The organism is Microbacterium sp. ZOR0019 (assembly GCF_000800925.1).
Lineage (GTDB): Bacteria > Actinomycetota > Actinomycetes > Actinomycetales > Microbacteriaceae > Microbacterium > Microbacterium aurugineum.
In genome coordinates this window covers 1-57,273 of sequence record NZ_JRKC01000073.1, presented here as the reverse complement: position 1 = coordinate 57,273, position 57,273 = coordinate 1, and the positions used below count along the sequence as shown (strand labels likewise).

General features: G+C 67.6%; 53 protein-coding genes and 2 tRNA genes (1 of these 55 only partly in view). 46 read left to right on the top strand and 9 right to left on the bottom strand.

The genetic code is table 11. The features are described 5' to 3' along the window. The 12 genes from rpsA to L978_RS14630 all read left to right on the top strand — a co-directional run. Positions 1-374 carry the final stretch of a 30S ribosomal protein S1 gene (gene rpsA / locus L978_RS14685; protein WP_047524042.1) on the top strand. Its footprint begins 1,081 nt before the window's first position, so only the last 374 of its 1,455 coding nucleotides appear in the window; the start codon falls outside the window, past its left edge; its stop codon occupies positions 372-374. Between the two features lie 144 nt (positions 375-518). Beyond that, positions 519-1,367: an ABC transporter ATP-binding protein gene (locus tag L978_RS14680; RefSeq protein ID WP_047524041.1), complete on the top strand. Its 849-nt coding sequence runs from the start codon at positions 519-521 to the stop codon at positions 1,365-1,367. Then, positions 1,364-2,404: an aliphatic sulfonate ABC transporter substrate-binding protein gene (locus L978_RS14675; protein WP_047524040.1), complete on the top strand. Its 1,041-nt coding sequence runs from the start codon at positions 1,364-1,366 to the stop codon at positions 2,402-2,404. The genes L978_RS14680 and L978_RS14675 overlap by 4 nt, the downstream gene beginning before the upstream one ends. After that, entirely contained in the window at positions 2,401-3,258 is an 858-nt protein-coding gene (locus L978_RS14670) for an ABC transporter permease (protein ID WP_081997078.1), read from the top strand. Before L978_RS14675 ends, L978_RS14670 begins: the two co-directional genes overlap by 4 nt. After that, complete coding sequence (acs, locus tag L978_RS14665) at positions 3,249-5,258, top strand: acetate--CoA ligase (RefSeq protein WP_047524039.1); 2,010 nt, start codon at positions 3,249-3,251, stop codon at positions 5,256-5,258. Before L978_RS14670 ends, acs begins: the two co-directional genes overlap by 10 nt. After that, on the top strand, positions 5,255-6,559 hold the full coding sequence (locus L978_RS14660; protein WP_047524038.1) for an O-acetylhomoserine aminocarboxypropyltransferase/cysteine synthase family protein: 1,305 nt from the start codon (positions 5,255-5,257) through the stop codon (positions 6,557-6,559). The genes acs and L978_RS14660 overlap by 4 nt, the downstream gene beginning before the upstream one ends. Further along, positions 6,556-7,140, top strand: a complete 585-nt coding sequence (locus tag L978_RS14655; RefSeq protein WP_047524037.1) for a CoA-binding protein — start codon at positions 6,556-6,558, stop codon at positions 7,138-7,140. Before L978_RS14660 ends, L978_RS14655 begins: the two co-directional genes overlap by 4 nt. Positions 7,141-7,171: 31 nt before the next feature. Then, on the top strand, positions 7,172-7,771 hold the full coding sequence (gene coaE / locus L978_RS14650; protein ID WP_047524036.1) for a dephospho-CoA kinase: 600 nt from the start codon (positions 7,172-7,174) through the stop codon (positions 7,769-7,771). Continuing rightward, positions 7,768-9,006 (top strand): MFS transporter, encoded by a 1,239-nt coding sequence (locus L978_RS14645; protein ID WP_052193788.1) that lies wholly within the window; start codon positions 7,768-7,770, stop codon positions 9,004-9,006. Before coaE ends, L978_RS14645 begins: the two co-directional genes overlap by 4 nt. 80 nt (positions 9,007-9,086) lie before the next feature. After that, positions 9,087-9,623, top strand: a complete 537-nt coding sequence (locus L978_RS14640) for a hypothetical protein (protein WP_047524035.1) — start codon at positions 9,087-9,089, stop codon at positions 9,621-9,623. 37 nt (positions 9,624-9,660) lie between these two features. Beyond that, positions 9,661-11,733: an excinuclease ABC subunit UvrB gene (uvrB, locus tag L978_RS14635; protein WP_047524034.1), complete on the top strand. Its 2,073-nt coding sequence runs from the start codon at positions 9,661-9,663 to the stop codon at positions 11,731-11,733. Between the two features lie 15 nt (positions 11,734-11,748). Further along, entirely contained in the window at positions 11,749-12,099 is a 351-nt protein-coding gene (locus tag L978_RS14630; protein WP_047524033.1) for a TfoX/Sxy family protein, read from the top strand. A 2-nt stretch (positions 12,100-12,101) separates the two neighbouring features. On the opposite strand, the gene L978_RS18615 is transcribed toward L978_RS14630, so the two are convergent. After that, positions 12,102-12,344: a hypothetical protein gene (locus L978_RS18615; RefSeq protein WP_081997077.1), complete on the bottom strand. Its 243-nt coding sequence runs from the start codon at positions 12,342-12,344 to the stop codon at positions 12,102-12,104. Between the two features lie 45 nt (positions 12,345-12,389). Between L978_RS18615 and L978_RS14625 the strand changes: the two genes are divergently transcribed. From L978_RS14625 to L978_RS14575, 11 genes are all read left to right on the top strand, one after another. After that, positions 12,390-12,833 (top strand): MarR family winged helix-turn-helix transcriptional regulator, encoded by a 444-nt coding sequence (locus L978_RS14625; protein WP_047524032.1) that lies wholly within the window; start codon positions 12,390-12,392, stop codon positions 12,831-12,833. A gap of 97 nt (positions 12,834-12,930) precedes the next feature. Then, entirely contained in the window at positions 12,931-15,819 is a 2,889-nt protein-coding gene (uvrA, locus tag L978_RS14620; RefSeq protein WP_047524031.1) for an excinuclease ABC subunit UvrA, read from the top strand. Next, a complete protein-coding gene (gene uvrC / locus L978_RS14615; RefSeq protein WP_047524030.1) occupies positions 15,819-17,726 on the top strand; it encodes an excinuclease ABC subunit UvrC in 1,908 nt (635 codons plus the stop codon). Before uvrA ends, uvrC begins: the two co-directional genes overlap by 1 nt. Before the next feature lie 34 nt (positions 17,727-17,760). Then, positions 17,761-18,633: an RNase adapter RapZ gene (gene rapZ, locus L978_RS14610; RefSeq protein ID WP_047524029.1), complete on the top strand. Its 873-nt coding sequence runs from the start codon at positions 17,761-17,763 to the stop codon at positions 18,631-18,633. A 67-nt stretch (positions 18,634-18,700) separates the two neighbouring features. Further along, positions 18,701-19,678: a DNA-binding protein WhiA gene (whiA, locus tag L978_RS14605; protein ID WP_047524028.1), complete on the top strand. Its 978-nt coding sequence runs from the start codon at positions 18,701-18,703 to the stop codon at positions 19,676-19,678. Between the two features lie 185 nt (positions 19,679-19,863). After that, positions 19,864-20,490: a superoxide dismutase gene (locus L978_RS14600; RefSeq protein ID WP_017830287.1), complete on the top strand. Its 627-nt coding sequence runs from the start codon at positions 19,864-19,866 to the stop codon at positions 20,488-20,490. A gap of 116 nt (positions 20,491-20,606) precedes the next feature. Continuing rightward, the gene (gene gap, locus L978_RS14595; protein ID WP_047524027.1) at positions 20,607-21,617 is read left to right on the top strand and encodes a type I glyceraldehyde-3-phosphate dehydrogenase; all 1,011 of its coding nucleotides are present in this window, start codon (positions 20,607-20,609) and stop codon (positions 21,615-21,617) included. A 10-nt stretch (positions 21,618-21,627) separates the two neighbouring features. Next, positions 21,628-22,842: a phosphoglycerate kinase gene (locus L978_RS14590; protein ID WP_047524026.1), complete on the top strand. Its 1,215-nt coding sequence runs from the start codon at positions 21,628-21,630 to the stop codon at positions 22,840-22,842. Further along, positions 22,833-23,624 (top strand): triose-phosphate isomerase, encoded by a 792-nt coding sequence (tpiA, locus tag L978_RS14585; protein WP_047524025.1) that lies wholly within the window; start codon positions 22,833-22,835, stop codon positions 23,622-23,624. Before L978_RS14590 ends, tpiA begins: the two co-directional genes overlap by 10 nt. An 81-nt stretch (positions 23,625-23,705) precedes the next feature. Further along, a complete protein-coding gene (gene secG / locus L978_RS14580; RefSeq protein ID WP_047524024.1) occupies positions 23,706-23,954 on the top strand; it encodes a preprotein translocase subunit SecG in 249 nt (82 codons plus the stop codon). Further along, positions 23,954-24,307, top strand: a complete 354-nt coding sequence (locus L978_RS14575; RefSeq protein ID WP_017830291.1) for an RNA polymerase-binding protein RbpA — start codon at positions 23,954-23,956, stop codon at positions 24,305-24,307. The genes secG and L978_RS14575 overlap by 1 nt, the downstream gene beginning before the upstream one ends. Before the next feature lie 72 nt (positions 24,308-24,379). On the opposite strand, the gene L978_RS14570 is transcribed toward L978_RS14575, so the two are convergent. Then, positions 24,380-25,606 carry a hypothetical protein gene (locus L978_RS14570; RefSeq protein ID WP_156118308.1) on the bottom strand — a complete coding sequence of 409 codons (1,227 nt, stop codon included), beginning with the start codon at positions 25,604-25,606 and terminating at the stop codon, positions 24,380-24,382. A gap of 123 nt (positions 25,607-25,729) precedes the next feature. Next, a tRNA-Gly gene (locus L978_RS14565) sits at positions 25,730-25,800 on the bottom strand. 108 nt (positions 25,801-25,908) lie between these two features. Between L978_RS14565 and L978_RS14560 the strand changes: the two genes are divergently transcribed. The 10 genes from L978_RS14560 to clpX all read left to right on the top strand — a co-directional run bounded on the left by L978_RS14560 (position 25,909) and on the right by clpX (position 35,258). After that, positions 25,909-25,982, top strand: a tRNA-Pro gene (locus L978_RS14560). A gap of 62 nt (positions 25,983-26,044) precedes the next feature. Continuing rightward, entirely contained in the window at positions 26,045-27,520 is a 1,476-nt protein-coding gene (gene tig / locus L978_RS14555) for a trigger factor (protein ID WP_047524022.1), read from the top strand. Between the two features lie 68 nt (positions 27,521-27,588). Continuing rightward, complete coding sequence (locus L978_RS14550; RefSeq protein WP_047524021.1) at positions 27,589-28,086, top strand: tetratricopeptide repeat protein; 498 nt, start codon at positions 27,589-27,591, stop codon at positions 28,084-28,086. Between the two features lie 81 nt (positions 28,087-28,167). Beyond that, the gene (locus L978_RS14545) at positions 28,168-28,764 is read left to right on the top strand and encodes an ATP-dependent Clp protease proteolytic subunit (RefSeq protein ID WP_017830295.1); all 597 of its coding nucleotides are present in this window, start codon (positions 28,168-28,170) and stop codon (positions 28,762-28,764) included. 20 nt (positions 28,765-28,784) lie between these two features. Further along, complete coding sequence (locus tag L978_RS14540) at positions 28,785-29,426, top strand: ATP-dependent Clp protease proteolytic subunit (RefSeq protein WP_047524020.1); 642 nt, start codon at positions 28,785-28,787, stop codon at positions 29,424-29,426. Positions 29,427-29,582: 156 nt separating this feature from the next. Next, the gene (locus L978_RS14535; protein WP_047524019.1) at positions 29,583-30,518 is read left to right on the top strand and encodes a sugar-binding transcriptional regulator; all 936 of its coding nucleotides are present in this window, start codon (positions 29,583-29,585) and stop codon (positions 30,516-30,518) included. Positions 30,519-30,547: 29 nt separating this feature from the next. After that, positions 30,548-31,516: a deoxyribose-phosphate aldolase gene (gene deoC / locus L978_RS14530; protein ID WP_052193791.1), complete on the top strand. Its 969-nt coding sequence runs from the start codon at positions 30,548-30,550 to the stop codon at positions 31,514-31,516. A 13-nt stretch (positions 31,517-31,529) separates the two neighbouring features. After that, positions 31,530-32,972 (top strand): aldehyde dehydrogenase family protein, encoded by a 1,443-nt coding sequence (locus L978_RS14525; RefSeq protein ID WP_047524017.1) that lies wholly within the window; start codon positions 31,530-31,532, stop codon positions 32,970-32,972. Beyond that, positions 32,969-33,820: an aldehyde dehydrogenase family protein gene (locus tag L978_RS14520; protein WP_047524016.1), complete on the top strand. Its 852-nt coding sequence runs from the start codon at positions 32,969-32,971 to the stop codon at positions 33,818-33,820. Before L978_RS14525 ends, L978_RS14520 begins: the two co-directional genes overlap by 4 nt. Before the next feature lie 169 nt (positions 33,821-33,989). Next, the gene (gene clpX / locus L978_RS14515) at positions 33,990-35,258 is read left to right on the top strand and encodes an ATP-dependent Clp protease ATP-binding subunit ClpX (protein ID WP_047524015.1); all 1,269 of its coding nucleotides are present in this window, start codon (positions 33,990-33,992) and stop codon (positions 35,256-35,258) included. Positions 35,259-35,379: 121 nt separating this feature from the next. Here the strand turns inward: clpX and L978_RS14510 are convergent, their stop codons facing one another. Both L978_RS14510 and L978_RS14505 read right to left on the bottom strand, forming a co-directional pair. Continuing rightward, positions 35,380-37,446 carry a M3 family metallopeptidase gene (locus L978_RS14510; RefSeq protein ID WP_047524014.1) on the bottom strand — a complete coding sequence of 689 codons (2,067 nt, stop codon included), beginning with the start codon at positions 37,444-37,446 and terminating at the stop codon, positions 35,380-35,382. A gap of 31 nt (positions 37,447-37,477) precedes the next feature. Beyond that, complete coding sequence (locus L978_RS14505) at positions 37,478-38,395, bottom strand: LysR family transcriptional regulator (protein ID WP_047524013.1); 918 nt, start codon at positions 38,393-38,395, stop codon at positions 37,478-37,480. An 83-nt stretch (positions 38,396-38,478) separates the two neighbouring features. Between L978_RS14505 and tdh the strand changes: the two genes are divergently transcribed. The 4 genes from tdh (at position 38,479) to L978_RS14485 (ending at position 41,609) form a co-directional block, all read left to right on the top strand. Beyond that, on the top strand, positions 38,479-39,522 hold the full coding sequence (tdh, locus tag L978_RS14500) for an L-threonine 3-dehydrogenase (protein WP_047524068.1): 1,044 nt from the start codon (positions 38,479-38,481) through the stop codon (positions 39,520-39,522). Next, positions 39,522-40,700 (top strand): glycine C-acetyltransferase, encoded by a 1,179-nt coding sequence (locus tag L978_RS14495; RefSeq protein ID WP_047524012.1) that lies wholly within the window; start codon positions 39,522-39,524, stop codon positions 40,698-40,700. Before tdh ends, L978_RS14495 begins: the two co-directional genes overlap by 1 nt. 70 nt (positions 40,701-40,770) lie before the next feature. After that, the gene (locus L978_RS14490; RefSeq protein WP_047524011.1) at positions 40,771-41,394 is read left to right on the top strand and encodes an ArsR/SmtB family transcription factor; all 624 of its coding nucleotides are present in this window, start codon (positions 40,771-40,773) and stop codon (positions 41,392-41,394) included. After that, positions 41,391-41,609 (top strand): hypothetical protein, encoded by a 219-nt coding sequence (locus L978_RS14485; protein ID WP_047524010.1) that lies wholly within the window; start codon positions 41,391-41,393, stop codon positions 41,607-41,609. Before L978_RS14490 ends, L978_RS14485 begins: the two co-directional genes overlap by 4 nt. A 97-nt stretch (positions 41,610-41,706) precedes the next feature. Here L978_RS14485 and L978_RS14480 read toward each other — a convergent pair whose 3' ends face one another. Both L978_RS14480 and valS read right to left on the bottom strand, forming a co-directional pair. Beyond that, positions 41,707-41,922, bottom strand: coding sequence for a hypothetical protein (locus L978_RS14480; protein WP_047524009.1), 216 nt, complete (start codon positions 41,920-41,922; stop codon positions 41,707-41,709). Further along, the gene (gene valS / locus L978_RS14475; protein WP_047524008.1) at positions 41,922-44,537 is read right to left on the bottom strand and encodes a valine--tRNA ligase; all 2,616 of its coding nucleotides are present in this window, start codon (positions 44,535-44,537) and stop codon (positions 41,922-41,924) included. Before valS ends, L978_RS14480 begins: the two co-directional genes overlap by 1 nt. 170 nt (positions 44,538-44,707) lie before the next feature. Here valS and L978_RS14470 point away from each other — a divergent pair, with 170 nt between their 5' ends. The 4 genes from L978_RS14470 to L978_RS14455 are packed head-to-tail and all read left to right on the top strand — an operon-like array spanning position 44,708 to position 49,617. Further along, positions 44,708-46,318 carry an ABC transporter substrate-binding protein gene (locus tag L978_RS14470; protein WP_047524007.1) on the top strand — a complete coding sequence of 537 codons (1,611 nt, stop codon included), beginning with the start codon at positions 44,708-44,710 and terminating at the stop codon, positions 46,316-46,318. A gap of 28 nt (positions 46,319-46,346) precedes the next feature. After that, a complete protein-coding gene (locus tag L978_RS14465; RefSeq protein WP_047524067.1) occupies positions 46,347-47,303 on the top strand; it encodes an ABC transporter permease in 957 nt (318 codons plus the stop codon). Beyond that, positions 47,300-48,112: an ABC transporter permease gene (locus L978_RS14460; RefSeq protein ID WP_047524006.1), complete on the top strand. Its 813-nt coding sequence runs from the start codon at positions 47,300-47,302 to the stop codon at positions 48,110-48,112. Before L978_RS14465 ends, L978_RS14460 begins: the two co-directional genes overlap by 4 nt. Further along, positions 48,109-49,617 carry a dipeptide ABC transporter ATP-binding protein gene (locus tag L978_RS14455; RefSeq protein WP_047524005.1) on the top strand — a complete coding sequence of 503 codons (1,509 nt, stop codon included), beginning with the start codon at positions 48,109-48,111 and terminating at the stop codon, positions 49,615-49,617. The genes L978_RS14460 and L978_RS14455 overlap by 4 nt, the downstream gene beginning before the upstream one ends. A gap of 7 nt (positions 49,618-49,624) precedes the next feature. Here L978_RS14455 and L978_RS14450 read toward each other — a convergent pair whose 3' ends face one another. Further along, positions 49,625-50,275 carry a pentapeptide repeat-containing protein gene (locus tag L978_RS14450; protein WP_047524004.1) on the bottom strand — a complete coding sequence of 217 codons (651 nt, stop codon included), beginning with the start codon at positions 50,273-50,275 and terminating at the stop codon, positions 49,625-49,627. A gap of 267 nt (positions 50,276-50,542) precedes the next feature. Here L978_RS14450 and ileS point away from each other — a divergent pair, with 267 nt between their 5' ends. The 4 genes from ileS to ndk are packed head-to-tail and all read left to right on the top strand — an operon-like array spanning position 50,543 to position 56,070. Beyond that, positions 50,543-53,893 (top strand): isoleucine--tRNA ligase, encoded by a 3,351-nt coding sequence (gene ileS, locus L978_RS14445; protein WP_047524003.1) that lies wholly within the window; start codon positions 50,543-50,545, stop codon positions 53,891-53,893. Further along, positions 53,890-55,242 carry a bifunctional folylpolyglutamate synthase/dihydrofolate synthase gene (locus L978_RS14440; protein WP_047524002.1) on the top strand — a complete coding sequence of 451 codons (1,353 nt, stop codon included), beginning with the start codon at positions 53,890-53,892 and terminating at the stop codon, positions 55,240-55,242. The genes ileS and L978_RS14440 overlap by 4 nt, the downstream gene beginning before the upstream one ends. Continuing rightward, on the top strand, positions 55,239-55,652 hold the full coding sequence (locus tag L978_RS14435; protein WP_231555074.1) for a DUF4233 domain-containing protein: 414 nt from the start codon (positions 55,239-55,241) through the stop codon (positions 55,650-55,652). Before L978_RS14440 ends, L978_RS14435 begins: the two co-directional genes overlap by 4 nt. 1 nt (position 55,653) lies before the next feature. Next, on the top strand, positions 55,654-56,070 hold the full coding sequence (gene ndk, locus L978_RS14430; protein WP_047524000.1) for a nucleoside-diphosphate kinase: 417 nt from the start codon (positions 55,654-55,656) through the stop codon (positions 56,068-56,070). Between the two features lie 79 nt (positions 56,071-56,149). Here the strand turns inward: ndk and L978_RS14425 are convergent, their stop codons facing one another. Beyond that, on the bottom strand, positions 56,150-56,761 hold the full coding sequence (locus L978_RS14425; protein ID WP_047523999.1) for a vitamin K epoxide reductase family protein: 612 nt from the start codon (positions 56,759-56,761) through the stop codon (positions 56,150-56,152). A gap of 283 nt (positions 56,762-57,044) precedes the next feature. Here L978_RS14425 and L978_RS14420 point away from each other — a divergent pair. Then, positions 57,045-57,273 (top strand): hypothetical protein (locus tag L978_RS14420; protein WP_047523998.1); only part of this gene is annotated, 229 nt, incomplete at its 3' end.

Genomic DNA, 57,273 nt, shown 5'->3' with positions numbered 1-57,273 from the left:
CGCTGTCGCTGAAGCAGGCCAACGAGTCGGTCGACCCCAACGGCACCGAGTTCGACCCGGCTCTGTACGGCATGCTCGCCGAGTACGACGAGAACGGCGAGTACAAGTACCCGGAGGGCTTCGACGCCGAGACCGGTGCGTGGAAGGAAGGCTTCGACGCCCAGCGCGAGGCATGGGAGCAGGAGTACGCTGCAGCCCAGGCTCGTTGGGAAGCGCACAAGGCTCAGGTCGTCAAGGCGGCCGAGGCCGAGGCCGCAGCCGGAGAAGACTTCGGTGGCCAGGCCTTCGCCACCGAAGTTGCCGGCGCCGGCACCCTGGCGGACGACGAGGCTCTCGCAGCTCTGCGCGAGAAGCTCTCGGGCGGCAACGCTTAAGCACGTCTCTGAAACGGGTCGTCGCCTCGCCTTCGGGCGGGTGCGGCGGCCCGTTTCGCGTACCCGCTGTTCCCTCCACGTCTTGCGTGACGGAACATTACGGCCCCATTCGTAACATCGGAGCCCGTCGGCCAGCATGAGGGTATGACCACGCTGTTGCCCTCGCCGCGCCTCGCCGACGCATCGACTGCGGCCGGGACGGCGCAGAGCGTGCGGCTCGACGGTGTTGAGCGCTCCTTCCCGCTGTCGCACGGGCGACGCGACGTGCTCCGGGGGATCGACCTCGACATCAGCGCCGGCGAGATCCTCGCGGTGGTCGGTCCGTCCGGCTGCGGCAAGTCGACGCTCCTGCGCCTCGTCGGCGGGCTCGACACCCCGACCCGTGGCAACATCCGCCTCGATGCCGTCGGCGTCACCGATGTCGACGAGCGCACCGCCATCGCCTTCCAGGAGCCCCGGTTGCTGCCGTGGCGCACGATCGCCCAGAACGTCGAACTCGGCCTGCCCCGGGGAACGGCCCGTCGTGCCGGACGCGAGCGCGTGCGGGAGCTGCTGCACCTGGTGGGCCTCGAACAGGCCGCCGATCAGCGTCCGCGCGAAGTCTCCGGCGGAATGTCCCAGCGTGCCTCGCTCGCCCGCGCTCTCGCCCGGAACCCTGGTGTGCTGCTGCTCGACGAGCCCTTCGGCGCGCTCGACGCTCTGACGCGCCTGCGCATGCACGATCTGCTCCTCAAGATCCATGCGGCCGAGCCCACCACCGTCCTCCTCGTCACGCACGACGTCGAAGAGGCCCTCTATCTCGCCGACCGAGTGCTGTTGCTGCGAACGCTGAACGGTGCAGACGTCGACGAGCCGTCCATCTCGCGCACGATCCTCGTGCCGGGCATCCGTCCTCGCGACCGCGCCGATCGCGGACTCGCCGACCTGCGCGCCGAGCTTCTCGAAGGCCTCGGCGTCGACACCCACCACCGCATCACCGAGGAGTCCAGATGAGCATCACCACCCGCCGAATCATCCCTGCGATCGCGGTCGCCGGGACGATGATGCTCGTCGCGACCGGCTGCGTCGCCGGCGAGAACGCCACCGCATCCGACACCGGGAGCACCTCGAGGTCCACGGAGTGGTCGTCCGACACGCTGTCCGTCGACTTCGCGACATACAACCCGCTCAGCCTCGTCGTCCGCGACCAGGGTCTTCTCGAAGACATCCTCGGGGACGACGTCGACGTCGAGTGGGTGCAGTCGGCCGGCTCGAACAAGGCCAACGAGTTGCTTCGCTCGGGGTCGGTGGATGTCGGCTCGACAGCCGGATCGGCTGCGTTGCTCGCGCGTGCCAACGGTTCTCCGATCCAGGTCATCGACATCTACTCGCAGCCGGAATGGTCGGCCATCGTCGTCGGCCCGGACAGCGACATCACTTCGATCGAAGACCTCAAGGGCGCCTCGATCGCGGCCACGAAGGGCACGGACCCGTACTTCTTCCTGCTGCAGGCGCTCGAAGAGGGCGGGCTGTCTCTCTCCGACGTCGAAGTGCAGAACCTCCAGCACGCCGACGGCAGGGCCGCGCTCGACGGCGGCTCGGTGGACGCATGGGCCGGACTCGACCCGATCATGGCCGCGGCAGAGGTCGAGTCGGGGGACAAGTTGATCTACCGGAACGTGGACTTCAACACCTACGGCTTCCTCAACGCCACCGAGGACTTCCTCACCAACCACCCCGACCTCGCGCAGGCCGTCGTGGACGCCTACGAGAAGGCGCGCGAGTGGGCGCTCGAGCACCCCGAGGAGACCGCGGCGCTGCTCGCCGAGGTCGCCGGTATCGATTCCGAGGTCGCGACGACGGTGATCCAGGAGCGTTCGAACCTCGACGTCAGCGGGATCCCGGGCGACGACCAGATCGCGGTGCTCGAGAAGATCGCTCCCGTGCTCGTCGAATCCGGCGACGTCCAGGGTGGCAAGGAGTCCGTCGACAAGGCGCTGGCATCGATCGTGAACGACACGTTCGCGAAGAAGGCGGTCGGCGGCGAGTGACGATTCCGGATCGGCTGATCGTCCCTGCGGACTCGCAGGACGCCCTCGACTTCGCCACGGGGAAGCTCGCGAGCTCGGAAAGCGCGAGTCGCCGCAGCTGGGATCGTCCCGCGGTGCGGGTACTCGGCGGGCTTCTGCTGCCGGCGGTCATCCTCCTCGTGTGGCAACTCGCGACGACGTCCGGTCTCGTCGAGTCCTATCGGCTGCCGACGCCCGCCTCGGTCTATCAGGCGGGCGTCGAGCTGGCCGAGAGCGGGCAGCTCTGGACGCATATCGCGATCTCGGTGCAGCGCGTCCTCCTCGGGTTCGCGATCGGATCGGTGATCGGGCTCGCCGCGGCGGGCATCGTGGGGCTGTCCCGCTGGGGCGATGTGCTCCTCAGCCCGACACTCGCTGCGGCCCGGGCGGTGCCGTCGCTCGCCTGGGTGCCGCTTCTCATCCTGTGGATGCAGATCGGCGAGGAGTCGAAAGTCACACTGATCGCGATCGGCGCGTTCTTCCCGGTCTACACGACGGTGGCCTCGGCTCTCCGGCACGTCGACCCGCACCTGGTCGAAGCCGGACGCTCGTTCAGCCTGCGCGGATGGTCTCTGTTCCGCACGGTGCAGCTTCCCGCCGTCGTCCCCTCGGTCGTGTCGGGCCTTCGTCTCGCCCTCGCGCAGGCGTGGCTGTTCCTCGTCGCTGCGGAGCTGATCGCCTCATCCATGGGCCTCGGCTTCTTGCTGACCGACTCGCAGAGCACGGGGCGCATCGACCGCATCCTCCTCTCCATCGTGCTGCTCGCACTGCTCGGAACGCTGACCAGCGGCATCCTCGCGCTGCTGGAGAAGTACCTGCTCCGCCGATGGGTGTGAGCGTGACCGAGGCACGGCTGCAGGAGTCGCGGGTGTACGCGGCGGCTTCCGGGTTCGGCGACGCGAACGTCACCGAGGAAGCATATGCACGGGGCACGGCGGACCCGATCGCGTTCTGGGAAGAGGCAGCGCGTCGGCTCGAGTGGTCTGTCCCGTGGGAGACGGCGCACGAGTGGGATCCGCCGGTCGGGGACGCCGTCCCTGCCGCGCGCTGGTTCGTCGGCGGGCGTCTCAACGTCGCCGTCAACTGTGTCGATCGGCATGTCGACGCCGGACGGGGCGATAAGGTCGCGCTGCACTTCGAAGGCGAACCCGGTGATCGCCGCGCCGTCACCTACGCCGAGCTGCAGGAGCGTGTCGCCCGCGCGGCAAACGCCTTGGTCGCACTCGGCATCCGACCGGGTGACCGCGTGGTGATCTACCTCCCCGTGCTCGTGGAGACGATCGTCATCACGCTCGCGTGCGCGCGGGTGGGTGCCGTGCACTCTCTCGTCTTCGGCGGGTTCTCCGCAGAGGCGGTGCGGTTCCGGCTCTCGGACACCGGGGCGAAGCTCCTCGTCACGAGCGACGGTCAGTACCGACGCGGCGTCGCCACGGAGGTCAAGTCCACGGCCGATGTCGCCGTCGCCGGTCTGCCCGAGCTCGAGCACGTTCTCGTGCTCCGCCGCACGGGCCAGGACGTGCCGTGGACCTCCGGTCGTGACGTGTGGTGGCACGACGTCGTCGACTCGGCCTCCCCGGTGCATGAGGCGGACTCGTTCGACGCCGAGCATCCGCTCTTCATCATCTACACCTCCGGCACCACCGGAAAGCCCAAGGGGCTCGTGCACACCTCCGGCGGATACCTCGCCCAGGCGAGTTGGGCGCATTGGGCGCACTTCGATGCCAAACCCGATGACGTGCACTGGTGCACCGCCGACCTCGCATGGGTCACCGCGCACACCTACGAGATCTACGGCCCGCTCTCCAACGGAATCACACAGGTCATCTACGAGGGGACGCCGGACACCCCGCATCGCGAACGCCACCTCGAGATCATCGAGCGCTACGGGGTGACCGTCTACTACACGGCGCCAACGCTGATCCGCACTTTCATGACGTGGTTCGGTGCCGAGCTTCCCGCCGGTCACGACCTGTCGACCCTTCGGCTCCTCGGCACGGTCGGCGAGGCGATCAACCCCGAAGCGTGGGTCTGGTTCCGTCGCAACTTCGGTCGCGACGAACTGCCGGTGATCGACACGTGGTGGCAGTCCGAGACCGGTGCCGCGATGATCGCCCCGCTCCCGGGGATCACGAGCCTCAAACCGGGGTCGGCGTCGGTGCCGCTTCCGGGGATCGATGTCGCGGTGGTCGATGCGGACGGACGCGAGGTGCCGCCCGGCCGCTCAGGGACACTCGTCGTCCGACGTCCCTGGCCGGGGATGGCCCGCACCGTGTGGGGAGATCCGCAGCGCTATCGGGACGCGTACTGGTCCACGTTCGCCGGACTCGGCGAGTTCGGCGGTTTCTACGTCGCCGGTGACGGCGCGACGCGGGACGCCGACGGGTACATCTGGATCCTCGGTCGTCTCGATGACGTCGTGAACGTCTCCGGTCATCGACTCTCCACGATCGAGATCGAATCGGCGCTCGTCGCTCACGACACGGTCGGAGAGGCCGGGGCTGCCGGAGTCTCCGACCCGGTCACGGGGCAGGCCGTGGCGGTCTTCGTGACCCCGTCCGGGCGTGCAGACGTGACCCCGTCCGATCTGCGCACCCAGGTCGCTCAGGCGATCGGCCCCGTCGCCAAGCCGAAGCACATCGTCGTCGTCCCCGATCTGCCGAAGACGCGTTCGGGCAAGATCATGCGCCGACTCCTGGCACAGTTGTGGGAGGCCGAGCAGGACCGCCGCGCGGGGCGCGAGCCGCTTCCGCTCGGCGACACCACTTCGCTGCAGAACCCTTGGGCCGTCGACGACATCGCCGACGCGCTCACCGACGCCGAACTGAGGACAGCATGACGGAAGAACACCGTTTCGGATTCCGCACCCGAGCCCTGCATGCCGGGGGCACCCCCGACGCGTCGACCGGCGCGAGGGCGGTGCCGATCTATCAGACGACGTCCTTCGTCTTCGATGACGCCGCAGATGCGGGCAATCTCTTCGCCTTGCAGAAGTACGGCAATATCTACTCCCGCATCGGCAACCCGACCGTCGCGGCACTCGAGGAGCGTCTGGCCTCGCTCGAAGGCGGCATCGGAGCGGTGGCGACCGCGTCGGGGATGAGCGCGGAGTTCATCACCTTCGCTGCGCTCGTCGGTGCCGGTGACCATGTCGTCGCTGCAGCCCAGCTCTACGGCGGGACGGTGACGCAACTGGACGTGACCCTGCGGCGGTTCGGCGTCGAGACCACGTTCGTCGCCTCGACCGACCCCGCTGACTTCGCCGCGGCGATCCGTCCGGAGACCAAGGTCGTCTACGTCGAGATGATCGGCAATCCGTCGGGCGAGATCGCCGATATCGAGGGGCTCGCCGCCGTCGCGCACGAGGCGGGGGTGCCGCTCGTCGTGGATGCGACGCTCGCCACGCCGTACCTCGCACGCCCGCTGGAACACGGCGCAGACATCGTGATCCACTCCGTGACGAAGTTCCTCGGCGGTCACGGTACGACTCTCGGCGGTGTCGTCATCGAGAAGGGCACGTTCGACTGGGGAAACGGCAAGTTCCCGCAGATGACCGAGCCTGTCGAGTCGTACGGCGGCATCAAGTGGTGGGACAACTTCGGCGAGTACGGCTTCCTCACCAAGCTCCGCTCCGAACAGCTCCGCGACATCGGCCCGGCGCTCAGCCCGCAGGCGGCGTTCAATCTGCTGCAGGGTATTGAGACGCTGCCGCAGCGGATCGATGCGCACCTCGCGAACGCACGGGTCGTCGCGAACTGGCTCGCCACCGATCCCCGGGTCGCGTACGTCACCTGGGCAGGACTCGAGGGACACCCGCACCACGAGCGTGCGGCGAAGTACCTGCCTCTCGGACCGGGTTCCGTCTTCGCGTTCGGCGTCGCAGCGGACGACGGCCGGAGCGCGGGGGAGAGCGTGATCGAGAACCTGCAGCTCGCCTCTCATCTTGCGAACATCGGTGACGCCCGCACGCTGGTCATCCATCCCGCGTCGACCACGCACCGCCAGCTCACCGAGGAGCAGCTCGTCGCCGCCGGTGTGCGCCCCGACCTGATCCGCATCTCCGTGGGCCTGGAAGACCCCGAAGACATCATCTGGGACCTCGACCAGGCACTCACGACCGCGACGGGAGCGAACCGATGACCGCGACGGAAACCACCGGCGGCGAGGCGTGCAGCTTGCCGTCGACGACGGAGGCCGTTTCCTGCGCACTCCCCGGCACCGCAGCCGCACATCCGGAGCGGGGCTGGCGAGGACCGAATCAGCAGGAGCGCTTCTCGCTGCTCCGGCGCGCGACGTCGATCGCGATCGTCGGAGCATCGAACAACCCTGCGCGCGCCTCCTTCTTCGTGGCGACGTATCTGCTCTCCAGCACGGCGTACGACGTGTATCTCGTCAACCCGCGCGAGAAGGAGATCCTCGGGCAGCCCGTCTACGCATCGCTGAGCGATCTGCCCGTCGTCCCCGACATCGTCGATGTGTTCCGCCGGCACGATGACCTCCCCGGCGTCGCGCAGGAGGCGATCGACATCGGCGCGCGGACGCTCTGGTTGCAACTGGGTTCCTGGAACGAGGACGCGGCAGCGATCGCGGAGTCGGCAGGATTGTCTGTCGTGATGGATCGGTGCATCAAGATCGAGCACGCACGCTTCCACGGCGGGCTCCACCTCGCCGGTTTCGACACGGGCGTGATCAGCTCACGGCGGCAGCTGCTCGCACGCTGAACCGCAATCGGGCGAACCCTAGACTGGCGTCATGCCTCTCATCGCGCTCACCGGCGGTATCGCCTCCGGGAAGTCGACCATCGCCCGGCGTCTGGCGGAGCACGGCGCGATCGTCGTCGACGCCGATCAGATCGTGCGCGACGTGCAGGCTCCGGGCTCGGCGGTGCTCGATCGCATCGCGGAGACCTTCGGCACCGAGGTCATCGGCGAGGACGGTGCGCTCGATCGCGCCGCCCTCGGTTCGCGGGTCTTCGCAGAGCCCGAGCTCCTCTCGCAGCTGAATGCGATCGTGCATCCCGCCGTGCGCGAGGAGTCTCAGCGTCGATTCGACGATGCCTTCGCCGGTGATCCGCACGCCGTCGTCGTGTACGACGTGCCTCTCCTGGTCGAGGCCCGAGTCGACGATCCGTGGGATCTCATCGTGGTCGCCCACGCGCCGTCGGCCGTCCGACGCCGTCGACTCGTCGAACTGCGAGGCTTGGACGAACGTGCGGCGCAGGCCCGCATCGATGCCCAGGTGTCCGATGATCGGCGACTCGCCATCGCCGACGTCGTGATCGACACGTCGGATACCCTCGAGCGGACTCGTGAGCAGACGGACGCTCTCTGGGAGCGGATCAGCGCGCAGTGACCTTCTCCGGTCACGCGCGTGGTTCACGTGAGTATCGGCGTCTCATCGTCGGCCTGTTCTTCGCGGGCATCGCGACCTTCGCGCAACTCTATTCCGCGCAGGGCGTGCTGCCGCAGATCTCATCCGACCTCTCGGTCAGCCCGGCGACGGCGGCCCTCAGCGTGTCGGCTGCCACCCTCGGCCTGGCGCTGGCCGTGGTCCCGTGGTCGATGGTGGCGGACCGTATCGGTCGCGTACCGGCGATGGCCACAGGTGTGCTCACGGCCACCGTCGTCGGTCTCTCGGCGCCGCTGAGCAACGAGATCTTCGCTGTGCTCGCCCTGCGGTTCGTGGAGGGAGTGGCGTTGGGGGCGGTCCCCGCAGTGGCTCTCGCATATCTCAGCGAGGAGGTCGAGGCGGGCTACGCTGCTGCGGCGGCCGGCAGCTACATCGCGGGCACCACAGTGGGTGGATTGCTCGGCCGGATCGGCGCGGGGATCGTCGGCGAAGTGGCCGGATGGCGGGCCGGGGTCCTGGCCGTCGCCGTGATGTGCGCGGTGGCCGCGGTGCTCTTCCTCTGGCTCACTCCCCGCGCCCGAGGATTCGTCCCCGGACGACTGCGTACGGACCGGGGCCCGGGCATCCTCGAGAAGCTCCGTGGTCCGTTGCGCTCACCGCGCCAGTGGGCGCTGTACGCGCAGGGGTTCCTGTTGATGGGAGCGTTCGTCGCGGTCTACAACTACCTCGGCTTCCACCTCGCGGCAGAGCCGTTCGACCTGCCGGCGTGGCTGGTGACGATGCTCTTCCTCGCCTACCTCGCGGGCACGGTGTCCTCGCCGTGGGCCGGCGTGCTCGCTTCGCGGATCGGACGCTTCCCCGTGCTGCTCGCCTCGATCGGCGTCATGGCTGTGGGGGCCGTGCTGCTGCTGGCGCAGGTCGCGGTGTTGGTGTCGTTGGGGCTCGTGCTCTTCACGGGCGGCTTCTTCGGAGCCCATGCCATCGCCTCGGGGTGGACACCGGTTGCGGCCACCCCCCGCAGCAGGGCCCAGGCGTCGTCCCTGTACTACTTCGCCTACTACGCCGGATCCAGCCTGTTCGGATGGATGCTCGGCCTCGTGTTCGTGGGCGCGAGCTGGGGATGGTTCGTGGCGGCCGTCATCGTGATGTGCGCGGCCGCGGCTCTCGCCGCCATCTCGGCGCTTCGGAGGACGCCGACGGATCGGGGATGGCCGCCCGGAGGGCGCGAGCGCCGCTGATATTCTGGTGTTGGGCGTGGGGACGCACCAGGGGATGGTCTGCTGGGGGATAGCTTTTCTGCGCTCTGAGGAGTGGAGAAATGACTCAGGACAATCATGGCGTCTCACGCCGAACGGTCGTCGTCGGAGCCGCATGGTCGGTCCCCGTGATCGCCGCTGCCGTGGCCGTCCCGCTGGCGGCCGCAAGCGCGAACACGTCGAACGATTCGGCGAACTACTACTGGGACGCGGAGGCTCAGGGGGGCTTCACATCGCTGGTGCCTGCCAGCGGGGGGCTTCGAGCGACGTTCAGCACCCAGATCAGCTACCGGGCCGATCCGTGGGCGAACCCTCCGACCGGCGCATCACTCGTGGTCGTGGTGACCTTCAGCACCCCGGTGACTCTCGACGCCGCGTCGTCCTTCGGCTCCTGGGTTCCGGCACCGGCAGGAGGGTCCTCGGCGACGACCTTCACCTTCACCAAGACGCCGCCGAACTTCGGCGACGCATTGAGCTTCAATGTGGTCGGTTCGGCGCCAGGCCCCCTCACGTCGTCGGCCACGATGAGCCTGGTCGACGGGGGAACGACCACGTGGTCGACGGAGCCGTCGGCCCAGACGGCCACGATCGTCGCCTGACGGCCTCGATGTCGGAGGGGCGGCATACGCTGGAGTCATGCAACCCACGCGCAGCGTCCGCCCCTTCGAGGTCATCAGCGAGTACGCGCCGGCCGGAGACCAGCCGCAAGCGATCGCCGAGCTCGCGGCACGTATCAATGCGGGGGAGACCGACGTCGTGCTGCTCGGAGCGACGGGTACCGGAAAGTCGGCGACCACCGCGTGGCTCGTCGAGCAGGTGCAGCGTCCGACGCTCGTGCTGGCGCACAACAAGACCCTGGCCGCGCAGCTCGCGAACGAGTTCCGTGAGCTGATGCCGAACAACGCGGTCGAGTACTTCGTGTCCTACTACGACTACTACCAGCCCGAGGCCTATGTGCCGCAGACGGACACTTTCATCGAGAAGGACTCGTCGATCAACTCCGAAGTCGAGCGGCTCCGGCACTCGACGACGAACTCGCTGCTCAGCCGACGCGACGTCATCGTGGTCTCCACGGTCTCGTGCATCTACGGTCTCGGTGCGCCCGAAGAGTATCTCCGGGCGATGGTGGCGCTGCAGGTGGGGGAGCGTTATGACCGTGATGCACTCATCCGGCAGTTCATCGCCATGCAGTACAACCGCAACGACGTCGACTTCTCCCGCGGCAACTTCCGTGTCCGCGGCGACACGATCGAGATCATCCCCGTCTACGAAGAGCACGCCATCCGGATCGAGCTGTTCGGAGACGAGATCGAAGCGCTGTACTCACTCCACCCGCTCACCGGGGAGGTCATCGAGAAGCTCGACTCCGTGCCGATCTTCCCTGCCTCGCACTATGTGGCCGGAACCGATGTGATTCAGCGTTCGATCGGCACCATCGAGGCCGAGCTGGAGGAGCGTCTGGCGGAGTTCGAACGGCAGGGCAAGCTCCTCGAGGCGCAGCGCCTGCGCATGCGGACCACCTTCGACCTCGAGATGCTCCAGCAGCTGGGGTTCTGCTCGGGGATCGAGAACTACTCGAGGCACATGGACGGTCGCGAGCCGGGGGAGCCGCCGCACACGCTGCTCGACTTCTTCCCCGACGACTTCCTCATGGTGATCGATGAGTCGCATGTGACGGTGCCGCAGATCGGGGCGATGTACGAGGGAGATGCCTCCCGCAAGCGCACCCTCGTCGACCACGGGTTCCGACTCCCGAGCGCGATGGACAACCGTCCGCTGCGCTGGGACGAGTTCAAGAACAGGATCGGTCAGACCGTGTACCTGTCGGCCACCCCCGGCAAGTACGAGATGGGAATCGCTGACGGCGTCGTCGAGCAGATCATCCGTCCGACCGGGCTGGTGGATCCCCACATCGTGGTCAAGCCCTCGAAGGGGCAGATCGACGACCTGCTCGAAGAGATCCGCCTCCGTGTCGAGCGCGACGAGCGCGTGCTCGTGACCACCCTGACGAAGAAGATGGCCGAGGAGCTCACCGACTTCCTCGGCGAGCACGGTGTGCGGGTGCGCTACCTGCACTCCGACGTCGACACGTTACGTCGTGTGGAACTGCTCAGCGAGCTGCGGTCGGGGGTCTACGACGTGCTCGTGGGCATCAACCTGCTCCGAGAGGGTCTCGACCTTCCCGAGGTCTCGCTCGTGGCGATCCTCGACGCCGACAAGGAAGGCTTCCTCCGTTCGGGAACCTCACTGATCCAGACGATCGGGCGTGCCGCTCGTAACGTTTCGGGTGAGGTGCACATGTACGCCGACAAGATGACCGATTCTATGGCGAAGGCCATCGAGGAGACCGACCGTCGTCGCGAGAAGCAGATCGCGTACAACAAGGAGAACGGCATCGACCCACAGCCGCTTCGCAAGCGCATCGCGGACATCACCGAGGTGCTGGCACGCGAAGGTGCCGACACCGCAGAGATGTTGTCGGGTCGTGGTCGCGCGTCGGGCAAGGGCAAGTCGCCGACGCCGAACCTTCGCCGGACCGGCATCGCCGCCGAAGGGGCCCAGCAGCTCGAGGCCACGATCCAGGATCTCTCGGATCAGATGCTCGCGGCCGCATCCGAGCTGAAGTTCGAGCTCGCGGGGCGACTGCGCGACGAGGTGCAGGACCTCAAGAAAGAGCTTCGCGCGATGGAGCGCGCGGGACACGCGTAAGCGAGGCGGGGATCGATGGATGCAGCAGGAGACGAACTCGCCGACCGGATCAGGGCATTGTTGAGCGCCGACGTCGAGATCGAGGAGCGGCGCATGTTCGGCACGCGGGCCTTCCTCGACGACGGCCGCATCCTTTTGGGAGCGCGACCGGGCGGCGTCCTCCTGGTGCGGGTCGATGACGAGAGCGGGGCAACGCTGCTCACCCGACCGGGAGTCGCGCGCGCGGTGATGGGATCACGCACGATGAGCTCAGGCTGGCTCGACGTCGTGCCCGGTGTGATCGAAGACGACGACGAGCTGATGTTCTGGCTCGACGTCGCGCGGGAGTCGACAGGGTCAGCCGTGGCGACGCCGCAGACGGACTGACATCAGGGGCAGTGCACGAGCGGTTTCGGCCCGGAACGGTCGATCGTGTGCAGCGTCATGGGTGCCCCGCAGAGCGGACATGCCCGTTCGGCTCGTTCCGCAGGGCTGGGCGGAGGAGTCTTCTCGTACGGACCGACCGAGGCGGGGCCGGCGAACCGGATCAGGTTCGTGTTCACCCAGGAGTAGACGCCCCCTGCCTCGCGGATTCGCGTTCGGAGGGGCGGGCGGTCGGAGTCCTTTGCCATGTTGGTTAGTGTACTAATGATTAGCGCGGATGTATAGTTTCCCCTGTGACGGCGACCGATGACCTGCTCAAGTTGGAGAACCAGCTGTGCTTCGCGCTGGTGACCGCGGCGCGCAATGTCGTCGCCCTCTACCGACCGATCCTGGAGCCGTTGGGTCTCACGCATCCGCAGTACCTCGTGATGCTCGCGCTCTGGGAGAGGGCCCCGCGCACGTTGAATGAGCTGGCGGTCGACCTCGCACTCGAACCGGCCACGGCATCGCCTCTCGTCAAGCGGCTCGAAGCTGAGGGGCTTGTGGCCAGACAGCGCAGCACGGAGGACGAGAGACGTCTCGAGATCACGCTGACGACGGCGGGGGCGGCCCTGCGCGAGAAAGCCGTCGACGTCCCTCGTCGAGTCATGGCGGCGGTGGGCATGGACGTCGACGAGATCGCGGCACTCAGGGACGGCCTCAGCCCGTTCGCAGGGCGGCGTCTCGAGCTCGGCTGACTCGTCATCGCTTTCGCCTCGACCCGCGTCGGCGACGGAAGAGGTCGCGGGACGCTCCAGCGGAGCCGATGTCGGTGGCCCCTCGTAGACTTGTCGGGTGCCCATCGTCCCCGTTGCTTCCTCAGGAAAACTCAGTGTCCGCGGTGCCCGCGTCCACAATCTCAAGAACGTCGACATCGACATCCCACGCGACTCCCTGGTCGTGTTCACCGGCCTGTCCGGGTCGGGAAAGTCCAGTCTCGCGTTCGACACGATCTTCGCCGAGGGGCAGCGTCGCTATGTCGAATCGCTGAGCGCCTATGCGCGCCAGTTCCTCGGTCAGGTCGACCGTCCAGACGTCGACTTCATCGAGGGGCTGAGCCCGGCGGTCTCGATCGACCAGAAGTCCACCAACCGCAACCCGCGGTCGACCGTCGGCACCATCACCGAGATCTACGACTACATGCGTCTCCTCTGGGCGCGCATCGGCGTCCCGCACTGTCCCGAATGCGGTGAGCGGATCCAGCGTCAGACGGTGCAGCAGATCGCCGATCAGCTCATGGAGCTGCCCGAGCGCACCCGGTACCAGGTCGTCGCTCCGATCGTCTCGCAGAAGAAGGGCGAGTTCGTCGACCTGTTCCGCGAACTCGGTGCCAAGGGGTACTCCCGTGCGATCGTCGACGGGGAACTGATCCAGCTCGCTGAGCCGCCGACGCTCAAGAAGAGCTACAAGCACGACATCGCTGTGGTGGTCGACCGCCTCGTCGCTTCCGATGACATCCTCGGTCGCGTCACCGACTCCGTCGAGACCGCACTCGGGCTCGCCGGGGGAGTGGTGCAGATCAACTACGTCGACGGTGAGGGCGACGACGCGTGGCAGACGTTCTCCGAGAAGCTGGCGTGTCCGAACGGGCACGCGCTCACCCTCACCGAGATCGAGCCCCGCACGTTCTCTTTCAACGCGCCGTTCGGTGCCTGCCCCGCGTGCTCCGGCCTCGGCACCCGGATGTCCGTCGACGTCGACCTGATGCTCGGCGACGAAGACCTCTCGATCCGTGAGGGTGTCATCATCCCGTGGACCACCCAGGGCAAGGGTCTGTTCCAGTACTACGAGCGCCTTCTCGAGGGGCTCTCGCGTGACCTCGACTTCTCGTTGGACACGCCCTGGCGCGAGCTCCACTCCGATGTGCAGGACGCCGTGCTGCGGGGGGAGAACTACAAGGTCACCGTCAAGTGGAAGAACCGTTACGGGCGTGAGATGCGCTACGCCTCCGGTTTCGAGGGCGTGGTGCCCTACATCGAGAGGCAGTACCTGCAGGCGGAGTCGGACAACCAGCGCAACCGGTGGGGCGAATACCTCCGCGAGGTGCCGTGCCCGGTCTGCGACGGCGACCGGCTCAAGCCCGAGGTGCTCGCCGTCCAGGTCCACGGCCACTCGATCGCAGAGGTCTCGCACCTGAGCCTCGCCGACGCCCGCGCGTTCATGGAGACGCTGACCCTCACCGACCGCGAGGCGAAGATCGCTGCGCAGGTGCTGCGTGAGATCCGGCTTCGTCTCGACTTCCTGCTGCAGGTCGGGCTCTCGTACCTCAATCTCAGCCGCTCGGCGGGGTCGCTCTCGGGTGGTGAGGCGCAGCGCATCCGGTTGGCCACGCAGATCGGTTCCGGCCTCACCGGCGTGCTCTACGTGCTCGACGAGCCCTCCATCGGACTCCACCAGCGTGACAACCGTCGCCTGATCGAGACCCTGCTCACGCTGCGCGATCTCGGCAACACGCTCATCGTGGTGGAACACGACGAGGAGACGATCGAAGCGGCAGACTGGGTCGTCGACATCGGACCCGGTGCCGGCGTCAACGGCGGCGAAGTCGTGCATTCCGGCCCCTACTCGGCTCTGCTCAACGACAGCGCGTCGATGACGGGGGAGTATCTCTCCGGCCGCCGCGAGATCCCGATGCCGACGAAGCGTCGCAAGATCGACAAGAAGCGGATGCTGAGTGTCGTCGGTGCGCGGGCGAACAACCTCCGCAACGTCACAGCCGACTTCCCGTTGGGCGTGCTCACCGCGGTCACCGGCGTGAGCGGTTCCGGAAAGTCGTCGCTCGTCAACGACATCCTCTACCAGGTGCTCGCTTCTCGGTTGAACGGTGCCCGCACGGTTCCGGGAAAGCACACGCGCGTGACGGGACTCGACAACCTCGACAAGGTCGTGCACGTGGACCAGGCGCCGATCGGCCGCACCCCGCGATCGAACCCGGCGACGTACACCGGCGTCTTCGACCGCATCCGCACCCTGTTCAGCGAGACGCCCGAGGCGAAGGTCCGCGGGTATCTGCCCGGCCGCTTCAGCTTCAACGTCAAGGGCGGCCGCTGTGAGGCCTGTTCCGGCGACGGCACCATCAAGATCGAGATGAACTTCCTGCCCGACGTGTACGTCGACTGCGAGGTCTGCCACGGCAAGCGGTACAACCGCGACACCCTGGCGGTGCACTACAAGGGCAAGAACATCGCCGAGGTCCTCGAGATGCCGATCGAGGAGGCGGCGGAGTTCTTCGAGCCGATCCAGGCCATCCACCGCTACATGAAGACCCTCGTCGACGTCGGGCTCGGTTACGTGCGGTTGGGGCAGTCGGCGACGACGCTCTCGGGCGGGGAAGCGCAGCGTGTCAAACTCGCCACCGAGCTGCAGCGCCGGAGCAACGGACGCAGCATCTACGTGCTCGACGAACCGACCACGGGCCTGCACTTCGAAGACGTTCGCAAGCTTCTCGAGGTCCTCAACGGTCTGGTCGACAAGGGCAACACCGTGATCGTCATCGAGCACAACCTCGATGTCATCAAGTCCGCCGACTGGGTGATCGACCTCGGCCCCGAGGGCGGTTCCGGCGGCGGTCAGATCGTGGCCACGGGCACCCCGGAGCAGATCGCGCGTGTCGAGGAGAGCCACACCGGCCTGTTCCTCGGCGAGATCCTGGGTGAGGGGCGCGCTGCGCGGAAGGCCAGCTGATGGCCGACGTGCTGCCGTACAAGCCGCGCCCGGGGGAGATCCCGACCGACCCCGGTGTGTATCGCTTCCGGGATGCCGCCGGGCGCGTGCTCTACGTCGGCAAGGCGAAGAACCTGCGACAACGGCTCTCGAACTACTTTGCGCCCCTGCGGACGCTGCATGAGCGCACTCGACGGATGGTCACCACGGCGGCCTCCGTCGAGTGGACCGTCGTATCCACGGATGTCGACTCCCTGCAGCTCGAGTACATGTGGATCAAGGAGTTCGATCCACCCTTCAACGTGCGCTACAAGGACGACAAGTCCTACCCCTTCATGGCGGTCACGCTCGCGGACGAGGCACCTCGTGTGATCGTCACTCGAAACCGCAAGATTCCTGGAGCACGGTATTTCGGTCCGTTCCCGAAGGTCTGGGCGGTGCACGAGACGATCGATCTGATGATCAAGGCGTTTCCGATCCGTACCTGCAGCGACTCCAGCTACCGGCGCGCCATGCAGACGGGCAGACCCTGCTTCCCCGGACAGATCGGCAAGTGCGGTGGCCCGTGCTCGATGACGGTGAGCATCGAGGAGCATCGCGCGATGGTCGATGACTTCGTCGCATTCATGGCCGGCGGTGACGAGCGCTTCACCCGGGAACTCACGAAGCGGATGCTGGCTGCATCCGCGGCGATGGACTACGAGGCCGCGGCGAAGTACCGCGACAAGCTCTCCGCGATCGAGGCTGTGCTGGGGAAGAGCGCGCTCGTGCTGCCCGCGGACGAGGACGCGGATCTGTTCGGCATCGCGGAGGACGAGCTCTCCGCCGCGGTGCAGCACTTCGTGATCCGCGGCGGCCGAGTGCGGGGTGTGCGCGCGCTGACCATCGAGAAGGAGATCGACATCTCCAGCGGCGAGCTCGTCGAGCAGGTGCTGCAGCAGGCATACGGTGAAGCGCAGGACGTCCCTCGTCGCATCCTGGTTCCGACACTGCCCGACGACGCCGCGGAACTCGAGACATGGTTGCGCGAGCGACGCGGCAAGAGAGTCGAGATCGCCGTCGCCCAGCGCGGCCAGCGCGCCGACCTGATGCGCACGGCGACACTGAACGCGCAACAGGCGCTGATCCGGCACAAGACTCGACGCACGACGGACTACGTCGCCCGCACCCAGGCCCTCACCGACCTGCAGGAAGCGCTCGGCATGGACGAAGCCCCGCTGCGGATCGAGTGCTTCGACATCTCGCACCTCGGAGGGACGAATGTCGTCGCGTCGATGGTCGTCTTCGAAGACGGGCTGCCTCGCAAGGACCAGTACCGGTCGTTCAACATCGCCGAGACCACGGACGACACCGATTCGATGTACCAGGTGCTCCGTCGGCGGTTGGCCTATCTCGACCGTCCCGAAGAGGAGTCCGAGGTGGTCGACCCGACGACCGAAGAGGTCGTGTCCGAGGACGTCGGCGCAGCGACGGTGCGTCGCAAGCCCCGCTTCGCCTACCCACCCCAGCTTCTGCTGGTCGATGGCGGGCAGCCCCAGGTGGAGGCCGCAGCACGAGCACTCCGCGACGCGGGGCACACCGAGATCGCGGTCTGTGGAATCGCGAAGCGCCTCGAAGAGGTCTGGCTGCCCGGAGACGATTTCCCCGTCATCCTGCCTCGCACGAGTGAGGCCCTCTATCTGTTGCAACGACTGCGTGACGAGGCACACCGATTCGCGATCACGCATCAGCGCAAGAAACGGCGCAACGACATCAGTTCGGTGCTCGCAGAAGTCCCGGGACTCGGCAGTTCACGGATCAAGCTGCTGCTCAAGCATTTCGGCTCGGTGACCGCGCTCCGTGCGGCCGCCCCGGCGCAGATCGAAGAAGTCCAGGGAATCGGCCCCGTGCTCGCCCAGAACATCCACACGCACCTGTCCACTCGCTAGGCTGGAGTTCGAGGGGGAGAGGGAGCATTGAGTAATGGCTGACGAGGAAAAGGGCGAGTTCCTCATCGTCACAGGGATGTCCGGCGCGGGTCGGACCACCGTGGCGAACGCTTTGGAAGATCTCGGCTGGTACGTGGTCGACAACCTTCCGCCGCAGATCCTGCGCCCTCTGCTCGACTTGACCGACATGGGCGGCACCGCATTGCCGAAGGTCGCTGCCGTCGTCGATGTGCGCGGCCGCAATCTCTTCGACGACTTCCCGGGTGTGGCGCGTGCCCTGCGCTCGCGCGGCTCCGTGCGAGTCCTGTTCCTCGATGCGTCCGATGATGTGCTGGTGAGACGGTTCGAGTCCGTCCGACGCCCGCACCCGCTGCAGGGCGAAGGTACCCTGCTCGATGGCATCCGTGTCGAACGGACCCGGCTGGCCCCGATCCGCGAGGGCGCCGACATGGTGATCGACACGTCCACGCTGAACATCCATCAGCTGGCGACCCAGGTCTCGGACATCTTCTCGGAAGAGGGGGAAGCCCGTCACCGCGTCACCCTGCTGAGCTTCGGTTTCAAGTACGGGCTGCCGACCGACGTCGATATCGTCGCCGATATGCGGTTCCTGCCGAATCCGTTCTGGAATGAGGAGCTGCGCGGTCTCACCGGCCAGGACGAACGGGTCAGGGAGTACGTCCTCTCCCGCGAGGGTGCGACGGAGTTCCTGGATGCCTACTCGTCGGCGCTGGTGCCGGTGCTGGAGGGATACCAGCGCGAGAACAAGAGTCACTCGACGATCGCGATCGGCTGCACCGGGGGGAAGCACCGCTCGGTCGCGATGTCGGAAGAGCTTGCGCGCAGGCTCGCCGCCGTCCCGGGCGTCGCCGTGAGCGTCCGTCACCGGGACCTCGGCCGAGAGTAGCGAGCCTTCCGGCCGAGTAAGCTGGACGTTTGCGTCGCGATCCGACGCGTGAACGTGAAGGAGTGTCGTGGCACTAACCACCGACGTCAAGGCCGAGCTGGTCAGCATCCGCAACGCACCCCCGACGGTGCGGGTTGCGGAAGTCACCGCGATCCTCCGGTTCGCCGGTGGTCTGCATTCGATCGCCGGTCGCGTGGCCGTGGAGGCCGAGGTGGACGCTGAGACGCTCGCACGTCGCGTCGCGCGAGACCTCGCCGAGATCTACGGAGTGCGCCCCGAGATCGCGCAGGTGCAGTCGAGCACCGCGAACGACGGAGCGCGGTGGGCCGTCCGTGTGATCTCCCAGGGCGAGACCCTCGCGCGCCAGACCGGTCTCCTCGACCAGCGCCGTCGCCCCGTGCGCGGGCTTCCGAACCGCCTCACCACCGGCTCTCGCGCCGAGGTCGCCGGTCTCTGGCGCGGCGCGTTCCTGGCGGCGGGGTCCCTGAGCGAGCCCGGTCGGTCCGCGATGCTCGAGGTCGTCTGCCCCTCGTCGGAAGCGGCGATGGCACTCGTCGGCGCTGCCCACCGTCTCGGTGTCGCCGCCAAGGCGCGCGAAGTGCGGGGCATGCCTCGGGTCGTGGTGCGTGAGGGTGAGGCGATTCGCACGATCCTCAACGAGATGGGCGCGCAGAAGACCGCCATCGCATGGGAAGAGCTCCGTCAGCGACGCGAGGTCCGTGCCGGTGTCAACCGCCTGGTGAACTTCGACGACGCCAACCTGCGTCGGTCCGCCCAGGCTGCCGTGGCCGCGTGCGCGCGTGTCGAGCGGGCGTTGGAGATCCTGGCCGACGAGGTGCCCGATCACCTGAAGGTCGCCGGTGAGCTTCGTCTCGCGCACCGCGACGCCAGCCTCGACGAGCTCGGTCACCACGCCGATCCGCCCCTGACGAAGGATGCCGTCGCCGGCCGCATCCGTCGTCTGCTCGCGATGGCGGACAAGCGCGCGCAGCAGGAGGGCATCCCCGGGACGGAAGCCGCCGTCCCCGTCGGACTCGACGTCTGATCCGTATCCTTCGACGAAGACCCGCCGCCCACGATGAGGGCGCGGGTCTTCGTCATGTGGCGGAAGGTTCGAGGGCGCATCCGCGTTGTCGTCAGTAGGATGAATCACGTCCGCTCTACGCCGCACATCGGCGGCGCGGAGGATCGGCAAGCGCCGCGGCGCGGCGCGGATTGGATGAAAGCGATATGGCGACTTACACGCTCCCCGACCTTCCCTACGACTTCGCAGCGCTCGAGCCGCACATCAGCGGCAAGATCATGGAGCTGCACCACGACAAGCACCACGCGGCCTACGTCGCCGGCGCGAACACCGCTCTCGACCAGCTCGCCGAGGCCCGTGAGAGCGGCAACCTCGCGAACGTCAACAAGCTCGAGAAGGACCTCGCGTTCAACCTCGGTGGTCACGTGAACCACTCGATCTTCTGGACGAACCTGTCGCCGAACGGCGGGGGACAGCCCGAGGGTGAGCTGAAGGCCGCCATCGATGAGTACTTCGGCTCGTTCGAGAAGTTCCAGGCGCACTTCACGGCTGCCGCCACCGGCATCCAGGGTTCCGGATGGGCCGTGCTCAGCTGGGATTCGATCGGCTCGCGTCTGATCATCCAGCAGCTGTTCGACCAGCAGTCGAACACCGCGCAGGGCACGATTCCGCTGTTCCAGCTCGACATGTGGGAGCACGCGTTCTACCTCGACTACCTCAACGTCAAGGCGGACTACGTCAAGGCCGCGTGGAACATCGCGAACTGGGAGAACGTCGCCCAGCGTCTCGAGGTCGCCCGTAAGCAGACGAACGGCCTGCTGGTACTGTCGTAATCGGGTTGCGTCCCGGCGGGCCTCGGCTCGTCGGGACGCTCTCTCAGCCAAAAAACCCCCGCGCATCACGCATGCTGGAAAGTGGCGTGCTGCGCACGAGAAACAGGGAGACCTGAGTGTCTGTCAAGATCGGTATCAACGGCTTCGGCCGCATCGGACGCAACTACTTCCGCGCGGCTCTCGCGCAGGGAGCAGACCTTGAGATCGTCGCCGTCAACGACCTCACCGACAACAAGACCCTGGCGCACCTGCTGAAGTACGACTCGGTCGGTGGCGTCCTCGACGCCGAGATCAGCTACGACGACGACAGCATCACCGTCAACGGCAAGACCATCAAGGCCTTCGCCGAGCGCGACCCCGCCGGTCTTCCGTGGGGTGAGCTGGGCGTCGACATCGTCATCGAGTCGACCGGCTTCTTCACCAAGGCCGAACTCGCCAAGAAGCACATCGAGGCCGGCGCGAAGAAGGTCCTCATCTCGGCTCCGGGTACCGGTGTCGACGGCACGTTCGTGATGGGCGTGAACGAGGACACGTACAACCCGGAGACGGACCACATCATCTCCAACGCGTCGTGCACCACGAACTGCCTCGCGCCGCTGGCACAGGTCTTCAACGACGCGTTCGGCATCGACCGCGGCTTCATGATGACCGCGCACGCGTACACCGCAGACCAGAACCTGCAGGACGGCCCGCACAGCGACCTCCGTCGTGCACGCGCCGCCGCGATCAACATCACGCCCGCGTCGACCGGCGCTGCCAAGGCGATCGGCGAGGTGCTCCCGGAACTCCAGGGCAAGCTCAGCGGCTCGTCCTACCGCGTCCCGGTTCCCACCGGCTCGATCGTCGACCTCACCCTCATCACAGACCGCGAGAACCTGACGGTCGACGAGGTCAACGAGGCCTACAAGAAGGCTGCGGCCGAGGGTCGCCTCGCGGGCTTCCTCCAGTACAACGAGGACCCGATCGTCTCGAGCGACATCGTGCACAACCCGCACTCGTCGATCTTCGACTCCACCCTCACCAACGTCAGCGGAAACCTGATCAAGGTGTCCAGCTGGTACGACAACGAGTGGGGTTACTCCAACCGTCTGGTCGACCTGACCGAGTACGTGGCCGAGCGCCTCTAAACTCAGAAACATGACTCTGCGCACCCTGGACACTCTGGGGTCGCTCGAGGGCAAGCGTGTCATCGTCCGTTGTGATCTCAACGTCCCCCTGCGGGATGGGATCATCACGGACGATGGCCGTGTCCGCGCCTCGCTGCCGACCCTCAACACACTGATCAACGCGGGCGCCCGCGTCATCGTGTGCTCCCACCTCGGACGCCCGGACGGCGCGCCCGACCCGCAGTACAGCCTGGAGCCGGTGGCGCAACGCCTCTCCGAACTCCTCGGCTCCCCGGTCGCGTTCGCACGCGACACGGTCGGCGAGTCGGCGACGGATGCCGTCGAGTCGCTCGAGGACGGTGGAGTCGTCGTCATCGAGAACCTGCGGTTCAACCCGGGGGAGACCTCGAAGGATGAGGCGACGCGTGCGGCCTTCGCGGCAGAGCTCGCGAAGCTCGGCGACGTGCTCGTCTCCGACGGGTTCGGGGTGGTGCACCGCAAGCAGGCGAGCGTCTACGAACTCGCCGAGTTGCTGCCTTCCGCTGCCGGTCTGCTGATCGCAGCCGAGCTCGATGTGCTGGACCGTCTGACCGAGAATCCGGAGCGTCCCTACGCGGTCGTGCTCGGAGGCTCGAAGGTCAGCGACAAGCTCGGCGTCATCTCGCATCTGCTTCCGCGGGTCGACAAGATCCTCGTCGGTGGCGGGATGCTGTTCACCTTCCTCAAGGCACAGGGCCACGCCGTGGCATCGAGCCTCCTGGAGGAGGACCAGCTCGACACCGTGCGCGGCTACATCGCCGAGGCCGCCGAGCGCGGTGTGGAGCTCGTGCTCCCCACCGACGTCGTCGTCGCCGCGTCCTTCGGCGCGGACGCCGCACACGAGGTCGCTGCGGCCGACGCGATCGAATCCACGCCGTTCGGCGCCTCGGGCATCGGCCTGGACATCGGTCCCGAGACGGCTGCGCGATTCGCCGAGGTGATCCGCGGCTCGAAGACGGTGTTCTGGAACGGCCCGATGGGCGTGTTCGAGTTCCCCGCCTTCGCAGCGGGGACCAAGGCCGTCGCGCAGGCGCTCACCGAGGTCGACGGTCTCAGTGTCGTCGGCGGGGGCGACTCCGCTGCCGCGGTGCGTCAGCTGGGCTTCTCCGATGAACAGTTCGGTCATATCTCGACCGGCGGCGGCGCGAGCCTCGAATTCCTCGAGGGCAAGAAACTACCTGGGCTGGAGGTCCTCGGATGGGCGTGAACTCCCGTACCCCGCTGATCGCGGGAAACTGGAAGATGAATCTCGACCACCTTCAGGCGGTCGCGTTCGTGCAGAAGCTGCACTGGACGTTGAAGGATGCGAAGCACGAAGACGGGTCCGTCGAGGTGGCGGTCTTCCCGCCCTTCACGGACATCCGCAGCGTGCAGACGCTCATCGATGCGGACAAGATCCCCTTCGCTCTCGGCGCGCAGGATGTCTCGGCGCACGACTCCGGGGCGTACACCGGCGAGGTGTCGGGCGCATTCCTGGCGAAGCTCGACGCGAAGTACGTCATCATCGGCCACTCCGAGCGTCGCGAGTACCACTCCGAAGGCGACGACGTCGTGGCGGCCAAGGTGCAGGCTTCCCTCAAGCATGGCCTCGTTCCGGTGATCTGCGTCGGTGAGACGGCAGAGGACCTCGAGAAGTTCGGTGCGAGCGCGGTTCCCGCCGGTCAGCTCGAGGCCGCACTCCAGGGCGTCTCGGCGCAGGCGGACATCGTCGTGGCGTACGAGCCGGTGTGGGCCATCGGCTCCGGTCAGGCGGCGACTCCGCAGCAGGCGCAGGATGTCTGCGCCGCGCTGCGGGGGGTCATCGCGAAGGTTCTGGGCGACGAGGCCGCCGCGCGCACGCGGATCCTCTACGGCGGATCCGTGAAGGCGGCGAACATCGCCAGCTTCATGCGTGAGCCCGATGTGGACGGCGCTCTCGTCGGCGGGGCGAGCCTCGTCGTGGACGAGTTCGCGGCGATCATCCGCTTCGAGAAGCACGTCGGCGTGTGAGTGCAGCGGGGCTGCGGCCCCGCTGCACCGTATACTTGACCGTTACGGGGGCGCTCCGGCCCCATCGAAAGGCTCTTTCTCGTGGCAATTCTTGAGTTCGTCCTGCAGGTCGTGCTGGGTATCACCAGCGTCCTGCTGACCCTCCTCATCCTCTTGCACAAAGGTCGCGGCGGTGGCTTGTCCGACATGTTCGGCGGCGGCATGACGTCTGCTGTCGGCTCCTCCGGACTTGCGGAGCGGAACCTGAACCGCTTCACCGTCGTCCTGGCTCTGACGTGGTTCATCTCCATCGTCGCGCTGGGCCTCATCACGAAATTCGAGGTCATCTGATGGCTACCGGTGGAAACGCGATCCGCGGCACCCGCGTGGGCTCCGGCCCGATGGGGGAGCAGGACCACGGTTATCACGCCGACCGCATCGCGGTCTCGTACTGGGACGGGCTCGGCAACGAGACCGTGCGCTACTTCGCGGCCGGCCTCCCGGAAGAGGAGATCCCGGAGACGATCGACCACCCGCAGTCCGGTCTGCCTGCCGGACGCGACAAGGAGAATCCGCCCGCGCTCGCGAAGGCGGAGCCGTATAAGACGCACCTCGCGTACGTGAAGGAACGTCGTACAGACGAGGAAGCGGTCCAGCTGCTCGACGACGCGCTCACGCAGCTGCGTGAGCGTCGGGGTCAGTGACCTCGACCTGACATCGAAGAAGCCGCCGCGATCACTCGCGGCGGCTTCTCTCGTCTCGCCCGGGTGCGGGGCTCAGCGGCACCCGGCAGCGGCGTCGATGTACTCCTGCGGCGGGTAGCCGTATGCCCAGACTCCGTTGGCGTCATCGGTGTATCCCATGCTGATCGCCCAGGCGGTCGCCCACTTCTCGATGCTGTCCTGCGTGGAGGCGTCGTACATGTCCTCACATTTCACGCTGATCGCGTGGCCCACCTCGTGTGCGACGAGCGCTTTGCTCCGCTCGGCGGGCCACTGCTCGGCGACCGAGTTCGACAACTCGATGATCGCGCGATCCGGGTCGTCCCACCACCACGTCGTGTAGCCGCCCATGCTGCCGTTGTACCCCGCGCCGTTCACCACGGGAGCCCAGTCGAACTCCAACAGGACCCCGGGGGCGAGTGACCGCGCGAAGGCCTCGATCTCCAGTCTCGCGTTCTGCAGGGGCCCCGCCTTCTCCGCCAGTTCTTGGGCCTCGGTGGCAACGACCTCGGCGGCGGCTCCCTGCAGGGACAGGTACGTCGTCGCCGCAGCGGCGTCCAGGGTGGTCGTCGCGGCGGCGTCTGCAGCGGCGTCCCGCAACGCGATCACGGCATCGTTCCTCGCGGAGAGATGCGCCTTCTCGAAGCCGGCGGCGGCCTCGCCCGCTGTCGCGAGAAGGGCCACCCCGCTCCGGGAGACACCATCACCAGCGGTGGCGATCTCGGTCGTCACCGTGCGCAGATCGTCGGAGAGGCGGCTTGTCGATGCCAGGTGCTGCTCCAGAAGCGTCGTCGCTCCGAAGAGCTCCCAGAACCACACCGGCTTCTCGCCGGATGAGGGAACCTCGATCGCCACGATCTCCTCGGCGGAGACGGCGACGATCTCCGCTTCCTCGGACGCTGTTGTCAGCGCGGCCCCCAGCTCCGCGTCCACGGCGACAGCCGGCTGCTCGACGGAGAGGATCTGTTCCGCCGCATCGGTGACATCGCGCAGTTCGGTGATGTCGCTGCGAACCTCCGTCTTCGCCGTGGACGCCGTCTCCGCGGCCTCGGCGTACCGCGATGCGGCGTTGTCGTAGCCGAGGTTCGCAGCCACCTGCGTGATCGAGAGAGCGGCGATCACCGCGACACCGCCGACCAGTCCCAGGATCAGCCCACGGCGGTTCTTCCGCTGTGCGGGAGGGGAGAGGGGAGGCGGGGTGGACCAGAACGCGACGGGTAGTCGATGCTCGCCGGAAGAAGGCATCGGCGTGTCGAGAGGTGGCGGGGTCGGGATTGTCACATCGTGCCCGTTCGGTGGGGCCTTCCGGCCGGTGGCTGCCTGCATCGATGCTGTCAGCGTATTCGACTGTCGGGCGGAGAGACGAGAAGGCCCCCACCGCGGGGTGGGGGCCTTCTGGAGCGGAGGGGCTGACGGGAATCGAACCCGCATCATTAGTTTGGAAGACTAAGGCTTTACCACTAAGCTACAGCCCCGGATCCGAGACTCCGGAAGTCTCGGTACCGACTCAACGACTATACCGGACTCTGGCGCATGCTCCGGTCCGTTAGACTCGGTGGGGCTGAATCTGCGTGCGGATTCCCCGGGGCGTAGCTCAGCTTGGTAGAGCGCCCGCTTTGGGAGCGGGAGGTCGCAGGTTCAACTCCTGTCGCCCCGACACGGCCCCACGGACCTTACAGCCGCGATACCGCGCGGAAATCACAAGGAGAACACACCAGCATGGCGAACAGCACCGTCGAGAAGCTGACCCCGACCCGGGTCAAGCTCACCATCACGGTCACCCCGGACGACCTCAAGCCCAGCATCGCGCACGCCTATGAGCACATCGCTCAGGACGTGCAGATCCCCGGCTTCCGCAAGGGCAAGGTTCCGGCGCCCATCATCGATCAGCGCATCGGCCGCGGTGCCGTCATCGAGCACGCGGTGAACGAGGGCCTGGACAAGTTCTTCCGCGACGCCACGGTCGAGCACAAGCTGCGTGTCGTCGGTCGTCCCGCGGCGGACATCACCCAGTGGCCGAGCGAGAAGGACTTCTCGGGCGATCTGCTCGTCGACATCGAGGTGGACGTCCGTCCGGAGATCGAGCTCCCCTCCTACGACGGCATCACGGTGACCGTCGACGCCGTCGAGGCGGATGACGCTGCGCTCGACGCTGAGCTCGACAACATGCGTGCCCGCTTCGGCACGCTCGTCCCGGTCGACCGTCCGGCCACGAAGGGTGACTTCGTGGACCTCGACCTCGTCGCCACCATCGACGGCGCCGAGATCGACCGCGCCGAGGGCGTCTCCTACGAGATCGGCTCCGGCGAGCTGCTCGAGGGCATCGACGACGCGATCGAGTCCCTCACCGCGGGTGAGGACACCACGTTCCGCTCGGCTCTCGTCGGCGGCGACCACGCCGGCTCCGAGGCCGAGGTCTCCGTGACGGTCAAGGCCGTCAAGGAGCGCGAGCTGCCCGAGGCGGACGACGACTTCGCTCAGATCGCGAGCGAGTTCGACACGATCGCGGAACTCCGCGAGAGCCTCGCCGAGCGTGTCGCTCAGCAGGGCGTCTTCACGCAGGGCTCCGCGGCGCGCGACAAGCTCGTCGAGGTGCTTCTCGAGCAGATCGAGATCCCGGTTCCGCCGCAGCTCATCGAAGACGAGGTCCACAACCACCTCGAGGGCGAAGGCCGTCTCGAGGACGACGTGCACCGTGCCGAGGTCACCGAGGCGAGCGAGAAGCAGTTCCGCACGCAGGTGCTGCTCGACACGATCGCCGAGCAGGCCGACGTGCAGGTCTCGCAGGAGGAGCTCAGCCAGTACCTCATCCAGTCGGCTGCGCAGTACGGCATGGCGCCGCAGGAGTTCGTCGAGGCTCTGCAGTCCTCGAACCAGCTCCCCGCGCTCGTCGGTGAGGTCGCCCGCAACAAGGCCCTCGCGATCGCGCTCGGCAAGGTGAAGGTCGTCGACAGCAACGGCAAGGCCGTCGACCTGTCCGACTTCATCGTGACCGATGACGAGGCCGCTGAGGCTGAGGCTGAGACCGCCGAGGCCGAGGAGAAGCCCGCCAAGAAGGCCCCGGCCAAGAAGCCGGCCGCCAAGAAGGCTCCGGCCAAGAAGGCCGACGAGGCTGACGACGCCGAGAAGCCGGCCGCCAAGAAGCCGGCTGCCAAGAAGGCTCCGGCCAAGAAGGCTGCCGACAAGGCCGAGTGATCGACACGATCCAGTGAAGAGGGCGGATGCTGCGGCATCCGCCCTCTTTTCCTATCGAGGGGACAACCATGACGAAGAGCTGGGACGAGCGCGTGGATGAAGTGTGGGCGCAGGCCTCCGGCGAGGAGGTCGGCGCCGACACGATCGCGCGCATCGACGCACTGGCCGCGGAGTGCGGACCCGATGACGCCCGTGCGGAGTTCGAACGGGCCGGTGCCCGCGACTCTGCGGGCTTGCCGGCCGAAGCGGTCGCGCTGTATCGACGGGCTCTCACTTTGGGGCTCGACGAGGAGCACCGTCCGCAGTGCGTGATCCAGTTGGCGAGTTCGCTGCGGAACCTCGGTGAGTACGACGACGCCCTCGCCGTCATCCGCGCGGAGGAGGAACGGTCGGCCGACGGTCCGTACCGCGATGCCGTCGCCACGGTGCACGCGCTCATCCTCGCGAGCGCGGGTCGGCCGGCACAGGGCCTTTCCGTGGCGTTGCTCGCCCTGGTGCCCCACCTTCCGCGTTACCACCGGTCGATGACGGCATACGCCCTCGAGATCGCTGACGCCGACACCTGATATGCCGACGGCGAACACGGCCTGGGTGCCGCGCCTGCGCCGGTAGATTCGAATCACTGAAACACGGAATCAGGAGCTGACATGGCTGCAGAACCCCTCCTCGCAACGAGCGTCTTCGACAGGTTGCTGAAGGACCGCATCATCTGGCTCGGCTCGGAGGTGCGAGACGAGAACGCGAACGAGATCTGCGCGAAGATCCTTCTTCTCGCCGCAGAGGACTCCGAGCGAGACATCTACCTCTACGTGAACTCGCCCGGTGGCTCGATCACCGCCGGCATGGCGATCTACGACACGATGCAGTTCGTGCCGAACGACATCGTCACGGTCGGAATCGGTATGGCCGCATCGATGGGGCAGCTGCTCCTCACCGCGGGCACCAAGGGCAAGCGCTACATCACACCGAACGCGCGTGTGCTGCTTCACCAGCCGCACGGTGGCTTCGGCGGGACGTCGAGTGACATCCAGACCCAGGCGCAGCTCATCATGTCGATGAAGAACCGTCTCGCGGAGATCACCGCGGCCCAGACCGGCAAGTCGGTCGAGCAGATCAACGCCGATGGTGACCGCGACCGCTGGTTCACCGCCGAGGAAGCGCTGGAATACGGCTTCGTCGACCACATCCGCGAATCGGCCTCCGACGTCATCGGCGGCGGCGGAACCGACCAGGACACCGAGTAACGGAAAGCGAAAGGACGCTCATGTACACACCCACCTTCCGCTCATCCGGTGACCTGCCCTCCAGCCGCTACGTGCTCCCGCAGTTCGAGGAGCGCACCGCCTACGGCTTCAAGCGTCAGGACCCGTACAACAAGCTGTTCGAAGACCGCGTGATCTTCCTCGGCGTGCAGGTCGACGATGCGTCTGCCGACGATGTGATGGCTCAGCTCCTCGTCCTGGAGAGCCAGGACTCCGAGCGCGACATCACGATGTACATCAACTCGCCCGGTGGCTCGTTCACCGCGATGACGGCGATCTACGACACGATGCAGTACGTCGCGCCGCAGATCCAGACCGTGGTCCTCGGGCAGGCGGCCTCGGCGGCCGCCGTGCTGCTCGCGGCCGGTGCGCCGGGCAAGCGACTCGCGCTTCCGAACGCTCGCGTGCTCATCCACCAGCCCGCGATGGGCGAAGCCGGTCACGGACAGGCTTCCGACATCGAGATCCAGGCCGCGGAGATCCTCCGCATGCGGACCTGGCTCGAGGAGACCCTGGCCGGGCACACGAACCGCACCCCGGAGCAGGTGAACCGCGACATCGATCGCGACAACATCCTCTCCGCCACGCAGGCACTCGAGTACGGCATCGTCGACCAGGTGCTCACCACGCGCAAGCGCGTCTGAGCGTCTCAGACATCGAAAGGACGCCCGTCGGATCTGACGGGCGTCCTTTCGTCGTCTCCGGCGGATGTGCAACCTCCTTCGCTCGATCTGCGCATATGAGCGCACAGGTGCGCGTACGCAGTATTGGGCCTACCCTGGAGGAGGAAGGAGGATGCCGTGGAAGAAGATCTGCTCATGGTCCGCGTCGCCGAGCTGTACTACGACGAGGACAAGACCCAGGACGAGATCGGCGGACTTCTCAAGATCTCCCGCTGGAAGGTCGGTCGTCTGCTCACTCAGGCGAGGGAACGTGGAATCGTGCGTATCGAGATCGTGCATCCTCGGGCCCGGCGCCTCGGCCTCGAACGGCTCCTCGTCGAGAGGTTCGGACTGACGGACGCCGTCGTCGTTCCTTCGCCGGAGGGTGACGACGGGACGCTGGAGCGCGTCGCGCAAGCCGCGGCCGACTTCCTCACCGCTCTGCGACCGGTTCCCCGCACCCTCGGCGTGAGCTGGGGTCGCACCCTGCGCGCCGTCGCAGAGGCCCTCCCCGACGGGTGGGCCAACGGTGTGACCGTGGTGCAGCTCAATGGGGGAGTGAGCCTGAACCGCCGTTCCGGTGGCGCCGCGGGGCTGGCCGTCACGATCGCCCAGCGGGCCTCGGGTCAGGTATCGCTGCTCCCCAGTCCCGCCATCCTCGAGCGAGTCGAGACCAAGCAGGCCATCGAGTCGGACCGCACGGTCGCGGCCGTGCTCGAAGAGGCTGCGGAGGCGCAGGCGTTCCTCTTCACCGCAGGCCCCTGCGATGCCTCGTCCGCCCATGTCGAGAACGGATACCTCCGTGCGGAGGACGTGGAGGAACTCGCACGCCGAGGCGCGGTCGGCGACGTTCTCGGCCGTTACGTCGACGCGGAGGGCAACATCGTCGACTCGCAACTCGACGCCCGGACGGTCGGCGTCTCGCTCGACCGTCTTCGCGGAGCCACCCATGCGATCTTCGTGACGGCGGGTCCCGCCAAGCACGACATCGCACGTACAGTCGTGACCAGTGGCCTGTGCGGCGTTCTGGTGACCGATGAGACCACAGCACGAGCATTGTTGGAGGAACAGTGACGACCAAAGAACTCAGCCGCAGGGCGGCGGTGGATGTTCTCGGCGCCGAGCCGGACGACGCCACTCTCCGGCGCTTCCTGCACGGACTTCCGGGAGTGGATGCCGTCGGTCTGGAACAGCGCGCAGCCGGACTCGGCACGCGTTCGATCAAGACCACGTCGAAGGCCTGGGCGCTCGACACCATCATCAAGCTGATCGACCTCACGACGCTGGAGGGAGCGGACACCCCCGGCAAGGTGCGCTCGCTCGTCGCCAAGGCGAAGACCCCCGATGCCGCCGATCCGTCGACACCGCGCGTTGCTGCGGTCTGCGTCTACGGCGACATGGTCGGCGACGCGGTGAGCGCGCTCGGCGGTCTGCACGGCGACCCCGACGACGGTCTGATCTCGGTCGCGGCGGTGGCCACGGCATTCCCGAGTGGGCGCTCGTCGCTCGCGATCAAGCTCGCCGACACCGCTGAGGCGGTCGCCGCCGGCGCTGACGAGATCGACATGGTCATCGACCGCGGGGCGTTCCTCTCCGGCCGCTACGGGCTCGTGTTCGACCAGATCGCCCAGGTCAAGGAAGCCTGCCGGCGCGAGGACGGCTCGTACGCCTCTCTCAAGGTGATCCTCGAGACCGGTGAGCTGAACACGTACGACAACATCAAGCGCGCGTCCTGGCTCGGCATCCTTGCGGGCGGCGACTTCATCAAGACCTCGACCGGCAAGGTCCAGCCTGCCGCGACGCTCCCCACGACGCTGCTCATGCTCGAGACCGTCCGTGATTGGTATCGCGGGACCGGGGAGAAGATCGGTGTGAAGCCCGCCGGTGGCATCCGCTCCTCGAAGGACGCGGTGAAGTACCTGGTCACCGTCGCCGAGACGGTGGGCGAGGAGTGGCTGCAGCCGCACCTCTTCCGTTTCGGGGCCTCCAGCCTCCTCAACGACGTTCTCCTGCAACGTCAGAAGCTCACTTCCGGCCACTACTCGGGCCCCGACTACGTCACGATCGACTGACGGGAAGACGAACATGTCATTTCTGGAATACGCTCCGGCACCGGAGTCCACCGCGATCCTGAACCTCAAGGACAGCTACGGTCTGTTCATCGACGGCGAGTTCGTCGACGGCTCCGGTTCGTCCTTCTCGACGATCTCGCCGTCGAGCGAGAAGCACATCGCCGAGATCGCCTCCGCCAGCGACGAGGACGTCGACCGTGCGGTCGCCGCCGCGCGCCGTGCCTATGACAAGACGTGGTCGAAGATGAGCGGACGCGACCGCGGGAAGTACCTCTTCCGCATCGCCCGCCTCGTGCAGGAGCGCGCCCGTGAACTCGCGGTCGCCGAGAGCCTCGACAACGGAAAGCCGATCAAGGAGAGCCGCGACGTCGACGTGCCCCTCGTCGCCTCCTGGTTCTTCTACTACGCAGGGTGGGCAGACAAGCTCGATCACGCCGGACTCGGTGCGAACCCGCGCGCGCTCGGCGTCGCCGGACAGATCATCCCGTGGAACTTCCCCCTGCTGATGCTCGCGTGGAAGATCGCGCCCGCTCTCGCGGCCGGGAACACCGTCGTGCTCAAGCCCGCCGAGACCACCCCGCTGACGGCGCTCCTCTTCGCGGAGATCCTGCAGCAGGCCGACCTTCCGGCCGGTGTCGTGAACATCGTGACCGGGGCCGGCGCGACCGGATCGACGCTGGTGCGCCACCCCGACGTGGACAAGGTCGCCTTCACCGGTTCCACGGGGGTCGGTCGTGACATCGCCCGGGCCGTGGCAGGAACCGCCAAGAAGGTCACCCTGGAGCTCGGCGGCAAGGCGGCGAACATCGTGTTCGACGACGCGCCGATCGACCAGGCCGTCGAGGGCATCGTGAACGGCATCTTCTTCAATCAGGGCCATGTGTGCTGTGCCGGAAGCCGTCTGCTGGTCCAGGAGTCGATCCACGACGAGGTCGTCGACCGACTCAAGACTCGCCTGTCGACACTGCGGCTGGGGGACCCCCTCGACAAGAACACCGACATCGGTGCGATCAACTCCGCCGCGCAGCTCGCGCGGATCCGCGAGCTCAGCGACATCGGTGAGGCGGAGGGCGCGGAGCGGTGGACCGCTGACTGCGCCATCCCCGAACAGGGGTTCTGGTTCGCTCCGACGATCTTCACCGGGGTCGAGGCGTCGCACCGCATCGCCCGCGATGAGGTCTTCGGCCCTGTGCTGTCGGTGCTGACCTTCCGCACCCCGGCGGAGGCGATCGCGAAGGCGAACAACACGCCGTACGGCCTCTCCGCTGGCATCTGGTCGGACAAGGGATCGCGCATCCTCGCGGTGGCCGATCGACTGCGCGCCGGTGTGATCTGGGCCAACACGTTCAACCGATTCGATCCGTCGAGCCCGTTCGGCGGTTACAAGGAATCCGGGTACGGCCGCGAGGGCGGACGTCAGGGACTCACCGCCTACCTCAAGGGAGCCGCAGCATGAGCAAGCGTCTGACCGTTCCGAAGACGTACAAGCTGGCGATCGGCGGCGCCTTCCCGCGCAGCGAGTCCGGACGCACCTACGAGGTGCTCTCACCCAAGGGCGCGTTCCTCGCGAACGCCGCCAAGGGGTCACGCAAGGACGCCCGCGATGCCGTGGTCGCCGCGCGTGCCGCGGTGAAGGGCTGGTCGGGTGCGACCGCCTACAACCGCGGGCAGGTGCTGTACCGCGTCGCCGAGGTGCTCGAAGGCCGCAGGGCGCAGTTCATCGACGAGATCGTGGCGCAGGAGGGGGCTTCGTCGTCCGCTGCTGCCGCTCAGGTCGACGAGGCGATCGATCTGTGGGTCTGGTACGCCGGATGGTGCGACAAGTACGCCCAGGTGGCGGGCAATGCGAACCCGGTGTCCGGTCCGTACTTCAACATCTCCGTAGCGGAACCGACCGGTGTGGTGGCCATCGTCGCCCCGCAGGACTCGTCGTTGCTCGGGTTGGTCTCGGTCGTCGCGCCTGCTCTGGTCGCGGGCAACACCGTCGTGGTCGTTGCGAGTGAGCAGCACCCGCTGTCGGCCATCAGCCTCGCGGAGGTTCTGGCCACGAGCGACGTCCCCGGCGGCGTCGTCAACGTGCTCACCGGTTCGCCGGCCGAGATCGCCCCGTGGCTCGCCTCGCATCAGGACGTGAACGCCCTCGATCTGGCCGGCGCGGGCGACCTCGACTGGGTCGACATGCAGATCGCCGCCGCCGACACGCTCAAGCGCGTGCTCACCCCGGGGGAAGTGGTCGCCTCCCCGGAGCGGATCGGTGCCTTCACCGAGGTGAAGACCGTCTGGCACACCAAGAGCATGGTCTGATCCGCGTCCGCGGATCTCTCCGAATGCTGCGGCGTCTCGCCCGGTGCGCACCGGGCGAGGCGCCGCAACGTCGTCCGGCTTCCGACGTGTCCGCGCCAATGCGGCCCTGTGTCACATGCAGCGGTTAGGCTCGAAGGACGATCTCTGATCCCCCCATAGGAGGACGCGCATGGCACGCATCGGTGAAAGCGCTGACCTGTTCAAATGCTCTTTCTGCGGAAAGAGTCAGAAGCAGGTCCAGCAGCTCATCGCCGGCCCCGGCGTGTACATCTGCGACGAGTGCGTCGAGCTGTGCAACGAGATCATCGAGGAGCGGATGGCGGAGTCGTCCGCCGACGGGGCAGCGGAATTCGAGTTGCCCAAGCCTCGTGAGATCTTCTCCTTCCTCGAGGAGTACGTCGTCGGCCAGGAGCCCGCGAAGCGCGCTCTCTCGGTCGCGGTCTACAACCACTACAAGCGCGTCCGCGCGCACGGCACACTTCAGACGGCGGAGCAGCGCGCCGAAGAGGTCGAGATCGCGAAGAGCAACATCCTCCTCATCGGCCCGACGGGCTGCGGGAAGACCTATCTCGCGCAGACGCTCGCCAAGCGCCTCAACGTTCCCTTCGCCGTCGCGGATGCCACGGCGCTGACCGAGGCCGGCTATGTCGGTGAAGACGTCGAGAACATCCTGCTCAAGCTCATCCAGGCCGCCGACTACGACGTCAAGCGCGCCGAACAAGGCATCATCTACATCGACGAGGTCGACAAGATCGCCCGCAAGGCGGAGAACCCGTCGATCACGCGTGATGTCTCGGGCGAGGGTGTGCAGCAGGCACTGCTCAAGATCATCGAGGGCACGGTCGCCTCGGTGCCCCCGCAGGGCGGACGCAAGCATCCGCATCAGGAGTTCCTGCAGATCGACACGTCGAACGTCCTGTTCATCGTCGCGGGAGCCTTCGCCGGCCTGGAAGACATCGTGTCGGCGCGGGTCGGCAAGCACGGCATCGGCTTCGGCGCCCCGTTGCATGACAAGGGCAAAGACCTCGATCTTTTCAGCGAAGTGCTCCCGGAAGACCTGCACAAGTTCGGCCTGATCCCCGAGTTCATCGGGCGTCTCCCCGTCGTCACGAACGTCTCGCCCCTCGACCAGGACGCCCTGATCGACATCCTCACGGGGCCTCGCAATGCGCTGGTGAAGCAGTACCAGCGCATGTTCGAGATCGACGGTGTGCAGCTCGAGTTCGAAGAGGACGCACTGCGATCGATCGCCGACCTCGCCGTGGAGCGCAAGACCGGCGCGCGTGGCCTCCGCGCGATCCTCGAGGATGTCCTCGGACCCATCATGTTCGAGATCCCGTCGGCGGAAGACGTCGCCAAGGTCATCGTGACTCGGGCGGCTGTCGAAGAGGGCGCGCCGCCGACCATCGTGATGGAGCGCAAGCGCAAGAGCGCGTGAACAGACGCCCGGCGCCCTGGACGACGCCGTCGAGCGAGACCATCGTCGAGGACCGATGATGCCATCCTCGTCGAGGCGTATCGGCATGGCGCGGGGATCGTCGCGATAGGCACGAAAGCGGTCAGCGTCCCACGATTCCGTCGCTGAGTCCCCGCCGTTTCAGGAGCGGTTCGATCTCGGCGTCGCGTCCACGGAAGTCACGGTAGGCGGCGAGAGGATCTTTGGAGCCCCCGACACCGAGCAGCCGCTCGCGGAACCGATCGCCGTTGCCACGAGTGAGACCGCCGTTGTCGCGGAACCACTCGACGGTATCGGCGTCGAGCACCTCGCTCCAGATGTACGAGTAGTAGCCCGCGCTGTATCCGCCGGAGAACACGTGGGCGAAGTAGGTGGAGGAGTAGCGCGTCGGCACCGCGGGGTCATCGAGGCCGATGTCGGCCAACGCGGCAGCCTCGAACGCGGCGACGTCGATGACCTTCGCGTCGGTGCCGAGCCGGTGCCAGGCTTGGTCGAGCCAGGCCGCCGCGAGGTACTCGCTCGTGGCGTGCCCCTGGTCGAACGTCTCGGTGGCGCGCAGACGCTCCACGATCGCGGGATCCAGAGGGGCGCCGGTCTCATGATGACGCGCGTAGTTGTCGAGGACCTCCGGCCACAGGATCCACATCTCGTTCACCTGGCTCGGGAACTCGACGAAGTCGCGGAACACGTTCGTCCCCGCGAAGTGCGGGTACGTCACGCGCGCGAAGAGTCCGTGCAGGGCATGCCCGAACTCGTGGAACAGCGTCGTCACCTCGTCGAGCGTCAACAGGGTCGGCTCCCCGTCGCCCGGCAGCGGCACGTTCAGGTTGTTGACCACGACGGGAGCCGTGCCGCGCAGTCGCGACTGACTCACGATCGCGTTCATCCAGGCGCCGCCGCGCTTCGAGTCGCGCGTGTAGAGGTCGAGCACGTAGAGGCCGACAGGTGAGCCGTCGGCGTTGCGCACCTCGAAGACCCGCGCACCCGGGTGGTAGGCGATGAGATCCTCACGCTCGGCGAAGGTGACGCCGTACAGCCGCGTCGCCGCATAGAAGACACCGTCCTGCAGGACACGTTCCGCTTCGAACCAGGGGCGCAGGGCACGGGAGTCGATGTCGTAGCGCGCGGTGCGGACCCGCTCGGTGTAGAACGCCCAGTCGTGGGCTTCGACGGCGAACGGCGCAGGCTCGGTCTCGTCGACGATCGCCTGGAGCGCCGCCCGTTCTTCGCGCGCATTCCGCGCTGCGGGGCCGGCGAGGCGACGCAGCATCTGCTCGACAGCGTCCGGAGTACCGGCCGTCTCGTCGGCGGTGACGTAGGCGGCATGCGACTCGTACCCCAGCAGAACCGCTCGCTCCGCGCGCAGCCGCACGATCTCGGTCAGCACGGCACGGTTGTCGTTCGCGTTCCCTCGCGAAGCGCGTACGAGCGATGCCGCCATGATGCGACGACGAGACTCCCGCACGCGCAGCTGGGCCAGCGCCGGGTGCCCGGTGAAGAGCGGAAGCGTGATGAGGAACTTCCCCTCCAGCCCCCGGTCGGCCGCCGCACGTGTGGCCGCCGAGAGCTCACCGCTGCTCAGACCCTCCAGCTCGGCCGCGGAGTCGAAGACGACGGCGAGGTCATTCGTGTCGTTGAGCAGGTTGCGCTCGAAGGTGTTGGTCAAAGTGGACAGTCGCTGGTTCAGCGCGGTCAGCCGCGTCTTGGCCTCGTCATCCAGGCCCGCACCCGCGTGCGTCATCTCCCGGTGATGACGTTCCACCAGATACCGCTGCTCGGCGTCGAGGTCCAGAGCATCGCGCTGCTCGTACACCTGCCGTATCCGCCAGTACAGGGCGCCGTCGAGCGTGATCGCGTCCTGGTGTGCGGCCATGAGCGGCGCGAGCTGCTCGTCGATCTCCTGGATCTCCGGCGTCGCGTCTGCTGAGCTCACGGTGTAGAAGACGTGTGCGACGCGGTCGAGCAACTCGCCGGAGCGCTCCAGAGCCTCCACGGTGTTCTCGAACGTCGGCATCGACCGGACCATCGTGATGCGCTGGATCTCGCGGAGCTGCTCGTCGAACCCCGCCTGGAACGCCGGGAGATAGTGCTCGGGCCGGATCGCCGGGTAGTCGGGGAGGCCGTACGGGAGGGGCGACGGCTGCAGCAACGGGTTCGTGGCGTCGGTCATCCTCCGAGCCTATCCATCGACCTGCGCAGGCTCAGGAACCGTCTTCGCTCAGGCGCGTCATCACCCGCCGCAGTGCTTCCACGACCGTGCGGACCGAGCGTCGACGCAGGTTCTCCGGACGTGCGAGCACGTCGATCATCCGATGGGTGCTCACCCCTTCGAGCGGGATGCGCACGATGTCCCGGTCGTCCACACTGCGCGACGTGTATCGCGGCAGCATCCCGAGCACCCCGCCGGCGGCGACCACGGCGGAGACGGCACCGTAGTCGTTGATGCGGTGATGGATCTCGACGGGCCGGTTAGCGACGGCGGACACAGCGCGGAGCACGTCGTCGGGGGAGTAGCCGATGCGGCTGGTGACCCACCGTTCGCCGGCGACGTCAGCCGGCATCAGGCTCGACCGGGTGGAGAGCGGGTGCGACTTCGACACGGCGACGTCGAGGGGCTCGCGTACGAGCGTCAGACTTCGCATCCCCGCTGTCGGCCAGGGGGCCGAATGCTCCATGCGATGCGCCAGGACGAGATCGTAGCGCGCTGTCAATGCGGGGAACTCGCTCTGTGCGACATCCTCGTCGGTCACCTGCACGCTCGGTGCGGACGCGTCGCCCGTGAACTCGCGCAACAACGGTCCGAACAGGGCCTGCCCCACGCTGTGGAATCCGCTGACGCTGACGACCCCGGTCGGGGAGTCCTCGAACTCCTCCACGGCATGCCGGGCTGCGGCCATGGCATCGATCGCCTCGGTCGCCGCCGCCGCGAGGACCGCGCCCGCAGGCGTGAGGGAGAGGGTCCGTCCCTGCTTCTTGGTGAGGGGTGTGGGGAAGCCTCTCTGGAGTGCCGTGAGCTGCTGCGAGACCGCGGAGGGGGTGACCCGGAGGGCGTCGGCCACGGCCGTGACGCTTCCGAGCGCGCCGAGTTCGCGCAGGATCTGCAACTGATGGAGCTCCATCCGCAAAACATTAGCATTCGCTAAATGATCACTGCAGACGATGGCGATTGTTCTACATGGTCGGATGCGGTGGGATCGGAAGCATGAAGGCACTGTTCAAGGACGCACCGGGTGCCGGGCTGGAGCTCGTCGAGCGTCCGGACCCGACCGCCGGCCCCGATGAGGTCGTGATCCGGGTCCTGCGCACCGGGATCTGCGGCACCGACCTGCACATCCTCCGCTGGGACGACTGGGCGGCCTCGGCGATCGCCGCCCCGCTGATTCCCGGCCATGAGTTCTACGGCGAGGTCGTCGAGGTGGGACCCTCGGTGCACGACATCGCAGTCGGGGACCGCGTCTCGGGAGAAGGGCACATCGTGTGCGGCACGTGCCGCAACTGTCGAGCAGGTCGTCGTCAGATGTGCATCCGCACGATCGGCCTCGGGCTGCAGCGGGACGGCGCCTTCGCGGAGTTCCTCGCGCTGCCCGCCGCGAACGTCTGGGTGCATCACGCCGATGTGACACCGGAGCTCGGAGCGATCTTCGATCCGCTGGGGAACGCCGTCCACACGGCGCTGACCTTCCCGCTCGTCGGCGAAGACGTTCTGGTGACGGGCTGCGGCCCGATCGGACTCATGGCGATCGCCGTCGCCCGGCACGCCGGAGCCCGCTTCATCGCGGCGACCGATGTGAGCGTCCCGCGGCTGGAGATGGCTCGCCGGATGGGTGCCGACGAGGTCGTCGACGTCTCGGTGCGGGACATCCGCGACGCGCAGCTCGCCCTCGGCATGCGGGAGGGCTTCGACATCGGATTCGAGATGAGCGGCGCGGCATCGGCGCTCCCGGCGCTGATCGACAACATGAACCACGGCGGGCGCATCGCCATGCTCGGTCTGCCGAGCAGTGGCTTCGAGATCGACTGGGGCAAGCTGGTCACCCACATGCTCACGATCAAGGGGATCTACGGGCGCGAGATGTTCGAGACCTGGAACGCGATGGGAGCGATGCTCCAGACGAGCGCGACCCTGCGCGATGCCATCGGACGTGTGATCGCCGACGTCGTCCCGGTGCGCGACTGGCGACGGGGCTTCGCTGCGGCGGAGTCAGCGGGAACAGGCAAGATCATCCTCGACTGGACGGAGTTGTGATGTACGGAACCTTCAAGGACCACGTGGCGGGAGAGCTGGCGGCCATCGAGGAGGCCGGGCTCACCAAGCATGAGCGTGGCATTCGCGGCCCCCAGAGTGCCGAGATCACGGCGGACGGCGCCGAGGTGCTGAACTTCTGCGCGAACAACTACCTCGGCCTCGCCGATGACCCGCGCATCCTGGATGCGGCGACCGGGGCACTGCAGGAATGGGGCTACGGGCTCGCGAGCGTCCGCTTCATCTGCGGTACGCAGGAGCAGCATCTCGAGCTCGAACGCCGTCTCGCCGACTTCCTCGGGACGGACGAAGCGATCCTCTACTCGTCGTGCTTCGATGCGAACGGGGGAGTGTTCGAGACGCTCTTCTCCGCGGAGGACGCCATCATCTCGGACGAGCTCAACCACGCGTCGATCATCGACGGCATCAGGCTCTCGAAGGCGCGCCGACTCCGCTACCGCAACCGTGACCTGGCCGACCTCGAGGAGCAGCTGCGGGCGGCGTCGGATGCGCGGCACAGGGTCATCGTGACCGACGGGGTCTTCTCGATGGACGGCTACATCGCACCCCTCGCTGCGATCTGCGACCTGGCCGAGCGCTACGACGCCCTGGTGTTCGTGGACGACTCCCATGCCGTCGGGTTCGTGGGCGAGAACGGGCGGGGGACGCCGGAGCTGTGCGGAGTCGCCGACCGCGTCGACATCTACACCGGAACATTCGGGAAGGCCCTGGGCGGAGCATCCGGCGGCTACGTCGCATCGCATGCGGAGATCGTCGCGCTGCTGCGTCAGCGTTCGCGCCCGTACCTGTTCTCGAACACGCTCGCGCCCGCGATCGTCGCCGGGACCCTGACCGCACTCGATCTCGTGGAGGGCTCGGCAGACCTCCGGTCGCGTCTGCGCAGCAACGCGGCACTCTTCCGCGAGCGGATGGAAGCCGAGGGATTCGACCTGCTTCCCGGTGAGCATCCGATCGTCCCGGTGATGTTCGGGGACGCCGCGAAGACAGCACGGATCGCTCGCGAGATGCAGGAGCGGGGGGTCTACGTCACCGCCTTCAGCTTCCCGGTGGTCCCCCGCGACCTGGCGCGGATACGGGTACAGCTCTCGGCGGCGCACACGCCGGAGCAGGTGGAGAGATGTGTCGCGGCGTTCGTCGCGGCCCGTGCTGCCGTGGCCTAGACGGGAGTGCAAAGGAAAACTTGCAAAGAAGTACTTGCAAAGAAGTCTTTGCAAGAGTATCTTTGCATGCATGACGAACGAGACGCAGGTACGCACCCTCGACGCCGGTGCACTGAAGGCTCTGGCGCATCCGCTCCGAGTGAAGATCTTCGACCTGCTCGCCTCACGCGGCCCGCAGACCGCCAGCTCACTCGCGGCCCTCGTGGGAGAGACCTCCGGATCCACGAGTTATCACCTCCGCGCTCTCGCCGCCCATGACCTGATCCGCGAGGTCGAGGGGCGCGGCACCGCACGAGAGCGCTGGTGGGAGCGGCCCAAGGGGCGCATCGACGTGCCCGGGCCTGATGACATGACGTCGCCGGCCAATCGCGCGGCGGCACAGATCGTGACCTCGGAGTTCTTCCGCCTGCGTCATGAGACGTTGATGTCGTACCTGAACCGCCCGCAGTCGGAGGTGCCCGAGGCCTGGAGCGAGGTGGGAATCACGATCACGACCCACCTCGACATGACTCCCGACCAGGCGATGTCCCTCCGGCAGGAGCTCGAGGCGATCGTCGAGAGTGCCATCGAACGCTACCGAGGTCAGACCGGACCCGACGTGCGGCGGGTATCGCTCCGCGCGGAACTCTTCGACCTGCCGACGCCGTCGATCGCGGTGCAGGGTTCGACCGGCGATGCTGTGGAGGAATCATGACCAGTGCGACACTTCACCTGACGGCGCCGACGCAGACCGAGCGGGGGCTGCTGAAGCTGGCCGACCGCCTCACGGCCTACGTCGAGCACCGGATTGCCCGACGTGCGCAGAAGCGCGTGCTCGCGCTCGACCTCCTTCGCGAACAGCAGGCGCGCCGACACGATCCCCGCGCGGTGGACCACCTGCTCGCGCAGCTGGGGGCTCCCCGCCGCTGACTCGTCCGGACACGCGCCGACGCCCCCGCTGAATGCCGAGACCCCCTGCTGCCTACGCGGCCAGCAGGGGGTCTCGGCGCTGCACGGGGGTCTTGCGTCAGTCCTCGAAGGGGCGCGCGATGATCTCGCCGGAGCGGTCCTGGAAGACCTCCCAGCCGGCGTCGAGCTCTGCGATCGCGCGGCCCTCGAGCCACGTCAGCGTCCAGTGGCCCGTGAGACCTTTCGACTCCACCTCCGCGATGGCGGCCCGGAGGGAGGCGGGCACCGAGGCCGGAGCCTCCGACCCTGCGGCCCAGCGCGTACCGAGCTGCATCAGGACGCCTCGACCGGGGCGAGCTCGATCGCCGTGACCGCGAACTCCTCCGATTCACTGAACTCGAGCTCGGCGATGCGGCCGACCGCACGCAGGTCATCCGCCGCTGCACGGAGTGCGTCGAGCTTCACGGAAGGCGCGGAGATCGCGGCGCGGGACACGGGGGTCTTCTGCGACGCCTTGGCTTCGGTCTTCGCACGACGGATGCCGATCAGCGCCTCGCTCGCGGCGGCGAGGACCGCCGGATCGCCGTCGATGCCGAGGGGCGTCGGCCACGCGGCCGTGTGCACCGAACCCTCCTCGAACCACGACCAGGACTCTTCGGTCGCGAACGAGAGCACCGGGGCGAGCAGACGGAGCAGCGTCGAGAGCGCCAGCCGTAGCGAGAGTGCCGCGGATGCCTGCCCCACGTCGGTCTGGTCGTAGGCACGCTCCTTGACGAGCTCGAGGTAGTCGTCGCAGAACGTCCAGAAGAACGCCTCCGTGAGCTCCAGGGCCCGCGCGGCGTCATACCGGTCGAAGGCCTTCGTGGCTTCGACGACCACATCGTCGAGCGCGGTCAGCATCGACGCATCCAGTGCGTGGGTCACCTGCGCACCTTCCGGCACGGGGAACGACAGCACGAACTTCGCGGCGTTGAGCACCTTGATCGCCAGACGGCGGCCGATCTTCACCTGCGTGGGGTTCTGCGGGTCGAAGGCGGCGTCCATGCCGAGGCGGCTCGATGCGGCCCAGTAGCGCACCGCGTCCGAGCCGTGGGCGTCGAGCACGTCGGCGGGAGTGACGACATTCCCCTTCGACTTCGACATCTTCTTGCGGTCGGGGTCGACGATGAAGCCCGAGATCGCGGCGTTGCGCCACGGCGTCCGGTCATCCTCGAGCGTGGAACGCAGCATCGTGGAGAAGAGCCAGGTGCGGATGATGTCCTGTCCCTGCGGGCGGAGATCGAACGGCGCAGTGAGCTGCCAGAGCTCCTCGTCGCGCTGCCAGCCCCCGGCCAGCTGCGGCGTGAGCGACGACGTCGCCCAGGTGTCGAGGATGTCCGCTTCGGCCTCGAACCCGCCCGGGACACCGCGCTGGTCCTCGGTGTACCCCGCCGGCACATCGGTCGTCGGGTCGATCGGGAGCGTCGCCGCATCTGGGGTGAGCACGCGGTCGTAATCGCGCTCCCCGTTCTCGTCGAGGGCGTACCAGAGGGGGATCGGCACGCCGAAGAAGCGCTGACGGGACACCAGCCAGTCGCCGGTCAGGCCACCGACCCAGTTCTCGTACCGCACCCGCATGAACTCCGGGTGCCAGGCCAGCTCCTGACCGTGTGCGAGGAGCTTGTCGCGCAGCTCGCCGTCACGGGCGCCGTTGCGGATGTACCACTGGCGAGTGGAGACGATCTCGAGCGGACGGTCGCCCTTCTCGAAGAACTTGACGGCGTGGTTGAAGGGCTTGCCGACCACGGTCATGTCGCCGGTCGCCTGCAGCTTCTCGACGATCGCCTTGCGCGCGCTGAAGACGGTCTTGCCCGCGAGCTCCTCGGCGTACCAGGCGATCGCGTCGCTGTTCGCGACAGAGGAGGGCGCTTCGGGCAGGAAGCGACCGTCGAGGCCGATCGTGGTCATGTTCGGCAGCGGCTGGTCCTCGGTGGTCCGCAGCTCGCGCCACCACACGATGTCGGTGACGTCACCGAAGGTGCAGACCATCGCCGCGCCGGTGCCCTTGTCGGGCTGGGCGAGGTGATGACCGTGGATCTCGATCTCCGCACCGAAGAACGGCGTCCTCACCTTGGTGCCGATGAGGTGCTTGTGGGGCCCTTCCGGATGCGTCACGAGAGCGATGCAGGCGGGAAGCAGCTCCGGGCGGGTGGTGTCGATCGCGATCGATCCCGAGCCGTCGGCGAAGGGGAACTCGATCGTGTGATAGGCCGCCTGCTGGTCGCGGTCCTCGAGCTCGGCCTGCGCGATCGCGGAGCGGAAGTCGATGTCCCACAGGGTCGGGGCCAGGGCCTGATAGGCCTCGCCGCGCTCGATGTTGCGGAGGAACGCGAGCTGGCTCTGACGGATCGTGTCGTCCGAGATCGTGCGGTAGGTCTGCGTCCAGTCCACGCTCAGCCCGAGCTGGCGGAACAGCGCCTCGAACTGCTTCTCATCCTCGATCGTGAGGCGCTCGCAGAGCTCGATGAAGTTGCGACGGCTGATCGGCTGCTGGTCGGCGGCACGGCTCGACTTGTTGTCGCCGCCCTCGAACGGCGGGGCGAAGTCCGGGGTGTAGGGGAGGGACGGGTCGCAGCGCACGCCGTAGTAGTTCTGCACACGACGCTCGGTGGGCAGGCCGTTGTCGTCCCAGCCCATCGGGTAGAACACGGTCTTGCCGCGCATGCGCTCGTATCGCGCCTTCACGTCGGTGTGGGTGTACGAGAACACGTGGCCGATGTGCAGGCTGCCGGAGGCCGTCGGCGGCGGGGTGTCGATCGAGTACACGCCCTCACGGCCGGCCTGTGCCGCACGCAGGCGGTCGAACAGGTACGTCCCCTGCTCCGCCCACGCGGAGTCCCACTTCGCTTCGAGGCCTTCGAGAACGGGCTTGTCGGGAATCTGGTTCTGCGTCGATTCGGATGCAGGCATGGAAGGTCTCCTCGAACGATGTATGCGGCACTGTGTGAGCGTGCCTGAGTGTGGGTGTGTCGATCAGTCTACCGAGCGTCCCGGAGAGCGGCCGACCTGGCATATCGACTCAGTCCAAAAATTCGCCGTAGGATGAGATCACCCCGACCCGTTCTTTCTGAGGAATCGTCATGCCCGCACACACCGCGCGCCGCCTGCTGCCCTTTGCCGCGCTCGTCGCCACCACCGCTCTGGTGCTGAGCGCCTGCGCCACTCCCGGTTCCGACGGGGACGGCGGAGAACTCGTCTGGTCCATCGAGGGGGCGAACCTCTCGGCCGGGCACATGGATCCGCAGGTGAGTCAGCTCGATGTCTCCGGCATGGTGCAGCGGGCGGTGCTCGACTCGCTCGTGTTCCAGGAGGACGACGGATCCTTCTCACCCTGGCTCGCGAAGGACTGGACCGTCTCGGACGACAGCACCGAGTACACGTTCACCCTCCGCGACGACGTGACCTTCACCGACGGTGAGAAGTTCGACGCCGCCGCGGTCAAGGCGAACTTCGACCGCATCGTCGACCCCGAGACCGCGTCCGCGCAGGCGGCCAGCATGCTCGGCGCCGACTTCTACGAAGGCACCGAAGTCGTCGACGAGCACACGGTGACGGTGACCTTCACGCAGCCGTACGCCCCCTTCCTGCAGGCCGCGAGCACGCCGCAGCTGGGCTTCTACTCGCCGGCCGTCCTCGAGACCTCGGCGGACAAGCTGAAGGCGGGCGGGCCCGATATCACCGTCGGCACCGGTCCGTTCGAACTCACCGAGTACACCCCGGATCAGGAGATCGTCTACACCCGCAACGACGACTACGCGTGGGGTCCGCACGATACGAAGGCCCCGAAGTTCGAGACGCTCCGCGTGGAGATCCAGCCGGAGGCCGCCGTCCGCACCGGCGTGGTGACGAGCGGTGAGGCCGACCTCGCCAGCAACATCCCGCCGAACCTCGCGAAAGACCTCGGCGACGGCATCACGGTCGACTCGATCGAGTACCCCGGTCTGCCGTACTCGCTCTACCTGAACGAGAAGTACGGGGTGTTCGCCGACGAGAAGGTGCGTCAGGCGTTCGCCCGCGGCATCGACATCGACGCCGCGGTGGAAGAGATCTACTTCGGCCAGTTCCCGCGTGCATGGAGCATCCTCGGTTCGACGACCCCGGGCTATGACTCGTCGCTCGAGGGCAGCTGGCCGTTCGACCAGGACGCCGCGAACACACTCCTCGACGAGGCCGGGTGGACCGCACGCGACACCGACGGCATCCGCATGAAGGACGGCGAGCGGCTCTCGGTGCGCTGGATCGCCTGGACCCCGGTGCCGGATGACCGTGCCGCTCTCGCGAACGCGATCCAGTCCGACCTCAAGGGGATCGGCTTCGAGGTCGAGCGCGAGGTGCTCGAGCCCGGTGCGTACAACGAGCAGTACGAGCCGAAGACCTTCGACCTCACCGACTGGGGTTTCTCGGGCGTCGACCCCGATCTCCTGCGCAGCCACCTGCACACCGACGGGTTCCAGAACGCGTCACAGGTGAGCGACCCGCAGATCGACGCACTGCTGGAGCAGGCCGTGGCGACCAGCGACCAGGATCAGCGCAATGAGCTGTACACGCAGCTGCAGCAGTGGAACGCCGAGTACACGGCCATCGTGCCGCTCTACAGCCCCTCGGCGATCACGGCTGTCGGCGACCGCGTCGAGGGCCTGCAGTACGACCTCTACGGTCGGCCGCTGTTCTACGATGTGACGGTCGGCTGAACCACCGGCTGAGCGGAGGGCACGAGTGGTGAAGACTGCTCTCGTCCGCATCGCCGGCCTCGCCGCCTCCGTCGTGCTCGTCCTGTGGGGTGCGGCGACCGTCGCCTTCCTCGCGTTCCGGGTGATCCCCGGAGACCCGGTGTCGGTGATGCTGGGACCCCAGGCGCAGGTGAGTGAAGCGGTCAAGGACGGCATCAGGGCCGATCTCGGGCTCGATCGACCACCGTTCGAGCAGTACCTCGGCTTCATCGGTCAGCTCGTGCGGGGCGACCTGGGGGAGTCGTACCAGCTGCGGATGCCGGTGACGGAGGTGATCGGGCGTCAACTCGGTGCGACGGTGCAGCTGTCCGTGCTGGCGCTCGTGATCGCCGTCGTCCTCGCGCTCGCCGTGGCGGTGTTCGTCCGCGGGCAGGTCGGACGCGCGGTCGCCGCCGGCATCGAGCTGGTCATCCTCTCCTCGCCGGTGTTCTGGATCGGGCTCGTCCTGCTCAGTGTCTTCGCCTTCGGGCTGGGCTGGTTCCCGGTGTCGGGTGCCCGTAACCCCGCCACCCTCGTGCTGCCGGCGATCACTCTGGCGCTTCCCGTGGCTGCGCTGCTGAGTCAGGTGCTGCGCGACGGACTGGTGCAGGCGGAGCGCATGCCGTTCGCCGAGACCGTCCGGGCCCGTGGTGCGAGCCCTTCGTGGTTCACGCTGCGGCACGGGCTCAGACACGGCGCAGCTTCCGGCGTCACCCTGACCGCGTACCTCACGGGATCCGTCCTCGGGGGTGCCGTGCTCGTGGAGACCGTGTTCGCGCGCCCGGGTCTGGGCAGGGTCACGCTCGCCGCGATCAACGACCGCGATCTTCCCGTCATCACGGGCATCATCCTGCTGAGCGCCCTGGCGTTCGTCGTGGTGAACCTCGTCGTCGAGCTCGTGCATCCGCTTATCGATCCCCGGGTGGTCGCGGCTCCGTCGCGAGGCACCCGTCGAGGCACCCGATGAAGCGGGCGCAACGCGTGCTGCTGTGGGCCGCCGTCGCCGTCCTCGCCGTGATCGCGTTCTCGGCGCTCTGGCCCGCTGCCCTCGCGACCCACGACCCTCTCCAGACGGAGGTGCGCTCCGCCCTGCTCCCGCCGAGCACGGAACACCTGTTCGGCACTGACCAGAGCGGGCGCGACGTCTACTCCCGGGTCGTGTACGGAGCCGGACGCTCCCTCGGCATCGGACTGCTCGCGACCGTCGTCGCCCTCACGGTCGGGCTGCTCCTCGGAGCCTTCGCGGGGGTCGCGCCGCGGGGCGTCGACGCCACCGTGATGCGGGTGAACGACATCCTGATGGCCTTTCCCGAGTTCCTCGTGGCGCTCGTCGTCGTCGCGGTCCTCGGCCCGGGGACGGTGAACATCGCGATCGCGGTGACGCTGGCGGCGGTTCCCGTGTACATCCGACTGGCACGGGTGCAGACGCAGACCCTCCGGGCCGCTGAGCACGTGGAGGCTGCGCGCATCCTCGGGGTGCCGCGAGCGACGGCCTTCCTGCGGCACGTTGCTCCCGGTGTGCTCGGGGCGCTGAGCGTGCTGGCGACGATCGGCATCGGGTCGAGCATCCTCGCCGCGGCGGGGCTCAGCTTCCTCGGGCTCGGGCCGTCCGAGCCGACACCGGAATGGGGACTGATGCTGGCGGGCGGCCGCAACGTGCTCGGGCAGGCATGGTGGATCTCGGTCTTCCCCGGCATCGCGATCACCCTCACCGTCGTCTCGGCGACCGTCGTCGGGCGCATCCTCCGCGCGCGCGGAGACGGGAGGACGGCATGAGCGCTGCACTGCAGGTGCGGGGTCTGCGCATCTCCTTCGAGGGTGAGCCGGTCGTGGACGACGTGTCCTTCACCGTCGACCGCGGAGAGTGCATCGCGATCGTGGGGGAGTCCGGGGCGGGCAAGTCCGTCACGGCACGCGCACTGCTGGGTCTGAATCCCGCGGAGGCCGACGTCGCGCTGGATGAGCTCATCGTGGACGGCACGGACACCGCCGGGCTCACGGAGCACGCGTGGCGTGCGGTGCGCGGCGCCGGGATCGCCCTCGTCTCCCAGGATGCACTGGTCTCTCTCGATCCTCTGCGACGGATCGGGACCGAGATCGCCGAGCCGCTGCTCCTTCATCGGCTCGTCCGCGGACGCGCGGCGCGGGCGGCTCGGGTGCGGGATCTCTTGCGGAAGGTGTGGATGCCGGATCCCGACCGCCGTGCCCGCCAGCACCCGCACGAACTCTCCGGGGGCCTGCGGCAGCGCGCGCTCATCGCTTCCGCGCTCGCTGCGGTTCCGGCCGTGCTGGTGGCGGATGAGCCGACGACCGCTCTCGACGCGACCGTGCAGGCGCGGATCCTCGGGTTGCTGCGCGAGATCACGGATGCCGGAACAGCTCTCGTGTTCATCAGTCATGACTTCGCGGCCGTCCGCCGGATCGCCGACCGCGTCCTGGTGATGAGGGGCGGCGTCATCGTGGAGTCCGGGCCGGTGGCCGAGGTGCTCGAGAATCCACGGCACGAGTACACGAAGCAGCTCCTCGCGGCCACGATCCACGAACCGCGAGCCTCGGTCCCCGCCGACTCGCCGCCGGTGCTGATCGCGGACGGGGTGTCACGGAGCTTCGGCACGGTGCCTGCGGTCATCGACGCCTCGTTCACGCTGAAGGACGGGCGGACGCTCGGCGTCGTCGGCGAATCGGGGTCGGGCAAGACGACGCTGGCCCGCATGATCGTCGGCGTCGACGCACCGGACTCCGGCTCTCTGCAGTGGACCACGGAGCGCAGGGTGCAGCTCGTGCACCAGAATCCGCTCGGGGCTTTCGACCCGCGCTGGACGATCGGCCGTTCGCTGCGTGAGGCGCTGGAAGCCGGGGGAGTGCCTCGCGCTCAGCGGCCGGCGCGCGTAGCCCGGCTCCTCGCCGAGGTCGACCTCGCCCCGGAACTCGCCGAGCGGCGTCCGAGCGCGCTCTCCGGCGGGCAGCGGCAACGCGCGGCCATCGCGAGGGCGCTCGCCGCGGATCCGCAGGTGCTCGTGCTCGACGAACCCGTCTCGGCGCTCGATCCGTCGGTGCGGGAGCGGGTGCTGCGGGTGCTCGCACGGTTGCAGCAGGAACGGCAGCTGACGATGATCTTCGTCTCGCACGACCTCGACGTGGTCGGAGCGGTCGCAGACGAGGTGCTGGTGATGCAGGACGGGTGGATCGTCGAGCAGGGCACCACCGCGGCGGTGTTCGCGACGCCTCAGCACCCGTTCACTCGGGAGCTGCTCGATGCCGGCGGCGCTGCCGATCGTTGACCGGCCGTCAGTCCTTGATCTGGATGCCGATGCCCGCCGCGATCACCGGAGCGAGCTGCTGCACCTGGAACGAGGTGAGGGTGGCCCCGCGGAGGCTGTTGGCATCGAGGAACGCGACGGCGTCGAGGCCGCGCAGATCGAGGTCTTTCGCCCGCATGCCTCGGGAATCGACCTCCTCGGTCGACGTGGCGGTGAACCGCACGCGGGTGAGCTCGGCCTGGGGCATGTCGATCGTGCGGATGGTGCACTCCGAGATCTCGAGGTCGAGGACCTTCGACGCGCCGAGGTTCAGGTAGTCGATGCGCACGTCGCGCAGGTCGAGTTCCGAGATACGCGCCTCGCTCAGGTCGAGTGTGCCGATGCGTCCTCCGCTGATCCGCATCCGCCGCACTCCGGCGTCACGCAGGCGGAGTGAGGCGATCCGCGCGCCCGTCAAGTCGACGTCGATGACGGTCGCTCCGGTGAGATCGACGGCGTCGGCATCGGCCCTCACGGCGCACTGTTCGAGCGTCGCGTAGGCGAGGTCGACGGTGCCGGTGAGCTCGAGGGTCGACCCCAGGATGTCGGCACTGCGCGCAGCGGCGGCCTGCTCGAGGACGGACGGGAGGTCGGGAGCGGTCACGCGGGGCGGGGCCGGTGATTCCGAGGTGCGGGCCATCCTTCGAGGGTAGGTGCTGCCACGGACAGCGTCGGAGGTCGGATGCCGCGTACACTGGAGGGACGAGCATCGATCCGGCCATCACCGGGGAGCTCTCGGAAGAACGGTGCGGCCCCCGGGCGGCGCTCAGTAGAACCGAGCGGGGCAGGCCCGTCACAGCCGCAGTGAGAGTGGTCGCGTCGCACGGCGTGGCACGCGAGGTGGTACCGCGGTCCGCGAGGGTCGTCCTCGCAGGAGCATCCGCCACGACGAACACTGCGAGACACGATGACCTACCCCCGTTCCTCCTTCGGCCCCGCCGCCGACTCCGTCGCGCCCAGCCCCCGCTTCCCGCAGATCGAGGAAGAGGTGCTCGCGTTCTGGAAATCCGACGACACCTTCCGCGCCTCGATCGAGCAGCGTGAGGGCGCACCGGAATGGGTGTTCTACGACGGTCCGCCGTTCGCGAACGGCCTGCCGCACTACGGGCACCTCCTGACCGGCTACGCCAAGGACGTCTTCCCGCGTTTCCAGACCATGACCGGCCACAAGGTCGATCGGGTCTTCGGATGGGACACCCACGGTCTGCCGGCCGAGCTCGAGGCCATGAAGCAGCTCGGCATCACCGAGAAGTCGGAGATCGAGGACATGGGCATCGACGTCTTCAACGCGAAGGCGAAGGACTCGGTGCTCACGTACACGCGCGAGTGGCAGGACTACGTCACCCGCCAGGCGCGCTGGGTCGACTTCGACCGCGGCTACAAGACGCTCGACCTCGGGTACATGGAGAGCGTGCTCTGGGCGTTCAAGACCCTGTACGACAAGGGCCTCGCGTACGAGGGATACCGCGTCCTGCCGTACTGCTGGCGAGACGAGACGCCGCTCAGCGCCCATGAGCTGCGCATGGACGACGACGTGTACCAGATGCGCCAGGATCCGTCCGTCACGGTGACCTTCCCGCTCACGGGAGCCAAGGCCGAGGCGCTCGGACTCACCGGCGTCCGCGCCCTCGCCTGGACGACCACGCCCTGGACCCTGCCGACCAACGTCGCGCTCGCCGTCGGTCCAGACATCGAGTACGTGGTGCTCCCCGCGGGGCCGGCAGGTGCCGCCGACGTCCATCAGACGGCGGGGACCGAGGACGCCGCCATCGAGTCGTCCGCACATCGCTACCTCCTCGCCCGTGACCTCCTCGGTGGCTATGCCAAGGACCTCGGCTACGAGAGCACGGAGGACGCGCTCGCCGCGGTGGACGCGACCGTGCGTGGCGCGCAGCTGCAGGACGTCACGTACGACCGCCTCTTCGACTACTACGCCGACGCCGAGACCTACGGCACCGAGAACGCCTGGCGGATCCTGGTCGACGACTACGTCACCGTGAGCGACGGCACGGGCATCGTCCACCAGGCTCCGGCCTACGGTGAAGACGACCAGCGGGTCGCGGGCGCTGCCGGCATCCCCACGATCCTCTCGCTGGACGACGGTGGCCGGTTCCTCCCGAACGTCACCGATGTCGCGGGTCAGTTGTGGATGGAGGCGAACACGCCGCTGGTGCGCCTGATCCGGGAGAACGGCCGCCTCATCCGGCTCCAGAGCTACGAGCACTCGTACCCGCACTGCTGGCGCTGCCGGAACCCCCTGATCTACAAGGCCGTGTCGAGCTGGTTCATCCGGGTGACCGACATCAAGGACGACCTGCTCGCGAACAACGAGCAGATCACCTGGGTGCCCGAGAACGTCAAGCACGGACAGTTCGGCAAGTGGCTCGAGGGCGCCCGCGACTGGTCGATCAGCCGCAACCGCTACTGGGGCTCTCCGATCCCGATCTGGAAGAGCGATGATCCGGAGTATCCGCGCGTCGACGCCTATGGATCCCTGGAGGATCTCGAGCGGGACTTCGGGACGCTGCCGCGCAACCCCGAGGGCGAGATCGACCTGCACCGTCCCTACATCGACGACCTGACGCGTCCGAATCCGGACGACCCGACGGGCAAGAGCACGATGCGCCGTATCGAGGACGTCTTCGACGTGTGGTTCGACTCGGGATCGATGCCGTACGCGCAGGTGCACTATCCGTTCGAGAACCAGGAGTGGTTCGACTCGCACTCACCGGCGGACTTCATCGTGGAGTACATCGGCCAGACCCGCGGCTGGTTCTACGTCATGCACGTGCTCTCGACCGCGCTGTTCGACCGCCCGGCGTTCACGGGTGTCAGCTGCCACGGCATCGTGCTCGGCAGCGACGGCTACAAGATGTCGAAGTCGCTGCGCAACTACCCGGACGTGTCCGAGGTGCTCGACCGCGACGGCTCCGACGCGATGCGCTGGTTCCTGATGTCGAGCTCGGTGCTGCGAGGCGGAAACCTCGCGGTCACCGAGGAGGGCATCCGCTCGGGCGTCCGCGAGTTCCTGCTGCCGCTGTGGAACTCCTGGTACTTCTTCGCGACCTACGCCAACGCCTCCGGCGCCGACGGGTACGAGGCGTCCTGGCGCACGGACTCCTCGGATGTCCTCGACCGCTACATCCTCGCCAGGCTCGGCGATCTGGTCCGCGAGGTGCGTGCGGATCTGGAGGGTCTCGACTCGACCACGGCCTCCGCGCGTCTGCGTGACTTCGCCGAGGTGCTGACCAACTGGTACATCCGCCGCTCCCGTGATCGCTTCTGGACCGGCGTCACGGACGATCCGAAGAGCCGTGAGGCCTTCGACACGCTGTACACCGTGCTCGAGACGCTCACCCGCGTGGCGGCACCCCTCGTGCCGCTCGTCAGCGAGCGCGTGTGGCAGGGGCTCACCGGCGGACGCAGCGTGCACCTGACTGACTGGCCCGACGACGCGCAGTACCCGGCCGCGAACGAGATCCGCGATGCGATGGACGCGGTCCGCGAACTCTCCAGCGTCGGCAACGCCCTGCGCAAGAAGGAGAAGCTCCGCGTGCGTCTGCCGCTCGCGCGCCTCACCGTCGTGTCGCCGCTCGCGGGGACGCTCGGACAGTTCGAGGACATCCTCCGCGAGGAGCTCAACGTCAAGTCCGTCGAGGTCGTGCCGCTCACGGACACGACCGCGGTCGAGTACGGCATCGACCACCGACTGAGTGTGAACGCTCGCGCGGCCGGTCCGCGCCTCGGCAAGGACGTGCAGAAGGCGATCCAGGCCGCACGCTCGGGCGACTGGAACGAGGTGGACGGCGTGGTCATCGCCGGCGGCATCGCGCTGGAGCCGGCGGAGTACGAGCTGGTGCTCGAGACGACGGGTCGTCCCGACGGCGAAGCGCTCGCGATCGTCCCGAGCGGAGGGTTCGTCCTGCTCGACACGCAGACGACGCCCGACCTCGAGGCCGAAGGACTGGCCCGCGACGTCATCCGCGCCGTGCAGGAGACCCGCAAGAACGCGGACTTCGACGTCAGCGACCGCATCCGACTGGAACTGCGTTTCGCGAGTGCCGAGGACGCGGATGCGGTGGCAGCCGCCTTCGAGGTCGCCGATGTCGCGGGGGAGACCCTCGCGTTGGAGCACGCGCTCCACCGTGACGACGCCGTGCTCCCCGCGGCCGAGTTCACGGCGGACATCCCGAGCGGGACCTACGCCAACCGTGGCGACTTCACGATCGCCGTCACCAGGATCGGAGCAGGCGCATGAGTGACAGGGAACGGGCGGATGCCGTCTACGACGCGCTGCTGAGCAGGGCGGGCGAGCGGTGGGTGCAGCCTCGCAAGGAGCGCACCGCGCGCATCCTCGCGTTCCTCGACGACCCGCAGCGCACCTACCGCGTGGTGCACCTCACCGGCACGAACGGCAAGACGTCGACGGCACGGATGATCGAGAGCCTCCTCCGCGCGCACGGCTTGCGGACGGGTCTGTTCACCAGCCCGCACCTCGAGCGCTTCACGGAGCGGATCATGATCGACGGAGAGCCGATCTCCGACGAGGCGGTGGCGGATGCGTGGGACGAGATCGAGCCGTTCGTCGACATCGTCGACGCCGAGTTCGAGGCCGCGGGAGACGCGCCGCTGACGTTCTTCGAGCTGCTCACGGTGCTGGCCTTCGTCGCGGTGGCGGATGCTCCCGTCGACGTGCTGGTGCTCGAGGTGGGCATGGGCGGTGAGTGGGATTCCACGAACACGGCAGACGGCGACGTCGCGGTGTTCGCGCCGATCGACATCGACCACGCGGACCGCCTGGGCGGGACGATCGCGGAGATCGCGCAGACCAAGGCCGGCATCATCAAGGAAGGTGCCGCGGTCGTATCCGCGCAGCAGCCCCCGGAGGCCGCCGAGGTCCTGCGCCGAGTGGCGGCCGAGCGCAACGCGACCATCGCGTTCGAGGGCGAGGAGTTCGGCCTCACCGAGCAGAAGCTCGCGGTGGGCGGACAGCTGCTCAGCGTCCGGGGACTGGCCGGGGAATACGCCGAGGAGTACCTCCCGCTGTACGGCGCTCACCAGGGTCACAACGCCGCGCTCGCCGTCGCCGCCGTCGAATCGCTGATCGGCGGTGCGTCTCAGGCGATCGCCCCTGACATCATCTCCGACGGCCTGCAGGGCACGACCTCGCCCGGCCGGTTGCAGCTGCTCGGCATCGCGCCGACCGTGATCGTCGATGCCGCCCACAACCCGCACGGTGCCAAGGCGCTCGCGCAGGCTCTGGACGACAGCTTCGACTTCGATGAGTGGGGTCTGGTGCTCGGCGTACTCGCCGACAAGGACGCCGCAGGCATCGTCGCGGAGCTGGCACCACGGGCCGCGCACGTGTTCGCCACGGCTCCGGAGTCCGATCGCGCGAGCGACGCGGATGCGATCGCCGACCTCGTCGAGCAGACCGGCCAGCGCGCGACCGTGCACGATTCGCTCGCCGACGCCGCCGACGCCGCCCGGGAGTGGGCCGCATCCTCCGATCGTCGTGCCGTGATCATCGCGGGTTCCGTCGTGCTCGCCGGCGAGGCGATCGCCCTGGCCGAGGAAGAGGACTGGAAGTCGGGGTGGCGCGCATGACCGCCGATGCGCCTGCCGCGCGCTCGCCTCGGCCGCCGCGCACCCTCGTGCAGAAGCTCGCGCCCGTCGTGCTGGGGTTCGAGGCGATCGTGGTGTTCCTGGTCGGGCTCACGATCTTCGGGCTGCGACAGCTTCCCGAGGGCATCGAGCAGTGGTGGGGGATCGTCGGCGGGGCGGTCCTCGCGCTCGTATGCATCCTCATCGCCGGCATGATCACGAAGCCGTGGGCACTCACCGCCGGATGGGTTGTCCAGGCACTCGTCGCCCTGTCCGCGTTCTTCGTGCCGGCGATCCTGCTGGTCGTCCTGATTTTCGGCGGCATGTGGGCGTATGCGACCATCGGAGGGGCTCGATTGGACGCACGACGTTCCGCCGCGCCCACGACCGAGACTCAGACAGAGAGTGAATGACATGGCCACCGAAGAAACCCTCGTCCTCGTCAAGCCCGATGGCGTCGCCCGCGGCCTCACCGGCGCGATCCTCGCCCGCATCGAGGCGAAGGGGTACGCCCTCGTCGACATCCGCCTGGTGGAGCCCGACCGCGACCTTCTCGCCGAGCACTACGCCGAGCACGAGGGCAAGCCGTTCTACGAGCCGCTGCTCGAGTTCATGCTCTCCGGCCCGTCCGTCGCGATCCGCCTCGCGGGCAACCGTGTGATCGAAGGATTCCGCTCGCTCGCGGGAACCACCGACCCGACGACCGCCGCGCCCGGCACGATCCGCGGAGACTTCGGCCGCGACTGGGGACTCCCCGTGCAGCAGAACCTCGTGCACGGTTCGGACAGCCCTGAGTCGGCGGCACGCGAGCTCGGCATCTGGTTCGACTGAGTCCGTCCGCTCGCACGCCGACGAAAAGCCCGCCCGCCGAATCTCGGCGGGCGGGCTTCTCGTCTGCGGAGACCGCGGATCAGAAGAGGATCCTGCTCATCTCGCCCAGGAAGTCGAGCCCCTGGAGCTGTGCAAGGAGGATGATCAGCGCATAGGCGACGATCGTGGCGAGCGGCACCCACGGCATGAGCGTGTCGGCGCGGGCCATGACCTTCTCGTTCCGGGTGAACGTGCCGTTGCGGGTCAGATGGACCATCGTCGCGAAGAAGGTGGGGATCGTGACCGCCCACGTGACCATGCACCAAGGGCAGAGGACGAAAAGGTCGTAGAGGCTCTGGCCGATGAGCCAGCACACGAGGCCGAAGGCGAACGTGATGCCGAGTCCGAACGCCGCCCAGAACCAGCGGGGGAACCGTGCGCCGGCGAGGATCGCGACGCCCACCACCAGGGGCGCCATCCATCCGGTGAGGCCCATGATCGGATTGGGGAAGCCGAAGACCGATCCCTGCCACGACTCCAGGTTCGTGCTGCACTGGATGAAGGGGCTCAGGTCGCAGGCGAGGGCTTCCTTCGGGTTCTCCAGCAGTGCGAACTTCTCGACGGTCAGCTCGAAAGCGGCGAACCACCCGATGACGCTCGCGATGATCAACCACACGGCATAGAAGACGGGGCGGGTGCGCTGCTTGCTCATACGGGCGATTATCTCAGCGGCGGCTATGGATAGGACGACAACAGGCCGGAGAAAACGCGCTGGTCACGACCTGATGCCATGAACGGGGCCACTTGGTGCGATAATGGCCTGTGACGCGATGAACGGCCCCGCCGCGACACGCGTCGACGCAGACTTCGGGGTCCTATGCCCCACGCGATCAGAGCCATGAGCCGGTCGCACACCGAGTGAGTTCGCGGAACCCGCGGGTACCGCATGAGATTTCATGGAGCACCCAGTGCTCCGTGCAGGGAGTAAGCCAGAGATGGCCGATGAGAACAATGACAACAACGTACCTGCCCTCGATCTCCCGGCTGACGCCGCGGATGCGCTGACGGAGCCCGCTGCTCCGGAGGCCGACGAGCTCACCGGGTCTTCGAGCGACGACGCCGCGGCAACGGAGGCCGCCGCAGACGCAGCCGATGCCGCCGCGGACGCTGCCGCGGACGCTGCCGCGGACGATGTCGCCGCAGGGTACGCCGCCGCCGAGGACG

What these genes read in the sequence shown, in the direction of transcription:
- L978_RS14680 (WP_047524041.1), top strand. Translation starts at nt 519, where the DNA reads ATGACCACGCTGTTGCCCTCGCCGCGCCTCGCCGACGCATCGACTGCG.
- L978_RS14675 (WP_047524040.1), top strand. Translation starts at nt 1,364, where the DNA reads ATGAGCATCACCACCCGCCGAATCATCCCTGCGATCGCGGTCGCCGGG.
- acs (WP_047524039.1), top strand. Translation starts at nt 3,249, where the DNA reads ATGGGTGTGAGCGTGACCGAGGCACGGCTGCAGGAGTCGCGGGTGTAC.
- L978_RS14660 (WP_047524038.1), top strand. Translation starts at nt 5,255, where the DNA reads ATGACGGAAGAACACCGTTTCGGATTCCGCACCCGAGCCCTGCATGCC.
- L978_RS14655 (WP_047524037.1), top strand. Translation starts at nt 6,556, where the DNA reads ATGACCGCGACGGAAACCACCGGCGGCGAGGCGTGCAGCTTGCCGTCG.
- coaE (WP_047524036.1), top strand. Translation starts at nt 7,172, where the DNA reads ATGCCTCTCATCGCGCTCACCGGCGGTATCGCCTCCGGGAAGTCGACC.
- L978_RS14640 (WP_047524035.1), top strand. Translation starts at nt 9,087, where the DNA reads ATGACTCAGGACAATCATGGCGTCTCACGCCGAACGGTCGTCGTCGGA.
- uvrB (WP_047524034.1), top strand. Translation starts at nt 9,661, where the DNA reads ATGCAACCCACGCGCAGCGTCCGCCCCTTCGAGGTCATCAGCGAGTAC.
- L978_RS14630 (WP_047524033.1), top strand. Translation starts at nt 11,749, where the DNA reads ATGGATGCAGCAGGAGACGAACTCGCCGACCGGATCAGGGCATTGTTG.
- L978_RS18615 (WP_081997077.1), bottom strand. Translation starts at nt 12,344, where the DNA reads ATGGCAAAGGACTCCGACCGCCCGCCCCTCCGAACGCGAATCCGCGAG.
- uvrC (WP_047524030.1), top strand. Translation starts at nt 15,819, where the DNA reads ATGGCCGACGTGCTGCCGTACAAGCCGCGCCCGGGGGAGATCCCGACC.
- rapZ (WP_047524029.1), top strand. Translation starts at nt 17,761, where the DNA reads ATGGCTGACGAGGAAAAGGGCGAGTTCCTCATCGTCACAGGGATGTCC.
- L978_RS14600 (WP_017830287.1), top strand. Translation starts at nt 19,864, where the DNA reads ATGGCGACTTACACGCTCCCCGACCTTCCCTACGACTTCGCAGCGCTC.
- L978_RS14590 (WP_047524026.1), top strand. Translation starts at nt 21,628, where the DNA reads ATGACTCTGCGCACCCTGGACACTCTGGGGTCGCTCGAGGGCAAGCGT.
- tpiA (WP_047524025.1), top strand. Translation starts at nt 22,833, where the DNA reads ATGGGCGTGAACTCCCGTACCCCGCTGATCGCGGGAAACTGGAAGATG.
- L978_RS14575 (WP_017830291.1), top strand. Translation starts at nt 23,954, where the DNA reads ATGGCTACCGGTGGAAACGCGATCCGCGGCACCCGCGTGGGCTCCGGC.
- tig (WP_047524022.1), top strand. Translation starts at nt 26,045, where the DNA reads ATGGCGAACAGCACCGTCGAGAAGCTGACCCCGACCCGGGTCAAGCTC.
- L978_RS14550 (WP_047524021.1), top strand. Translation starts at nt 27,589, where the DNA reads ATGACGAAGAGCTGGGACGAGCGCGTGGATGAAGTGTGGGCGCAGGCC.
- L978_RS14545 (WP_017830295.1), top strand. Translation starts at nt 28,168, where the DNA reads ATGGCTGCAGAACCCCTCCTCGCAACGAGCGTCTTCGACAGGTTGCTG.
- L978_RS14540 (WP_047524020.1), top strand. Translation starts at nt 28,785, where the DNA reads ATGTACACACCCACCTTCCGCTCATCCGGTGACCTGCCCTCCAGCCGC.
- L978_RS14525 (WP_047524017.1), top strand. Translation starts at nt 31,530, where the DNA reads ATGTCATTTCTGGAATACGCTCCGGCACCGGAGTCCACCGCGATCCTG.
- L978_RS14520 (WP_047524016.1), top strand. Translation starts at nt 32,969, where the DNA reads ATGAGCAAGCGTCTGACCGTTCCGAAGACGTACAAGCTGGCGATCGGC.
- clpX (WP_047524015.1), top strand. Translation starts at nt 33,990, where the DNA reads ATGGCACGCATCGGTGAAAGCGCTGACCTGTTCAAATGCTCTTTCTGC.
- L978_RS14510 (WP_047524014.1), bottom strand. Translation starts at nt 37,446, where the DNA reads ATGACCGACGCCACGAACCCGTTGCTGCAGCCGTCGCCCCTCCCGTAC.
- L978_RS14505 (WP_047524013.1), bottom strand. Translation starts at nt 38,395, where the DNA reads ATGGAGCTCCATCAGTTGCAGATCCTGCGCGAACTCGGCGCGCTCGGA.
- tdh (WP_047524068.1), top strand. Translation starts at nt 38,479, where the DNA reads ATGAAGGCACTGTTCAAGGACGCACCGGGTGCCGGGCTGGAGCTCGTC.
- L978_RS14495 (WP_047524012.1), top strand. Translation starts at nt 39,522, where the DNA reads ATGTACGGAACCTTCAAGGACCACGTGGCGGGAGAGCTGGCGGCCATC.
- L978_RS14490 (WP_047524011.1), top strand. Translation starts at nt 40,771, where the DNA reads ATGACGAACGAGACGCAGGTACGCACCCTCGACGCCGGTGCACTGAAG.
- L978_RS14485 (WP_047524010.1), top strand. Translation starts at nt 41,391, where the DNA reads ATGACCAGTGCGACACTTCACCTGACGGCGCCGACGCAGACCGAGCGG.
- L978_RS14480 (WP_047524009.1), bottom strand. Translation starts at nt 41,922, where the DNA reads ATGCAGCTCGGTACGCGCTGGGCCGCAGGGTCGGAGGCTCCGGCCTCG.
- valS (WP_047524008.1), bottom strand. Translation starts at nt 44,537, where the DNA reads ATGCCTGCATCCGAATCGACGCAGAACCAGATTCCCGACAAGCCCGTT.
- L978_RS14470 (WP_047524007.1), top strand. Translation starts at nt 44,708, where the DNA reads ATGCCCGCACACACCGCGCGCCGCCTGCTGCCCTTTGCCGCGCTCGTC.
- L978_RS14460 (WP_047524006.1), top strand. Translation starts at nt 47,300, where the DNA reads ATGAAGCGGGCGCAACGCGTGCTGCTGTGGGCCGCCGTCGCCGTCCTC.
- L978_RS14455 (WP_047524005.1), top strand. Translation starts at nt 48,109, where the DNA reads ATGAGCGCTGCACTGCAGGTGCGGGGTCTGCGCATCTCCTTCGAGGGT.
- L978_RS14450 (WP_047524004.1), bottom strand. Translation starts at nt 50,275, where the DNA reads ATGGCCCGCACCTCGGAATCACCGGCCCCGCCCCGCGTGACCGCTCCC.
- ileS (WP_047524003.1), top strand. Translation starts at nt 50,543, where the DNA reads ATGACCTACCCCCGTTCCTCCTTCGGCCCCGCCGCCGACTCCGTCGCG.
- L978_RS14440 (WP_047524002.1), top strand. Translation starts at nt 53,890, where the DNA reads ATGAGTGACAGGGAACGGGCGGATGCCGTCTACGACGCGCTGCTGAGC.
- L978_RS14435 (WP_231555074.1), top strand. Translation starts at nt 55,239, where the DNA reads ATGACCGCCGATGCGCCTGCCGCGCGCTCGCCTCGGCCGCCGCGCACC.
- ndk (WP_047524000.1), top strand. Translation starts at nt 55,654, where the DNA reads ATGGCCACCGAAGAAACCCTCGTCCTCGTCAAGCCCGATGGCGTCGCC.
- L978_RS14425 (WP_047523999.1), bottom strand. Translation starts at nt 56,761, where the DNA reads ATGAGCAAGCAGCGCACCCGCCCCGTCTTCTATGCCGTGTGGTTGATC.